Source organism: Xenorhabdus sp. Sc-CR9 (genome assembly GCF_963897815.1).
Taxonomy (GTDB): domain Bacteria; phylum Pseudomonadota; class Gammaproteobacteria; order Enterobacterales; family Enterobacteriaceae; genus Xenorhabdus.
The window spans coordinates 1-42105 of record NZ_CAWQTY010000172.1; the positions used below are offsets into that span (position 1 = coordinate 1).

Genomic DNA, 42105 nt, shown 5'->3' on the forward strand with positions numbered 1-42105 from the left:
TCGGCTGCCAGCTTATCTTTTTTTAAAGCAGAACGAGGCGGTATCATGACGGCGCTACCTTGTAGGGATGTATTGTGTCTACATTTTACTCAATTTGGTGGCTGTGAAAAGTTTTTAGAGGTTCCCTCAGTTCACAAATAACATATATACCCGCTTAACTTGAAGAGACGGGTTTCAAAGAAAGGGGAGATATTTCCCGAATCTTTTCCGGTTCAATTACAATTAAGTAAATTCAATGCAATAGTGAGACGTAACGGAGAAGTGGAGTGAAATTCAGATATTTTTTCTTATGGACTAACCTATTTTTGGTAGGAAAGATATTGGTTGGTTGCAGTGGGCACCCAACTAAAGTTTCACAAAGTCATAATAAGCATTATCAATACGCTGATTTAGGAATTAACTTAAGTCAGGATGCCAATGAAACCTGTTCTGATATCGGTGGAATTCTGACATTAACCAAGCAGCTCAATGGTAGTCATTTTCCTGTTTGCCAACTGGCAAACGGTCGGCGTTGTAATGAGCAGGCTTTATTGGACGGAGGGTGTACATCAATTTGATTTTTATGGTTTTCCCCTTGTTTCAGCAGCAACAAGGGGCAATCTTTTACTTTCAATTTAAAACTACGTCCTACGGGCGTGGTCATTAATAAATTGGCTTTGCCAATAATACTATTCATGGGAAATTTCTATCTGTTATCCCTATAACAGATAAGGAGTTAAATGCAGGGAAAAACCAGAGTTATATCTGATTTTCCCTGAAGTATGATTACGATCTATTCCGATAAACTCTTAGTATTTTGCCATAATTAAGAACGTACATATTTCATAATGCACTCAAGTTTTTCGCAGGTTTCCTGCCATTCTCTTTCTGGTTTGGAATCTCTGACCAATCCGGCACCAGCCTGAAGCCAACAGCGTCCTTTATGCTGATAGAAAGAACGTAATATCAGCGCGGCATCCAATTTACCGGCACTATCCAGCAGCATAACACTACCGCTATAGAGTCGGCGTGGTTCACCTTCATAACGGGAAATGGCTTGTAAAGAGGGTTTCTTCGGTATCCCTGAAGCGGTGACTGCCGGAAATAGGGCGATGAACGCATCCCAGCGATTTTTGTCTGTTTGCAGTAATCCTTTTACCCTTGATGCCAAATGCTGTACTGAACCACGTTCACGAATAGCCATAAATTCTGACACACGAAGCGTGTCAGCCTGACAAATCGGTTCTAATTCTTCCAGTGCCAGTTTGACAGAAACAGCATGTTCAGCGATTTCTTTCGGATCAGAAAGCAAATCAGACCGCAGCTTGTGATCCTGCGCCTTGTCATGTGTCAATGCTCTGGTGCCTGCCAGCGGCTGGCTGTTAACCCAACCAGAGCCATCTGCCTCAACCACGGTTTCCGGACTGAAACCGTAAGCAGAAAATTCTTCATCATGCAGAAAGAAAGAACGGGCAGGTGTGTTGGCCTGACGACCCAGCCAGTAACTGTGAGTGGTATTAACATTGGTATTAAGTTCAACTTTGCGTGACAGGATCACTTTTTGGTAGTGGCCTGCGGCAATATCGTTAACTGCATTAGTTACATTGTCCTGATAGCGTTTTGCTGCGTCAGCGGTGCTGATAATTTCCGGTTCTTTTGTCTCAGGGAAAGTTGGGATGCCTGCTTGATCAGCCTGCCTGACTTTCTCGCTCAGAATAGGCATTTGGTTCTCTTCAAGGGTTCTTATCAGAATCTGCCCTTGAGTGATGCGTAATTCATGCTGTGGAACAGTGAGTTTTATCAGTGCCTCATTTAGGTGTTCTAATGATGGCTCTAAAGGTATTCCATATGCCATATGGGAAAACTCAAATAATGATCTGCCATAAGCACGCCACTCTTTGATAGGCAGATCATCAAGCACCTGTTCCAGTTTCTGGCTTAGTGTATTGATATCATATGGATGGCAATTACCTTTTGAATCAATCAGTTGTCCTGATGAATCTGCACTTATGGTAGCGGCATTGCCTATCCCCAGTGACCATTCCCCTTTGATTTCATAGAGTGTATAAGGTTGGGTATCATTGTCAGCAAGGTCTGCAAGCAAATGGGTGACCAGATCTAACGGAGTGCTGGTAATAGCGATAATGCATTCATGATATTGTTGCATTGAGCGGTTATTTTCTGAATTTGCTGTATGTTCTGCTTGCGCCATTTGTACCAACTTGCGTTTGTCGATTTTTCCCACTGTAGTTAATGGCCAATACGGCACAAATAACCACTGATCAGGGGTTTTATGACGCTGAACGCCTTTCTGGTGCAAGAATTCTTGTATTTTCGTAGGTTCCGGTTGGTTGATTTTTTTTGGAATGCACGCGCAGATACGTTCACCCAAGAGTTCGTCAGGAACAGAAATAACAACTGCATCATCAATATTAGGATGTTGCAGCAGTAATGTTTCAACTTCTTGGGTTGAAATTTTTTCGCCACTGCGGTTGATCTGTTCTTTAATTCGCCCTTCAACAATCAGGTTACCATCTGATCTCATACGAACCAGATCGCCGGTACGATAGAATCCGTCAGGAGTAAAAGCGACGGTATTATGTTGTTCTGCACGATAATATCCCGTAATGGTGTAAGGGCCTCGTGTAATTAGTTCGCCTATCTCACCAGATGCGACAGGTTGCAGATTAGCATCAACAATTTTGATTTCATCATTTTCTGATAATGGACGTCCTTGGGTGTTAATGATGACTTCATAGGGATCGTTCAGTCGGGTATAGCAAAGCAAGCCTTCCGCAGTACCAAATACTTGCTGCAAAGGCCCAATGCGTGTCATGACCTGTTCTGCCAGTTCGGGTGTCAGTCGGCCTCCACCGATTTGTAAACAACGCAGGGATGAAAGATCGCTCTGTTCCCAGTCACGAGCCTGCTCCCAGAGCCGGGCAAGCGCCGGAACTAACGCTACATGAGTTACCTGATGTTGTTCAATCAATGGCATGGCTTCATCAAAACTGGCGGTGTCACTCAGAAGTACACATCCTCCCTGAGAAAGCGTACCCAGAATACCGGGGCTGCCTAAAGTGAAATTATGCGCAACAGGCAGTACCGCTAAATAAACACTTTCGGTATTGACTGAACACAGACGGGCTGAAAGCACAAAATCATAGGTATAGGCATCATGAGTACGCGGGATCAGTTTCGGTGTACCTGTTGTTCCCCCTGAAAGCAGGAGTACAGCAATGTCGCCATAACAGGGACCGGAGATATCAAGTGGCTCACCATCAATAGAAGATAAAGCAGTCAATTCTTCGGCTTTCCCGTCAACGATAATATGTTTTATCTCAGGGCAGGCTGCTGCTACTTCCCGTGCCATTTCCCGATAATCAAAACCATGGATGCAGTCAGGGATAATATAAGCTACCGGACGGGCGATCTGGCAAAGTGCATGAACATCATGTGCCCGTTGTGTCGGCATCAATAATATCGGTTGAGCACCCAGCCTGAACAGGGCAAAACAGGTGATAACAAAGGCGGTGCTATTAGGCAGTTGCACCATGACGTTATCACCACGACGGATTCCCCGCCGGAAAAGCCCGCTTGCCAGCCTTTCCGCAGATTGATGGAGTTCTTGATAAGTCAGGTGCTGTTCCTGATAGATCAGTGCCGTTTTATCACCCCAGATTTTCGACCATCCGGCAAGCTGTTGGTCTATTGTTTTGCCATTCCAAAGATAGTCTGGCGTCATAGTCAGTTTTTTTTCTGGGATTGAATAAAGTGCCATTATGCGAACTCCTGTGGATAAACATATTGCATAAATTGAGTAACGTGACGAATAAAACTTTGCGGTTTTTGCGTGATATAAAAATGATCGCCGACAATCTCCTGACAGCAATGCGAAAGGTTTTGCCTGTCAATGGCAAGCCAGTGATGCCACTGCTGAACTTCCTGAGCGGAAGCCTCTTTGTCTTCGTTGCCATAAAGCAACAGAGTGGGTGTTTGCAGTTTGACTGAATCAGATTGAATCACATGGTGATAATGCTCCGTAGCCCAGAAATCAGCACGCAGCATGGGTAAAAACAGCGCCAGCAATCCGGGATCTTCCCGTAATACCGGGTTGCAACCGCCGATATCAATTAACTGTTCAATAAATTCATGATCAGGCAATCCGCTCAATCGGCGGCGGGATTGAAGATGGGGTGCATGACACCCCGAAAGTACCAGCGCCTTAGGGGAACAATCATGCTGTTCAAGGCGTAGGCAAGTTTCAAAAGCAACCTGGGCACCCATACTGTGACCGGCCAGTATCAGGTTTTCTCTTTGTGCTGGTGTCAATGACACCAGCAGATCAGAAAGTGATTGCGCCAATGGTTCGACTCTGGTGATCGCAGGTTCATTCATGCGGCTATCACGTCCGGGATAAAGCACCAGCGAAACCGCGATGTCCGGATTTTCCAGCATGGACCATTGGCGAAATGCACTGCCGCTGCCCCCGGCAAAGGGGCAGATTAACAGGGTGTATATGTGTTCACTACGGGGTGTCAGACACGGGCGGATCATCGGATGTGCAGGGAGTGCCCGGTTCATCAACATCTTTCCTTCGTCAGCATCAATTGAGCCGGATCAATCCAGATAGGGGGCAGCAAATCCTGAGTCACAGGTTCTCCCATCATGCGCAAAATTTGTTGCCACACTTCTGCCAATCGTCGTTGATAGTCGTCATTCAAAGCAGGAGGACAGAGTGCGCCATTCAATACAGAACTTAAAGTATTGAGCAGATATGCCACGCCTCCGGCACCATCACATTCAAATGCTGTCATCCAGTCTTTAGTTGCCGGACAAAGGATTTGTGAGGTTGTCTGGTGTTGATAAGCACCATCCGGTTGACTGGCGGTCAGATAGAGACTCTGATCGTTATTCAGATGATTCGGGGCATGAAGAACCGGAGTCCAGATCACCGGCCCATAACTGGCTTCCTGAGTCAGATAACCGGTAGGCCAGAACAGCGTCATCTTGTGCATGGCAAGATTGTGCATGTCTGGATCTCTGGGATCGAGATAGGATTGAACGTTTAACGTTATGGTTGTTTCTGAAAAGCGCAGTTCAAAGCAGTGAAATGCGTTACTTCGTTTCCCCGCATAGGCTATCTCTATTTGTTTCGGGCAGTGGCAGGCTTGCAGCAAGAGATCAAGAGCGGAAAACAGCAACTGGCGACTGGTTGTCAGGCAGCCACTTACCGGATTCTGCTGTGACAGGTGGCTGATTTGATGCGCCGCATGTAACCAACTTCTGCCCGCATGACATTGGCTGTAAAAACTGTTTACCCAGAATACAACGCCCTGTTTATCAGCGGCTGACTGATGCTTCCTGATGGCTTCTGCATCAAGGGGATGTTCCTGAATAACAGAAATACCCCGTGCCAATAATGCCTGAGTTAATTGATCGCCTTTACCACCAATAATATCTGCGCGTATCACCACGCAGGCAATATCAATGTCGTCCGGCAATTCATCCAATGAGCGGAACAGTGGCACATTGAAATCTCGTGCCAGTTGCTGCGAACGAGGGCTTCCCTGCGCCAGAATACCGGCCAGTTCCAGATCTGGCTGAGGTTGCAGGAAGGCATTCAGATACAGTTCGCCGAATTTGGCACCGACAATCAGCACCCGCCGTGGCTTTATCATATGTTCTCCTTAACAGGCTCAATAGTCGGAACTGAACCCAGAATGTTTTTCAGGCACGTAACCAGAGAGCTGACATGTTTGTATTGGAATAGGCTGTAGTGATCACCCTCAAGTTGCGTCATCGTGACAGGCCCGAAAGCCTGCCAGCCGAGATCAACGGAGGTGATTGTTATTGGATCGAGGTAATCCATAAAATCAGGTAATGCCTGCGTAGCCCGGATAAGGCTGAAAGGCTGAGGGATCCGTGGTGGACAATAGTCGAGCAATGCACGCAGGTTATGGTGCCATACGTTATAAAGCTCAGTCAGTGAGCTATCAATTTGTGCAGATTGGGGCAGAGCTTCGTGCAGTGCCTGAAGGAATACCTCAGTATTGGCGGCGATTGCATTGTTATCTATTTCCAAATCAGGGAATTGCCCTTGTAAATCGAGCAGGAAATGACGGTGGCAGAATGTATCATCCAGCGTCAGATCGGTACGCACATTTGGCGCGAAACTGTCAATCAGGATGCAATGAGAAACGCTTTCACCTCCAGCACGTAACTGATGAGCCATTTCATAAGCCACCAATCCACCGAAAGACCAGCCTGCCAGTGCATAAGGGCCTTCAGGCTGGAAGGTACGGATTTGATTGATATAGTCAGCCGCCAATGCTGCAACGGAAGGCTTATCGGTATTCAGGCTGTCTGGTGTAAATGCCAACCCAATCAGGCGTTGATTACCGAAATTGGCGGCAAGGTGCCGATATCCCAACAGATGCCCGCCAATAGGATGGACGATAAATAATGCCGGTTTTTCAGGGTTTCCTTCGTTTAAAATGACTCCCTGACAAGCGTTTTCTGGTTGATATTCAATAAATTCAGCCAATGAATGCACAGTATCGTAAGTTTGCAGCAGGCTGAGCGGGTATTGGCGGTTGAAAGTGTGATTAATTTTCACCATTAACCGTACTGCCGCCAGAGAATCTCCACCAAGGGTAAAGAAACTCTCGTGTACGTTGATACCTTGCTGCTCTAGCACGGATTCCCACAGGCTTAATACCGTGTGTCCTGTCGGACTGAGAACCGCTGAGGGTGCCGAATTAACTTCTTGCGCTTTTTCAACCAGAGTAATCAGTGTGCGTCTGTCGATTTTACCGTTGTCGGATACAGGTATCGTATCGAGAATGATAAATCGCTGCGGACACATCCAGATCGGCAGGGTCTGCTGCAACCAGTGAGGCAGTATTGGTAACAGTTCAGCAGGCATGGGTGCGTTGTCAGTTACACGTAATCCAGCGACCAGTTGCAATGCCCCGGTTGAGGTTGTATGGGCAAACACTAACGCTTGTTGTATTGCCGGGTGCTCACATAAACGATGTTCAATTTCGCCTAATTCAATGCGATAGCCACGAATTTTTATCTGGTGATCATTGCGCCCCAGAAATTCGATATTTCCGTTCGGGAGCCAGCGTCCTAAATCACCTGTGCGGTAAAGCCGCTCACCAGTTTCAGGATGTGTGATAAATGCCTGTTCTGTTTTTTCAGTGTCAGCCCAGTAACCCAGTGCCAGCCCTTGTCCACCAATATACAGCTCGCCGGTGACCCAGACAGGACAAGGTGAAAGTGTTGCATTAAGCACATAGAAAGTCTGATTAGCCAGAGGCTTGCCATATGGAATACTGCGCCAATTCGGATCGACCTGCGCGATAGAATAGGCAATAGACCAGATTGAGGCTTCAGTGGCACCGCCTAAACTGAGGAGATTCAGTTCAGGATGAAGCGCATGCAATTTGGCTGGTAAGTTAGTGGGTATCCAGTCACCGCTCATCAATACCCACCGCAGACTGTGCAGGGAATGCGGATAGCTACGGGCATATTCCTCAAGCAGTTGCACAAATGCGGGAACCGAGTTCCAGACAGTCACCGATTCTTGTTGTAACCATGTCAGTAATTTGTCCGGCTGTCGGGTGTCACCGGGAGCCGGTATGACCAGTTTTGCTCCACGGCTCAGCGTGCCGAACAGGTCATAAACGGAGAGATCGAAGGTTAACTCTGAGATTGCCAGTACACTATCGTATTCATTGAGTGTAATGCGTTGGTTAATATCGAGAATGGTATTGACCGCACCCTGATGATTGATCATGACGCCTTTAGGTTTTCCGGTAGAACCGGAGGTGAAAATGACATAAGCCAGATCTTCAGGACGTACAGATAAACCCGGTTCGTTGGTGACAGGCAAGTTGTTAAGTAATGTTTCATCCAGAGGGATAATGTGTACATGGTCAGGCCAGTTTATCTGTCGGGCGAACTCAGGCTGAGTCAGTACAATATCCACTTCCCCGAATGCCAATAATTGATGGATTCGTTGTTGAGGATAGCTGGCATCAATAGGCAGATATGCGCGTCCTGCCAACAAAATCGCAAGAACCGCAATAACTTGCTCCCAACCTTTTTCCATCACTACGCCAATCAGAGGCGAAGAGTGGTTTTCCTGTGCTTGAAGATGAGCTGCCAGCGTCAGGCTTTGTGACCACAAAGTACGGTAGTCGATCTGGCGGTAGGCATCGACAACCGCAATGTGTTGGGGATAACGATTCACTGCCTGTTCAATCAGAGAACAAAGCGTATGGGGTGGAAAATCACTTTTTGTCGTATTACTGCTCTGGCACAGAGCACGATCATCTGTCGGGAGCCAGTCAGGAAGCGGGGTATTCCAGGCGTAGTCCGGCTCAAGCAGGGCAGTGATACAGGATTGATAATGGGCAAACATGTTTTCTGCTACTTGGGGCTGGAACAGTTGCGGCAAGATCGCCCACTGTAGGGTGACACCCCCTTCTGCGCCGGAAATGAGCATACAGTCGAGATAAACATGAGGCGTTTGGGCACCAAAGAGATTCAGCGATCCTAATCCTGATGGCCCTTTGCCCGCCGTACCGGTGGTATCGTTGAATACGATCGGCATACCGGCGTTCAGGTTGTGGCGGTGCTGATTTTTTTCCCTGAGTACCAATTGCCCGTCAAACAGCGCGTGTTGAAGATCGGCGAGCCATTGTTTTTGAATCCGGTTTACGGCATCGCTGAATCCCAGAGTATTGCGCAAATCCACTTCCAATAAAGAAGTGGTGGAGAGATTACCGACCAGCATATCGCAATGTTGCGGCATTAGCAGGCGGTTGCCATGCAGGACATTGATAGTGAAATGCGCGTTGTTACTCCATACTGACAAAATATGGGCAAACAATGTGAGCATCACTTGTGATGGGGATACACGGTGTTCTGCCGCGCGTTGTTGCAGACGTTGCCACTGTTGCTGGCTGATATATCCGGTCAGGCACTGCTGATTAAGCTGCTGTGACTGGTGATCTTTCAGCGGCAGCACCGGCGCGTCAGGTAGCGAAGATAAACGATCAAGCCAGTATTGCCGGCTTTGTTGCCAGATTTCTCCGGTTTTCTCATCCTCCAGTGCCTGAATATAGTCAGCAATGGTTGCTGTTTGTGGCTCTGGTTGCCAGTCAGATTTTTGATACCACTGGTGTAAATCGCGCAAGATTAAGGTCAGACTTTTCCCATCTGCCACCAGCAGATCAATGGTCAGATGCAATAAATGTGTCCGGTCATCGGTATGGTACAGAGTTAAATCAAACAGTGGCCAGCTGTCGCTGGGAACACCCTGAGTACGCAGAGTATCGCGGGCATTGTTCAGCTGTGTCTCGCGCTCATCCTGTGTCATGTCACGGCAATCAATGATTGTCGGCGTATAGCAGGGCACTTCTGGCAGAATATGATATTGTCCCTCTTTCACGTAACCGCGTAATTGCCCATGATGGTTTATCACGCGATTCCATGCGGTAGTGAAACGAGTCAGATCCAGACCGTCGATAGACAGCTCAGCATAGAAGTGGGCAATGCCGTTACCAAACTGGAACAGTTGGCTTTCTCCCAACCAGTAAGCATATTGCAGGGCGGTGAAGGGCAGGATCTGCTCTGATGCCGGTTCTGCCTGATGTGGTGTAATTGGTGTCGCTGAATGTGTTTCGACGACCCGCAAGGTACGGCAAAATTCGCTCAACTTAGGATGTTCAAACAGTTGTTGCAGATTGGCTTGTTCATACCCCTGACGACGTAGTTGCACCACCATGCGCGTGGCAATCAGGCTGTCGCCGCCACTCTGGAAAAAATCACTGTGACGCTGAATTGACTGGGGAAGAAGGGAATTCCAGAGTGCAATTACTTGTTGTTCAATATCATAAAATTGATCATCGGTTATTTCCGGCTGTCCGGTTGTCATGGCCAGAGGTTGCAGCATGTCCTCTTTTGCGGTCATTATCGGTAATGCCGCCAGAGGTAATTGCTCTTGCTGTAGGATATGCAATGAGTAAGGCAGGGCTGACAATTGTACCGCTATTTCACTGATATTCAGTCGTGCCTGCTGTTCAGAACGTGCCAGAATCAACTGTTGATGCAGTTCCGGCCCGTCTTGTCCCGGCCATTCCAGTGAAACCCGATAACCGGATTTCTCCAGACATCTGCGCCAGTCTGCAAGTTCGAGCAATGCGCTATTACCCTGATCATCACCGCGATCGTCAGCCCAGGCGTTGATGCCTTCAATAAACCCGACGCTGGCGAGTTGCATGGCACTTTCGCGCTTGGTTGATTCAATAATCAGCAACCACCCGCCGGATTTCAGTAAACGGGACAGTCGTTTCAGGGTATTCCTGAGATGAATCGCATCATGCAAGACGTTTACTGCCATGATCAGGTCATAACCCGATTCAGGGTGCTGACTAAAATCAATACGCTGGTTAATATCGAACAAGGCAAATTTTACGGTTTCGCCATAATGACCGAGTAACTGTCGCGCATCATCCAAAAATAGCGGTGAAACATCCGTAAAGTCGTAACTTTCAATGAACGGGGAATTATGTTTAAGGACTTTTTCTGATGTAGCCCCTGTTCCTGCACCCACTTCCAGCATAGTGAAATGTTCGGATGTCTGGCTCAATTGGCGGATAATTTCAGCGGCAGTCTGGTTCAGGCAACGTAGCGCAGGGTTTTCGCTGTAAAGGCTGGCGGTGGTTTGTTTATCGGCAAACAACAGTTCCAGTGCATTACCACGCCCGGCAAGCAGGGAATCATGCTGGTCAATACAGGTTGCAACATAACGGCTGATGGCCTGGCACCATACGGCATCATCCAGTTTCGCCGCAGGGGCAGGGATCTGGCTGAGTGGTTGCAGACAACGGTATCCGTCAGCGGTTTTTTCAATAAATCCTTGATTGTTTAATAATGTCAGCCATTGGGTCAGAAGGCGTTGATACCTCGGTGACAATTGCAAGCGTTGTTCAATTTCTTCACGAGAGTGGTATTCTTGCGCAGAGGCGAACAGGTGATGGCGCAGCAGAGTCTGACCCAGCCCCAATAACGCCTGTTGCTCAATATATTGCCAGGAGCGTTCAAACGCTTGCTGTTCCGCTGATGTCGGTAGTGGCAGGACTTTGGTGTTTATCACCTGTGGTTCTGGTAATGATAAAGACGGATTATCTTCTGCCACCAGCCATACATTATAATTTTGGGTATTTTCCTGACGTGGCTGAATCTCCGCCAGTCGTATTTCAGGCTGAGAGCGCAGATACTGTTCGGCCTGATGCAATTCAGAATGCTGTTGCCAGAAGTCATAACGTGTATGACCGACAGGCGGTGTATGAAGATCATAATGTTCAATGCGTTCAGGCTGACGGCAAATCTGTACAACTTGCATCAACAGCGCGTTATAAGCAGCAAACAGGGCTTCAATAACCCCCGGTTCCAGCACATCGTCCATGCAATACCAGTTAAACAGCAGATCACCATCCACTTCCATCACCTGATGATCCAGCCAGACCTGCGGCGTTTGGCTCAGGACAAAGACCGGATCGCCCAGTAGCTGAGTAATGGATTGTTTGATTGCCACCCCTTCTTGCGCCATCCCTAGCATACTGGTGAAAACGACCGGTGTCAGCGGCTGCCTGTTCTGGGTTTCACCGGAGTGCTGGCGACCCAGTTCCCGCAGTACTTCAACCCCATTGACATGACTATGGCTCAGTCGTTGCCAGAGCAAGGCCTGGGTTTTTTCCATGCTGGCACGCAGAGAGGTTGTTTTACGTAAATCAAAATCCATCAGCATGACGGAGGTAAAATCACCAATCAGTTCCTGAACCTCTGGATGGAAAGGTTGTCGGTTAAAGAAGGTCAGATTGAGGGTAAACAGCGGATGACGGCTGTACCATTCAAGTGTGTGGGCAAACAGTGTCAACAGACCCGCAGAAGGCGTGACACCCCATTTTTTCCAGCTTTGCTTGAGTATTCGCCAGTCAGATTGCGCCAGCCGGCCTTCATAAGTCGTGAATTGTGGCTGGCTGCGCTGAGGAAGCTGTGGATTCAGCGGTAATCTCGGCGCAGGAGGCAGTGAAAGCAATTGTTCCTGCCAGTATGCCCATGATGCCCGCCACTCTTTACTCTCACGTTGTGCCTGTTCTGCCATCACATAATCACGGAAAGTAAATGCTTGTGGAGCCAGTGGTTGTTGCTGGTGATAAGCCCGTTGTAAATCGTTCATCATGATCCGGAAACTCTGTACGTCAAACTGCAACAGATCCAGATTCATATGTAAGCGGCAACGTGCATCCGGCAGCAGTGAAACAGAGACGTCAAACAACGGCCACTGTTCCGCAGGCGGAACTTGATAAGAGAGGGTGTGACGACGCTGAGCCAGCGCCTGTTCACGGGCGGCATCATTCAGGGTTCGCAGATCATCTTGCGATAAAACATACCAAGGCGTTTCAGACAGAATTCTTTGTTGTCCATCTTCATCGACAATCATGCGCAACATACCATGACGCTGAATTAAAGCATTCCATGCCTTTTCAAAACGGGCAATATCAAAGCTATTCAGTGCCAGATCCCATTCAAACAGGACGTGGCAGGCCACGCCGCCAAAATCAATGGCCTGAGTACGACCAACCCAGTAAGCGTGCTGAATGGGTGTCAGAGGAAAGGGTTCATGATGTAGGGTGCTGTCAATAACGATTTCAGGCTGAAGGGATACAGGGGCTTGTTCAGGCAGTGCGTCACCGATAAGCGCATTAAGCCCCTCCAGAGTCATATTTTGGTAAGCCAGCTCTGCGGTTAATCTGAAACCAAACTGTTGGTGGATCACCGTATTAAGTTCAAGGAACAGTAAGGAATCCAGACCACATTGTAATAAATCCTGTTGCGGCTCTAAACGTTCAGGCTGCTCTAAGCGCAATAACGTCGCAACCCTCTGACGCAGCCAGTTAAGCCGTGGCTGGCTATCCTGATAGAGCAGATTATCAGCAGGCAGCGAAGAGGCAGATGCTGTAGTTATTGTATGAGTTGTTGTATGGGCAGCAATGCCAGACTGCAAACGTCGCAAAATATCAGGGTGACGTTCATTTAACCGCATTGCCAGATAGCAGGGAGAAGTTGTACTCAGTGACTGATTGAGATGCCAGATACCCTCATTGGCACTGAATGGTAACATGCCATCCTGTGCCAGTTTTTCCACTAATCTCCGGTCGCTGGCCATGCCAATGCCACCCCAAACTCCCCAGACCCACGTCTTTACCACCAACGGGCTGGATGCGGTCAGTGCCAGCGATTCCAGACAGGCGTTGGCGATTGCATAAGCACCTTGTCCCTGCGCACCTAACATTGAGGCAGCAGAAGCATGAAGCAGCAGATATTGAGCATTGTGTTGCACAAGTGCAGTCTGCAAGGTTGCTGCACTGAATGCTTTTACGGATAGCATTTGCCCCAGATGCTGACGCTCAAGTTTTGCCAGCGGCGTGTGATCGGCAATACCGGTGGCATGGATCGCGCCAGCGATACCTTCTTCTTGTGCCAGTGTTTGCACCGCACTTAACAAGGCCGATGTGTCAGTAACATCAACATGAACCCAGCGGATTTCACATTCGCTACTCAGTGACAGCTTCTGGACAAAAGTATCCCAATCTGCATGTTTACGGCGGGCAAACCCCGCGATTTTACGTGCACCCTGAGCCAGCAACCAACGAATGGAAATTTGTCCGATACCGCCCATACCGCCGGTGACGATGTGCCAACCCTGATGGGGAATCAATATAGGTTGTTGCGATAATGGTAATGGCTGACGTTGTAAAACAGGCACAGAGAGTTGATTTCCGCGCACTTTCAGCCAGCGATGCTGCTCATCCAGATAATCCAGTGCCAATGACAGGGCGTCAGTATCCTTGATATCCGCTATATCAATCGCCTGAATGCGACGATGGGGATACTCTTCAACCGCGACACGCAGCAATGCCCAGACAGCGTATTGAGCGGGATTGATCTGCTCTTTTGATAAGGTGCTTTCAGGTTGGGCGCTGCAAGTGATAACGGTCAATGACGTTGTTGTATTGCGTTTTAATTCGTCAATAACCTGATCACATAATTCAACAACATCATGGCCCTGAAGCAGCAATAATGTATTTTCGCTTTCAGGCTGTAAATTAATACCTGCCTGAGACCAATGTTGTGCAATCGTCTCACTTGCTGTTGACGAACGAAGGGTATATGCCGCTGAAGATCTCTGTTTATCCGCAGTACTGATTGTGCGCCAATGCAGGGCATAGTGAGTATCAGGGCATGGCTGTGGTGCAGGGAACCATGCTTTTGTCGCTATGGAATTAGTCGCCGGAGATGCCACTAATTGACGGGGTAGATCAACCCGATCACTCATCAATGCGAATAAGCGTTCGCCAGCATAGATCAATGCAGGGAAAGCAGTAAGTAAATTTGCCTCCAATGAGCGGCGCTTGGTATACGGCAACACACGGTGAGGGCGATATATTCTACTTACGGTTGGCCCGGAAACTTCTTGGTAGTAGCCTTGTTGAACACAATGGTTCAATAATTGTTCCAGTAAAGGATGCCAGCAAGGTTGCAGCCGGCCGGCCCGGATCGTGTCGGTGGCACTGAAACCTTGTTCCGCTTCGTGCCCATGACATTGATATACCAGAGCATCGGTATACAGCGCCCGGAGTATTGCCGCATCGGAATTGTGCTCAATGGCAGGATCGAGCAGGGAATTGACATCAAGCCCGGTATTGGTATTGACTGAGTGTTGCGCAGATTTGGCGGCAGCGAAGCTATAATGTTGTTTGTCAAATGGATAGAGCGGAGCATGACATTTGATTCCGGCAAGCGGGAAAAGACGCTGCCAGTCAAGATGTGCGCCGGCACAATAAAGTTGCATGAGTGCCGTTTGCTGGGCTGTTTCAGGGGTGCTTTGACGATGTGCACCAGCAATCCACGTCTCCTGTGGCAGGCTGACACGCCGGCCGATCCCTGTTAACTGAGCATCAGCACCGAATTCTAAAAATAACGCCACACCTTGCTGGCGGGCAAATTCAATGGCTTGATAATAACGTACTGTCTGGCGCATATGGTTACGCCAGTAATCTGGTGAGCCTAATTGCTCAGTAGTCGCAATATCAGCTGTCAGGGTAGAAATCAGCGGAATTTCTCCCGATACAGGCTGTAACTGGCTACTGTACTGAGAAAAACGCTGGGAAAATTCCCCCAGAATAGGTTCAAGCATGGCAGAATGTGCTGCACAGGCAATATTAAGGTGCTGGTAACGGATCTGCTGCTGTTCCAGACGTTGTGCCAGTATATTAATTTCCGTTTCTGTGCCCGCCCAGACCCAGTGTTGCGGACCATTGCAAACCGCCAGATCCAATGCCAGTGAACGGGTAAAAGGCAGAATATCTTCGTCGTTGGCAAAAACAGCCAACATTGCACCTCCCCGGGCGCATTTTTGCATCAATTTCCCCCGTACCGCGACCAATGGCATCACTTGTTCCGGTGTGAAAATCCCGGCAACAACGGCTGCGGCAAACTCTCCGACAGAATGTCCCAGTACGTAATCGGGTTTTAAGCCAAGTGAGCGCCAATGTGCAGCCAGTGCAATCTGGTGTGCGACAATGGCGGGTTGTGCATATTCGGTGGTGGTTAATGCCTCATCATGCTCTCCGAACATCACTGCTTTTAATGGCAGCACCAATTCGGATGCACAGGCGGCACAACAACGATCTAATATAGCAGAGAAAACGGGAGAACTGGCATACATGGCTTTTCCCATGCCAGACCATTGGCAGCCCTGACCGCTGAATTGCCATAATTGCTTGTTTTCATTCCTGGCCTGCCCGCTAAAAATGTCCGCTGTAGGGCCATGATCTGCAAAGGCCGCTAATCTCGCAGCATTTTTGGCAGTATTTTGTGGCGTTAATGTCAGCGCTAAGCGCCAGGGCAATGTAAGATCACGCCCTTGTAATGCTGTTCGGGCCAGTTCTGCATAGTTTTCTGGCGTATTAGCAAGTGCCGTCGCGTAACGTTGTGCCAATTGATGCAATGAAGATTCAGAAGCCGCAGAGAGCAATAAAGGCACAGTTTGTGCCTGAGTCTGCGTATCATTGACAGAGTGGTGGCGTAATTCCTCCGGTAATGATTGCACCACGATATGGCAGTTGGTGCCGCCAATGCCGAATGAAGAAACGCCAGCGGTGCGCAATGCCTGTGTCCAGTGCTGGCCTTGTGTTGCCAGTCTGAATGGGCTTTCTTCCAGTCGCAATGCCGGATTGGGTTGCTGTACATTGATGGTCGGAGGAATATACCCATGCCAGACAGACAGAACCGTTTTAATCAAGCTGGCAATCCCTGCGGCAGTATCGAGATGGCCTATATTGCTTTTCACTGAGCCAAGATAACAAGGCGGTACCGCTACGCGACGATCGGAGAATATGTTGCGCAGCGCATCAACTTCTATCGGATCACCAAGCGGTGTACCGGTTCCGTGGGCTTCAATCATGCCAATATCATCAATGCTGACATCTGCCAGTTGCAATGCTTCGGTAATCACGCTGCGCTGCCCGTTCACCGAAGGGGCAGTAAACCCGACTTTCTCATTGCCATCGTTATTAATGGCACTGCCCCGCAATACAGCCATGATGGGATCGCCATCGCGCAATGCATCGCTCAGACGTTTCAGTATGACAACACCGACACCATTACCGCCATAAGTGCCGTTTGCCTGACTGTCAAACGGGCGGCAATGTCCATCAGGTGAAAAAATCATCCCCGGTTGATACAAGTAACCGCTTTCTTGCGGGAAAGATACTGCCACACCGCCAGCCAGTGCCATATCACATTCACCGGAACGCAGATTTTCACAAGCCATATGCACGGCAACCAGTGAACTGGAGCAAGCTGTTTGTACTGTCAGTGCAGGGCCTTTCAGATTTAATTTGTAGGCGGTACGCGTCGCAAGATAATCTTTATCATTACTCATTAACGCCTGTAGGCCTTTCACTTTGCCAACGTCTGTCATCGTGAACTGCGACCACGAAGGCCAGGTGCTGACCCGGCTGCTGGCGAAAACACCGGTTTTCAGGCGCACATGACGTGGTGAATAGCCGGCATGTTCAAGAGCATGCCATGCTGTTTGCAGGAACAGACGCTGCTGAGGATCGAGCATTTCTGCTTCCTGACGAGAATAGCCAAACAGTGTGGCATCAAATTGTTCTGCATCCTCTAATATCGCCGCCTGATTGACAAAGTTGTCACTATCAATGATTTCAGGTGGAATTCCTGCATCCAATAAAGTTTGGCGGGAGAGTGTGGTTGTACACTCAACGCCATGTTGCAGGTTGTGCCAGAAAATACCGCTATCTGGTGCCTGTGGAAAACGGCAGGCAATGCCAATCACTGCGATAGGATCACAATTATCGTAGTGAGGCGTTAAATCAGTCATTATGCAGCTCCTTTATGACGTTTTTCCCGTTGTTGCAGACGCTTTTGTTGTTGGCGCTGACGAAGAGTCACTGACGTCTGATTTGCGTCTTGAGTGTCTTTCCGGCAACGCAAGCTAAGCGCTTCTGGTGTTGGATAAGCGAATAGATCAGTAACAGCAAGATGATGGAAACCGGCGTGTTGTAATTTGCTGTGCAATTGAATTAGCTGTAGCGAACTGGCTCCTGCTTCAAAAAAGTTCTGTTGGACATGAACAGGCTGGTTGGTGACAGACAAAAACAGGCACTGAATTTCGCTGCATATTTGCGAATCGAATCCTTCCGTACGTGGTAATGACGTATTAACAACAGGCGTGTTATCTGTAACTATCAGGCATTGCTGGCGCGGCATCAATTGCTCCAGTGCTGAATGCCAGCTCTCCGGCTGTGCGGCAAGGGTGCGCAGTAACGCCATATAGTGGTTGAACATGGTTTGTAACTGATGTGGTTCAAATAACGCTTCGACCGCATCCCAGTTCAGACAAAGTTCATCGTCAGATTCATAAACCTGATGATCCAGCCAGATTTGTGGCGTTTGTGAGATACCCCAAACGGGTTTCATCCATGATGAATGAGAAAGGAATTGCCCTTCATGCGTTCCCAGGGCGCTGGTGAAAACGATCGGCATACTGGTTGCATCCGACCCACGATCCCGGGACAGCTCACGCATCACTCTGATTGCTGAAATATGGCGGTGATCCAGATCCTGCCATAACTGTTGTTGTAACCGGCGTGCGCTCGATAGCCAGTTCTTCTCTGGATGCCACGCGAGCAGTGACAATGAAGTAAAATCCCCCAGAATATGCTTGATGTCCTCATGCCAGCATGGACGGTCGAAAAGGGTTAGATTAAGCGTCAATTCCGCTTTGGTACTGAATGCCGACAGAACAGCTGCATAAGCTGCCATTAACAGCGCGGAAGGGGTTATCTGATGAGGGGCAGCATGTTGTTTTAACTGTTTCCACTCATATGCGGATAAGCGATCGCTATAGCGTACAAAACGCGGGGATTGTATATTTTCCGGCGCAATACGTAAGGGGAGTTGCGGAGCAGGGGGCAACGTTTTTACCTGTTCCTGCCAATATTGCAGCGAACCCTGATGCACAGGCATTTTTTGCTGGCGTAACACACAATCCCGGAATGTGACGTTCAATGGTGGCAGTTCGTGTTGTTCGTCGAGATATAGCAGTTCTAATTCCGCCAGCAATATCTGCATGCTCAATCCGTCTAATAGCAGATTATCCAGACTGACAAATAGCCGTGAGACAGGGTTGTTGTCTTGCGCCAGCTGGAAATCGAACACCGGCCAGTGACCGGAATCCAATACCTGATGTGACAAACGTTCACGTAACGTATCTGCCTCAGTAATATCAGCAAACTGGTGGTGTTTAACAGCGAAAATCGGGACATCTTTCAATACCTGCTGTTGCCCGTTAACAACAACCGTTCTGAGCACTGGATGGCGCTGGATAAGGCGGTTTAATACCCGATTCAGGCGCTGAACATCTAATTGTTCTATCCGGTATTCAATAAAGAAATGCGCGCCCACGCCACTCAGGGTAAAACCGGAATGGCGTCCAACCAGATAAGCCTGCTGAACTTCAGTCAGTGGGAAAGGCTGGTAGCTATCCTCATCTTGCCCTTTTGATATTGAGCAGGATTCTGATGAAATGTCAGACAGAGGTGCCGCCAAAGGGGTGAGTGTCGCGGTGAACGCCGCCAATTGCGGGTGACGGAAAAGATGACTCAGTTCAGCTTTTAAGCCTTGTTGTGCCAGTTCACCAATCAGGCGCGTAGCCAGAAGGCTATCGCCGCCAAGTTGGAAAAAGTCGCTGTCTGGGCTTAATTGTTCTGTATTCAGGAGGCTTTGCCAGATGGCGGCAACAGTTTGTTCCTGCGTATTCAACAGGAACAGGTCATTCTGGTGCGGCTCAGTCTCGGTTTTTGGAGTAGGCTGCAAGCTTTGTGTCAGTGCCTTACGGTCGATTTTACCGTTGGGAGTCAGGGGCAGGCGGGGAATAACATGTAAGCGCTGTGGGATCATATATCCCGGCAAATATTGTGCCAGTACGGACTTAATTTTGCCCTGATCAGGGATCGTGACATTGTCACTTGATTGCATCAACAAGACATTCAAGTCGCCAAGATTAATCGGGGCTTCTGTCTGTATTGGAAGCTGTAACGGAAGAAGCGATAACCACTGTGATGCAGAACGTAGCTGAATACCGTGAGGTGAGAGCAATTCTGTGGTAATCAGCGAGATAGGTGAGGCGTGATGCAGCTCTATTGCTAATATCAACGCCCCGGGTTGTGCCAGAGGCATCAACGCCTTGATGCAGCTTGCCGGATCTTCTTCCCGATGTAATACATTGTTCAGCAAGATGATATCTGCCTGATACTGTAGCGACTCAGGAATTTGCTCAGACCAGCGTTTTACGGATGTGTGATGATGACCACTTAATCGGGTTTGCATCTGGTTAATCAGGGCCTGAGAACGTTCAAAGCCAATATAGGACAGATGTTGGTCAGTAATGTGTTCTGCCAGCCACTGCGCACAGAGACCACTGCGGGCGTCAAACTCCATCACGCTGACAGGGCGTTGTAACCGTTGGGAAAGAGCAATAATGGTTTGTTTTAATCCTGCCAGCCATTGCTGGGTTTCTGGCAGCATAAAGAGCTGTTGTTCCGGAGCAAATTGCAGATCATCAAGTAATGTCACTGCCGCCTGCTGTCCGGTAAGAATATTACGCAGCGTAGAATGCCAGCGTTCAGGTATGCCGCCAGCCTGATTACTGCCCGCCGGGGATGACAAGCCGGCCTGATATACGTGATGTGCAGATTCAGACAATAAATTGCATTGGCAAAGGTACGCCAGCATACGGGCAAACCAGTCATGATACTCCGGTTGGGGTTGGTACTGTTTCAGGCAATCGGCGAGTGATTGGGGTGAAGTAAACGTGATACTGTAACGAGACAGATGTTCTAGCAAAAATAGGGCGACCTGAGATTCAGCAATAGATCCGGATTGGTTTAGCGCATCGGTTGTTTGTATTGCGGAAAACAGGTCACGGTAGGTGGTCGGCAACTGTGGGGAACGATTTATGCGCTGGCATAAAGTATCACCTTCCAGTTCAAGGAATGCCACCAGCGACTTCTCTTTTTCGCCAAGCGTTAAGGCAACGCCTTTACGGATACCGGTGACTTGATTAAGGGCGGCATCAATCTCCCCCAGTTCAATGCGGTAGCCGCCAATTTTGACCTGACTATCGCGGCGCCCCATAAATTCAAGCCAGCCTTCGGGATGATAACAACCCAGATCGCCCGTACGATACCAGCGTTCTCCCTGATCGACGACGAACTGGGCCGCAGTGCGGTCTTCATCATTAAAATAGCCTAATGCAACACCGGCACCACCAATCCAAAGTTCACCAACAACCCAGTCAGGGCAATCCCGGCCATCGTCACCCACGACACGGTAATTCTGGTTAGACAAAGGATAACCGTAAGGGATAGAACGCCAGCGGACATCAACGTCTTTAACGATATATTCATTCGACCAGATAGCGGCTTCCGTTGCGCCTCCCATGGCACTCAATACACCCGCAGGATTAAAGGCACGGTAACGTTCAGGCAATGATAAACTGATCCAATCACCGGACAGCATCACAGTACGAAGCGCTTTCGGCGCACCGGCTTCCATTCCTTCACAATAGGTCAGCAACATATCGAACAGCGCCGGCACACTGTTCCACAACGTAATGTTATGCTGCCCGATCAGCATTTCCCAGGTTGATGGATCACGGCGTTGGGCTTCGTTAATTAATACCAGTGTCCCTCCGGCACTGAGAATGCCAAAAATATCATAAACAGAGAGGTCGAAATGCAGTGCAGAAAGTGCCAGCAACCGATCACTGCTTTGAACCTGATGACGGTGATTGATGTCCAGACAGGTATTCAGTGCGCTTTGATGGCTGATCACCACACCTTTGGGCATACCCGTTGAACCGGAGGTATAAATGATATAGGCCGGATCGGTGACCGCACGCTGAGCCATGCTGGTTACAGGTGATAATTGCTCATCCTGATGCCAGGAAATGCAGCATACATTTTGCGACCAGTCAGGCTGTTGCTGTTCGGGATCAATGATAACGACGCTGATACCGGCACTTTCACAGATAGCACGGCGTCGGTTCAATGGTTGATCCACCGGAACCGGAACATAAACCCCGCCGGCATAAAGAATGGCTAAAACAGCCACGATTTGTCCGCTGCCTTTTTCCATGCTAATCGCTACCCGATCACCCGGCATGACGGACATTTTCTGTAATACAGCGGCTAATCGACGGGCTGCCAGACTGAGTTCGCCATAACTGATTTTTTCATTATGGTGAGTCACCAACGCAACAGCATGGGGGGTGTGTTCTGCTTGTGCAAACACGCTTTCATGCAGCAAGGTGCTTGGTAGTGGTTCAGCCGTATTATTGATTTGATGTCGCAGATGATATTGCGATTGAGGCATCAAATCCGGTAATTTCTCGCCCCATTGCTCCGTGTTTTCCGTCAGGTTCTCAATAAGCCCCTGATAAGCCGTAAATAAGGTATCCATCAGGCCGTCAGGGAAGAGTTCATCATTACTGTCCCACTGAATGTTCAGCGTGTTTTCATGTTCAAAAGCGACAAAATCCAGCCAGACCTGAGGTGTCTGTGATATTCCCCAGCCTGGTTTTCCCAGAATATCGCGGGTATTTTCGCCATATAAAGGCCGGCCTAAATTGCTGGTAAACACGATGGGTGCGCCGTGTGGGTGAGTACCGCGTTTCTTCAGCTCCCGTAACACTTCCACACCAGACCAGTGACGATGTTCGTAGGCTTCGGCAAATGTTGCTTGTGCAGTATGGGCCAGTTGGCAGAACGGTAAATCATCACCGGGGATATCCAACAACAGAATATTGGTAAAGTCCGCCAAAATATTGTCAACCGCAGGATGCAGGGAAGCTCTGTCAAATAGCGTCAGGTTAAACAATAAGCGCGTTGCATGGCTCCAGCGACACAATAAGGCGGCGAATGCGGTTGCCAGTGCCATGGTTGGCGTTACCCCATTCTGCTGTGCGAGGTGTTTAAAACGTTCCCAATGCTCAGGCGCTAAACCGAAATGTCTGCGCTGAATGCGGACATTTTTTATCAGGGCGGGATCTCTGGCCAGAGGAAGTTGAGGAGCAAGTGGTAACGTATCTAACCGGTTACGCCAGAATATCTCTGCTTCTTGCCTGGCTTGCTTGAACTGAGTCTGATATTGCGTGAGATAACTGCAAAAATCGTACTCAGAAGAAATAGCGGGCAGGCTGCGTTTGGCAATCAATGCGGCCAGTTCTGTAAAGAACAGACTGAAACTGGCCGCATCCATGATTAGCAGGTCGATATTCGTATGCAACCGATGTTGTTTATCACCAAACAGGCTGAGTTGAATATCGAAAGTTTCCCCTTCTTCAACCCGCAATACCCGATGGCTTAATTGTTCCCGACTGTCAGCCAGCGCTTGTTGCTGTTCATTTGCTGTCAGGTGACGCAAATCGTGAACTGTTAATTTTTTCCAGTAAGCATTGATCATTCCTTGCTGGCTTCCATCCGGTAAAAAACGCACGCGCAACATCGGATGTCGTTCAATCAGGGCATGAATAGCCACCTCTAATTGTTCAGGCTCTAATCGGGCACCATCAAATTCCTGATACAAATGGCAACCCACTCCCCCCAACGTTTGCTCCGGAGTGCGTCCCACAAAATAAGCATGTTGTACAGCCGTCAATGGAAATGGACGGGCATCGGCAATACGCAGCAGTGGTGTTGTATCCTGAGATACGGCTTGAGAGACAGGTGCATGGCGTTGCAGAAGCTGGCTCCATGCATGCAGTGTTGGATTTTGGTAAAGCTCGCGCAGCGTGACGCGGTGTCCCTGGCGTCTCAACTGGTTTAGCAATGCCATTATTTGCATTGAATCCAGTCCATTGCGAATCAAATCGTCGTTATCACCCACCAAAATGTTTTTTTGATTAAACAGATCAGAGATGAGCTGGCGCAGCGAATCAGGGGAAAGAAAGTCCATGTGCATGAAGAAATCCTTAAAGGTGACAATCAATCTACTTAATAAATCAAAAAACGGAGTTGTACTTTATTCAGGTGAATATTTTGTATTCAGATGAATGTGTTAGTTATTCAGATGATTGTTTTGGTTATTCAGATGGCGGCCTTGGGTGCAAATGCCAATGCTCTTCTGAACCAAGATGGTTTTTCCAAAGGGATTGATAAAGGGAACAACGCATCAGTAATTCGTCATGAGTCCCGCTATCACAAAGGGTTCCATGATCCATGACCAATATTTGATCGGCGCGGGTTATCGTGCTCAGCCGATGAGCGATAACAAAGACAGTTTTGTTCTGGGTAAGAGAATCAAAGGCTTCCTGTATCAGCCGTTCATTTTCGGGGTCCAGTGAAGCTGTTGCTTCATCCAGAAATAACACGGGAGATTGTTTTAAAATCGCACGGGCAATGGCAAGACGCTGGCGTTCACCGCCGGATAATGTACCGCCATCCACACCTAACGGGGTGTCGTATCCTTGTGGCAGGGCCATAATTGTGTCATGAATATTGGCCAGGCGGGCAGCCTGTTCCAGTTCCGGCTGAGTTGCGTTGGCATCTCCCAAACGAAGATTATTGGCGACAGTATCCTGAAATAGGGCAGTTTCCTGAAACACCATGGTGACAGTGTCGTACAGTGCCTGAGTCTGGTAATGATGGACAGGGTTTCCACCCAGACGAATTTCACCTTTGTCCAGTTGGTAGAAAGAGAGTAATAAATAAGCCAGCGTAGATTTACCACTGCCGCTAGGTCCGACAATGGCGGTCATGCTGCCTTGTGGCGCATGGAATGAAACGTTCTGGATAGCGGGTTGGTTAGTACCCGGATAGCTGAATGTGATGTTGTTAACTTCAACATCGTATTTCGCAGGGGTGGCTAATGATCCGGATACTTGCGTTTCAACCGCTTCTATCTCTGCAATATGCGTTTCACCCAATTGTGTCAATGCAGTCACATTGATCAAAGGAATGATCCCGCGCAAAGGGGTAATAGTGGCAAACAGGAGCAGGATGGTGATAAGCATTTCAGAAAGCGTGAGTGCTTCTGGGGAATGAAAGCGCAGGGCGCCAGCCAGTATGCCCACAACAACGCTGGTATCAATAACGATGTAGAACAGACTCAATAGCGGTATGCTTCTGAATACTCCCCGGCGGAAGGCGACACGCAATTGTTCGATTTCTTGATCAAAACGTTGTTCTACCGTTGTGGTCGCTGATGCTGCGCGGATAAAGGCCATGCCCTGTGCATATTCTACAATTGCTTCAGATACGCCAGCCATCATAGCCGCCCGTCGGCGCAATATTTTATTGAGTCTTTGACGGATAGCGCCCAGAATGAGTAATCCAACCATCAAGACCAACAGCGCACTGCCAGCAACCACCCAATCAAACCAGAATAAGGCCAGATAAATAAGTGTGAGCATCATAACCTGACAAAGGATTTGGGGTGTGGTATAGGCTGACTGATTTTCCTGCCACTGCACATCCTCGGACAATGTCAGTGCGATTTTTCCGGCACTTAATCCCCGGATTGTGGCGACCGACATACCCACAAGCCGTTTTAGCAAGGAGCGGCGGATCTCTATGCCCAACCCATAAGCGGCAACGGTGAGTTTACGCAGTGCACGGGACATGAAAGCGAACCGCAATACCAACAGAACAACCAATAGCGCCAGAGTGACAAGCGGTAGCATACCGTTGCCACTTTCTTTCATATGAATATCTTCCAGATGAGTGATAGCCCAGGCTGCGATGGCAAGTTGAGCAATAATCGCAATGGTATCAAGCTGTTTATATAATACGCCCATGAACCAGACCCGTTGCAGCTTCGGGGACAGATGTTGCTGGAGACGATTAAATAACCCCATGTTAATTTACTCCTGTTCCGGTATTTTCTCCCCGCCAGGCCGCCCATTGTTTGGCATATGCACCTTGTTGTGCACTCAGCTCATCGTGGGTTCCTTGTTCAATGATTTCCCCTCTATCCAGAACCACTATTTGATCAAGATGGCGGATGGTTGGCAGGCGATGGGCAATGACAATCACTGTTTTATTGTGGCCCGTTTGGGTATGGCATAGTGCATTGAGGGCTTGTTGCATCTCTTTCTCACATTCCGGATCGGCATAGGCTGTTGCTTCATCCAAAACAAGAATTGGCGCGTTTTTCAGAATAGCAGCGGCAACGGCGATACGCTGTTTTTCGCCTACCGACAAGCTGATACCGTTGTTGAGTCGCGTGTTGTAGCCCTGCGGCAACTGTTGGATAAATTGATGTGCCTGTGCGGCGGCGGCGGCGGCTTCAACTTCAGCCTGTGACGCATCAGGACGGGCTAACCGTATGTTATTGGCTACCGTATCGTTGAACAGAAAGACCCGTTGGAAAACAAAAGAGATATTGTTACGCAGGGTGGGTTCATCCATATTGCGGATATCAACACCACCGACAGTAATTTTGCCCTGCTGCGGATCCCACAAACGCGCGATCAGGCTGGCGACAGTAGATTTACCCGAACCACTGGCTCCTACCAGAGCCAGTGAGCTTCCGGCGGGTACGGAGAACGAAATATTATTTAATGCATTATCCTGTTCATCTTGGTAAGAGAAGCTGACATTATGCAAAATCACACTGTGATCGGCAGGGATTTGGCTCTGAGTGCAGGGTGCCAGTTCAGGTTGATTCATTAACCAATGGTAACGTGTGATTAATGCCTCTTGTTGTTGCAAACGGGTCATTACAGCAAACATGGAGGAGGCAATATTGCCGAATGCCATGGCAGCCAGAATAAAGAAGGTGAATTCAAATACAGCGATTTCCTGTCGGTTAAATAACCAGACCGCTAACGGAAGTACAAACAGCAGATTGGCACTGGCCAGCACGAAAAATCGACTGGATTTGACCTGCACTTTTTCAACCCAAATATCAATAATACGCATCAGGGCAGTAAATGCTTCTTCGGCACGTTGTAGTGCAATATTGCCGCCTGAATAGGTTTTTACCACGGGGATTGCATTAATAACTTCCCCCATCGTCGAAGCAATACGGTTTTGAGCTGCATAAAAACGCTGAGTTGTGGCCTGAACTTTCATCTGAATATAGATGAATAACAGACAAGCGCCCAGAGTTGGGGCGAATGCAGCCAGTGCCAGCCGCCAGTCAATAGCCAGCATGACACTCAATGCGATAAGTGGGCCGAACAGAGTTGCTGACATTTCTGGGATGATGTGAGCAATACCATCTTCAAGCTGCTCGACATCATCTAACATCATCTTTTTGATTTCGGTACTGTCGGTCTGCACGAAGAAGCCCAGGGGAACGGACTTCAATTTATTACTAATATTGCGACGAACATCAGCCTGGACGTCGGCAGCGATCAGATGAGAAACAAACGTTGAACCACTGAAAGTCAGCATAGCGGCGAAAGTGGAGCCTAATAACATGACGCCGTAACTCAGTAGTGTGGCATATTGTCCGTCATGGATGGACTGAGTAATCAGACCGGCAACCGCAGCCGGCAGAATTTGCAGGCCCGCAGAAACAATGGCAAGCGCAATCGCAAAGTAACTCAGGGCGCGGTATGGGCGCATCATATTCCACAATGCCTTAAGGACACCGGCATCAGCGGCACGTTGCTCCGGCGAATTCTGGGCAGAAGAGTCGTTACTGGGCATAGGTGTTTTCCTTTTGGAAAGCGTGGTGTTTGCGTAATGTCCAGAACAGGCCAATGAGTGTGAAGAGAGAGGCGAGGGCGAAAAGGGAAGCATAGCCAAATTTGGTAACAATCAGCCCGCCGAGCATTGAACAGATGATGGCAACACACATATCGGCGGATTGCATCAACGCAAAATCTACACCGGATTGGGCACCTGCCGCCAAGGACATCATTTGGGTGTATAAGGCAACAAATTTAGCCGCAGTGATTAACATGATGGAGACGTATGCTGCTGAAAGCAGGGATACGGAAGATTCTGGTTGTTGGGCAAGCCAGAAAATCCCCAACAGCACCGTGCACTCAACCAGCATAAGACCCAATAATGTCTGAATGGCACCTAATTTACGTACAAGGATACCGCCTAACAGGACCCCGGATAATCCGGCTAATGCACCACCGCTGGCGGCAATAATGCCAAGCTGAGTTAAATCTACGCCATGATCGACCAAAAACGGGGAGAACATACCGAGTGACAGGCGTGTACTGGTCATACACAACAGTATTAAAACCAATGCCTGTTTAACCGGTGTACGGCGTAATGCATTCTTGAGAGATGGAGGAGAGACAGCCTTTGAAACGTCCGCTTCTTTCTTTCCCTGCGTTTTACGGATGAACAAGATAGGCAGAGACAGCAGGAGAACCATGATGGCTAATGCGACCGTACCAATGTGCCAGCCATACAGTGAGGTAAGATATAAGAACAGACCGCTGCCGACAATAGTGCCCAGATAGCCGCCCCCAACCTGCATGACATTACCCCAGGGACGCTGCTGCGGTGGCAATCGGTCAATGGCATGACCATCTGTGGTGGTATCGACTATGGTCAGGCAAAGTGTAATCAGAAACAGGGCCGCGAGGATCAGCGGCATATGTTCGGCAGGTGTAGCCAATGACATTAAGCAAAAAAGAAGAAAAATTAAAAAATTACCGCATAACATGAGGCGACGGGAGGAGGCATCCCCCGATCCTGATTTACGATAACGTTCTACAATCGGTGCCCAAAGGAATTTGCATGCCCAGGGCAACATCAACAGATAAAGTAACCCGATCTTATCCGGAGCAACGCCGTGGCTGCGCAGAAATGCGGGCATGCTCTGTAGCGTTAACATGCCAATGGTACTTTGGATGGTGTAAACACCAGCCAAAGTCAGAAGCAGTAACGAGATATGACGAGAGTTTGAAATATTATGCGTCACAGTGCAATGCTCACATCCAGCCCAACATTCAAGCCCTTACTCAACATATTGAGCGTCTGGACTGTCTCGAAACTAGAAACACGGTACTTTTTATTGCTCAGGTTTTCGCCATAAAGTTTAATGTTGACACCATGAGCCATCTCTAAACTCAATGAAGCGTCATAGAGAGTATATGCACCTTGTTCAAGGGTATTCGTTTCATTAAAGTAGCTTTTCGAATAGTGACGGGCACCCATATTTACATAGAGATTTCCCGGTAAGAATGTCTGATTGATAAGATAATCAACACTTGCATTGAGCATGATATCGGGTGCATAAGGCAGACGTTTGCCGTTATAACTGACGCCAGTTGTTGTATCAGTTGCATGAGTGAAATTTGATTTACCAATGCTGCCACCAAGAGAAAATCTGAGTCCCTGCATTGGTTTGATCTGGCTACTCAGTTCAATACCTTTACTTTCTGCTTTTCCGGCATTGCGAATGGATTGCATGCCAATAGGCCCAACATAGATCTGTTTATCTTTGGAATGAATGTAATAAACAGCACTGCTTAATGTCATTGCGTCATTAAAGAACGATGTATGCCAACCAAACTCATAATTGTCTGAAGTTTCGGTATCGTAAGGTTTTATATCCTCGGCAGAGGAAACAATGTTATTGAATCCACCGGGTTTATAACCTTTGGTGGCAGAGACATAGACGCGGGTTTCAGGTGTTAATTGCCAGCCCAAAGCCGCTTTAGGTGTAAATTCATTGTTGGACGCTTGATTATCAAAGGCGCTGATCGCCTTATCGCCAGAACGGCCTGCGTAGGCTATCTGTGATTTTTCATGTGACAAACGCCCGCCAAGGGTCAGATCCCATTGAGCAGCAACCGGTAATTTAACCTCACCAAATAGCGCCAGTGATTTTGTTTTAATTGTATTCAGGGAATCACTGTAGTAACCAGGATAAGCACCAACCAGATGTTTATTGCTTTCATCTGAGAACCAGCCGCCGAGAACACTGGATATTCCATTTGAGTAGTCAGAATTTAAACGCAGCTCTTGGGTTGTTGCGTGGTGATTCTCTTTCCATTTACCTCCGATGAAGTTACGGAAAATACTGCGATCCTGATAGGACGTTACGCTGGTTAATGCACTGTTGCTGAAATCATATTCAGCTTTGAGTGCATAACTGTTAACGCGTCGTATCAGATCAGGGACAGCTCCATTGTATTCTTTCCGGCGGAATTGTTCGTCGGTCAAATAAAGTTCTTCATGTGAATTAAGGTCTTCATGAGCAAAGCTGAGTTCAGCGCTGAAAGGGGAATCTTCCGGCGCAAATGTCAATTGTCCTTTACCCAGCCAGGTTTTGCTGGAATCAATGTTTTTGTCACCGCGGCTCGGGACATCAATTTGTCCGGGTTCTTTTACCCAGCGCAGACTCGTACTGCCATAAAGTATGCCTTCGATAAGAGACGTTGATCCGCTGAAAGACCCGCCTTGCTTCAGCTTAGAATAATTACCGGAAAGGTTAAGCCAAGGGCCTTCTTTTGGAGAGCGGGTGATAATGTTGATAACACCTGCCTGAGCGTTTCCGCCGTATAAGGTGCCTTGAGGGCCACGTAATAATTCTACGCGTTCTACATTGATTAATTCTTGTGTCAGGAATTGATGGTCCTGAGGAACACCATCAACATAAATCCGGATAGAAGGGGAATAATAATCGGGTGAGCTGATCCCTCTGATTGTGGTTGCCGAATAAGTTCGGTTGCCATGAGAGCGAATTTGTAATCCCGGAAAGGCACGTTCAAGATCCTGTACTTGGGTAATACCCGCCTGCTCAAGCTCTTCGCCGGTTTTAACTAAAATGCTGCCGTTAATTTTATTTAAGGCTTCTTCCCGTTTATTCGCCGTCACAATCAAAATGTCATCTGTGGTTTCAGGAACATGTTCCGCCCAAGCTATAGGTGAAATCAGGCAACATAAGACAGATGCTTTAGCATATCTTTTTTTCATATAAATACTCTTTGGTGCTCTTTCAAAGATTGTTTTACAGGGAGTAAAACAAAAACCGAAAAGAAGACTAGCGAGGCCCAAAAAGAATAACTAACGGGATAGGAACAAAAGTAGCGAGATGCGCACTATTGATAATGATTATCACTAATGATAAATTGCGTGATATTCACATTATTCATATATATATAAAATAAAAGAATAATATTCATAATATGCTGTTTTTGTCGTGGAAATGGTTTGTAAGTCGTATCTGAAGTTAATTTTACAGGGGATCTGATGAAAACGATTTATAGTGAGAAATTGGGAATTTTCACTACTGGCAATGATAGTTGCATGAATTCACATGCAACTGAAAATAAAAAGAATTTTCCTTTTCTAATTGAGGAGTTATCAGACGGAATTCATATAAACCGGGTGCGTTTCGAACTCAGCAAAGAATTTACTGAATATTGTGAAGGGCCGCCAACTGTATCGATTGCTTTTATTCTGAGCGGAAAGGGGAAAATGGCGATTGAGAATGGCGATGTTTTAGATATTAATCCGGGAACAATGATATTTTTTTATTCTCCTAAAATAACGCGTGGCATGAATTTATTCGGCAGTGGAGCATGGCATATTCTTGATATCCGTTTTTCTCTGAACGAAATTAAGTCTCAGGAGCTGCCATCGTTTAACAAGTTAACAGCAGGTTTTGAAAAAAATGCGAGCTATAATGATGTCCTGATGATGGCTCGTCCTATCTATCCGCCATTTATGCAGATAGTCAATCAAATAGAAGAATGTCAATTAAATGGCAGTGTCAGAAAGATTTATTTAAAGGCAAAGTCGTTAGAAATACTCGCCTGTGTGGCTGCCCAAATTTATGATTACCAATATAATGCAATCAATGGCTTGCAGCGTCGGGCTGTTTACAATGCGATAAAAATAATTAATAGCGACTATCATTACCCTTGGACAATAAAAACATTATCAAAAGCGGTGGGGTTGAATGAACGGAAATTAAAAGAGGGATTCCGTGCGGTTGTTTTTCGTACTTTTCATCAATATCTGGAAAATGTTCGTATGACTACGGCAGAAGATTTGTTGAAAAAAGGGATGAGTGTCATTGAGGTTGCTGTTGCAGTAGGCTATTCCAGCCCAAGTCACTTTTCTAAACGCTTCCGGCAACATTATTTGATCAATCCTAAAGCATGGCAAGTGAAATATGCTATGAATCATATACTCAGGACAGAATCGATTGCGGCAGAAAGTCAGTAGAAACTTTTAACGTGCTACCTATCCAGTGCCCCCTGCCATGCAGGCGGCACTATTCTGAATATCTATTTCTTCTTCCGGATAATCTGGCTTACCAGCACTAAGATGCCAATCAGAAAATAGGCAATGAAAACCCCAACCAACCATTGCGGCATATCCAGTGTTAAAAATTCCCACTGTTTTATTGAACAATCCCCGTATGCATTAAACACCGAAGGCAGCCAGCTGTTTAATGGCAACCAAGACGGGAAACTGACAAAAAAATCACAGGTATTAAACGGAGAAGGATATAATTGCATCATGGTGTGATCCCAGGCAAGCTGCAATCCTTGCCATGCGCTGTAAATCCACAGCAGGATTGCCAGCCAGCGCAGAGGGGTTTTAGGTGCGATGGTGCCCAGCAATGCCGCCCCTAAAATACCGAACAGCGCAACCCGCTCATAAATACACATCACGCAAGGTTGCAACAACATCACATGTTGAAAATAAAGCGCCGTTGCTTCTAGGATAAGAACTGTCAACGCCATTAATAGCCAAATACCTCGCCCTTGAGCGCTTTGTTTTAAAAATTGAAACATTTTTTCTTTCCATTTTTCAAGATAGGTGATTGGCTTATTGTGCCGTTTCGCTGGGCATAAAAAAATAAAATTAAAATAAACCGGGCTATTCTTCAGGGAATAAATGAATAAAAAAGCCGGATAGTGTTGTTTTATATACTATCCGGCAGGGCGTAATTTTAAGTTTGGTCAATCAGTAAAGCGGGGTGATCAAACCGAGTTGGGTGAGATATTCAGTGGCAGGGACAAGCCAGAACTCGACGCACAGCAGACCCACTAACGTCATCACAATGGTATAAGGTAATGCCATTATCACCATCCGACCATAAGAGAGACGAATCAACGGAGAGAGGGCAGAGGTCAGCAGGAACAGAAACGCGGCTTGTCCGTTTGGTGTTGCCACGGATGGTAAGTTGGTACCGGTATTGATGGCAACGGCTAAATATTCATACTGTTGCTGCGAAATCAGGCCACTTTTCAGGGCAGTCAGGGCTTCATTAATGTAAACCGTACCGACAAAGACGTTATCAGAAACCGCAGAAAGCAACCCATTGAATAGATAGAATAAAGAAAGCTGTGAAGAGGGCGACGATTGCAGAACAAACTGAATCAATGGTGTAAACAATTGTTGATCAATAATGACGGCAACTACGGAAAAAAATACTGTTAATAATGCGGTAAACGGCAGGGCTTCTTCGAACGCTTTACCCAGTGCGTGTTCTTCATTAATACCACAAAATGCAGTTGCCAAAACAATCACTGACAGGCCAATCAAACCGACTTCAGCTAAATGGAAAGCCAGTGCGACGATCAACCAAATACCGATCAATGCCTGAACAACAAGCTGGGCTTTCTCTTGGCGGGTACGTTTTTCACTGGCTTTTTTGTCGTAGTCTTCTAAAACAGAATGAACGCGCTCAGGCAATTCAGCACCGTATCCAAACAATTTAAAGTGTTCGACCAACAAACAAACCACCAGACCACAAAGAAACACTGGAATGGTCACGGGTGACATACGGATAAAGAAAGTGAAAAAATCCCAACCAACGTGTTTAGCGATTATTAGATTTTGTGGTTCACCTATCATGGTCATTACACCGCCCAGCGCGGTACCAACACCTGCATGCATCATCAGGCTACGCAGGAATGCGCGGAACTGTTCCAGCGTCTGTTTTTTATCTTCGCTATCAATGAATTTATCATCACCCAGTTCAAAATTGCCATTTTGGGAAAGGAATTGGTGATAGATAGCGTAAAACCCGACTGAAACACTGATAACGACGGCAATGACCGTCAGAGCATCAAGGAAAGCGGATAAGAAAGCACTTGCCAGACAGAATGCCAGTGCCAGCATTTTTTTGGAGCGAATGTTCAACAGTAGCTTCGTGAAAACAAACAGTAGCAGTTGTTTCATGAAGTAAATGCCTGCAACCATGAATATCAGCAATAAAATAACTTCCAGATTGTTGCTGATTTCATGGCTTATTTGTTTTGGCGAAGTCATGCCGATGATAACCGCTTCAATAGCAAGTAATCCGCCGGGTTGCAAAGGATAGCACTTTAATGCCATTGCTAATGTGAAGATAAATTCAACAACTAGCATCCAGCCAGCAACAAAGGGGCTGACAAAAAAGTAGACCAGTGGATTAATGATAAGAAAGACGATGATCGCCAGTTTGTACCAATCCGGCGAATTGCCGAGAAAGTTTTTCACCACTGCACGTCGAATACTGATTTCCATTATTATTAATATTCCTCTTTGTGGGTATGTGGAACAAATCTAAACAGCCATAACTAACTATATTGATATAGTAAGTTCAACACGATATCAATTTAAGGGTATTAGCACATGATTGATCCATGAATGATTACATTTTTTATGAACCCTTTCACTCTTTCGTAGTTTATTCATCAGGTAACTATGTCGAACAAGCACATTCTGGTATGATCAGCAGCTATTATTAGCCAGGAAAACTGCTTTGGAATAATTAAAATTATGGTAATTAAGGCTCAAAGTCCTGCGAGTTTCGCGGAAGAGTATATCATTGAAAGTATTTGGAATAATCGCTTTCCACCCGGTTCCATCCTGCCAGCAGAACGTGAATTATCTGAATTGATCGGTGTCACCCGTACGACTTTGCGTGAAGTGTTGCAGCGCCTTGCCCGTGATGGCTGGTTAACTATTCAGCATGGAAAACCAACAAAGGTAAATAACTTCTGGGAAACATCCGGTCTTAATATTCTGGAGACATTGGCGCGCCTTGACCATGATCGCGTTCCCCAGTTAATTGATAACCTATTGGCAGTACGTACCAATATTGCAGCTATCTTTATTCGTACTGCGTTCAGGAATAATCCTGAAAAATCATTGGAAGTTTTGGCGGAAAAGGAAAATGTGGAGGATACTGCGGAGTCTTTCAGCTCTGTAGATTATGATATTTTCCGTGGTTTGGCTTTTGCTTCAGGAAATCCGATTTATGGTTTGATTATCAATGGGTTGAAGGGATTATACACCCGCGTTGGCCGTTATTACTTCTCAAGCCCTGAAGCACGTCATCTGGCATTGACTTTTTACCAGCAGTTGAGTTCACTGTGCCGGGAAAAATCTTATGACAACATCATGGATTGTGTGCGTAATTATGGCAAAGAGAGCGGGCTTATCTGGCACGATATGCAGAGTGCTATGATCAATGACTTAACCGAAGCACGCCTCGGCTGATTGTACTCTTTATTTTTATTTGTGGTGTTGTTGATTGCGCTTTTTCCCTTGCTGCATAGTTAACTGTGTAGCAGGGTTTTATGTTTTATCTCTTCTTTGAAAATCCTTGAAGTCTGTTTCGTTCTCGGAAATAAGCATCTGTACCATTACAACATCAATAAAGTGCAGAGATTAGGTGACAAAACCATTATAATTAATTTTTTAACTTACTTAATCAGTTTGATGTGTGAATTAAAACATGATGAAGTCAGAAGAATTTTACTGTTTCATTGATGATTTTTATTAAAACTGATTCTTTTTAGATATCAATGATGAATTAAAAATAGGCTAAATTAACTTCACTTTCCTTAAATTATTCCATGCCATTATATAAGTTCCTGTGTTTATATTACTATTATTATCAAGAACTAATCGTCAGTTGGTTTTCCTCAGTTAAGTCAAGAAAAAACAGTATCCTTCGCTGAGGATGTGATAACTATTTTGAATGATGAAAATTTAAATTTAGCACTACTATTTAATAAGAAACAAATAAGTTCTGTTAAATAAATTTTCAAAAATAGTGTGACATTACTTTAAACCTTATTTAATGAGATAAAGAATGAGTTAAAAGTCATCATCTGATATAAAAATTCCTGAGGAGATTATTCATGCCATCCTACATAAGGAAAATGATCTGTTTTTTTATTTTTTTCTATGTGTTATTGATACCTTCTACAATAATTAACGCGCTAGCAGAAGATAATATAAAACCTGATACATTGTATAGTCATTTAAAAAAAACTGATGATACTTCAGAACTTGTCACGTCACATATCATTGGCAGCAGTGTCAAAACTGTAAGTCATATTTTATCTTCTTCACCTTCAGAACTTGCAAAACAAGCAACATCTTATGCTTTGGGAAAATTTAATGGTTCCTTATCTTCAGAGGCTCAAAAATGGTTATCGCAGTTTGGTACTGCCAGAATAAACTTTGGGTTAAATAGAGAATTTACACTGAAAAATAATTCCCTCGATATACTAGATAATGTCGTCATAAATTATTTTGTGCGATAATAAGATTTGCATTCCATAAACAGAGTGAACTAACCATGAGCACGCCTGCATACCGCCGCCACGATATTTCCGAACATGTCTGGAATTTACTTGAGCCCCACTTACCGGGTCGAAAAGGCGCTTGGGGACGGGTTGCTTACGATAATCGATTATTTATTAATGCCGTATTTTGGATTTTACGTACGGGGGCACCTTGGCGAGATTTACCGACCGATTACGGTGATTGGAAAAATACGCATCGCCGTTTTTGCCGGTGGCGGGACAAGGGCATATGGGAAGGGTGACTCGAGCAACTCATTACTGAGCCGGATTTTGAGTGGTTAATGATTGATGCAAGCCACATTAAAGTCCATCCCCATGCAGCAGGGGCCAAAGGAGGTAATCAAGATATGGGACGCACAAAAGGGGGCTCAATACAAAGATACATTTGGCCGTGGATGCGCATGGTATGCCGGTCAGAGCGATTATTACAAGTGGTACCACAGCAGATTGTTCACAAGCTGATGACTTAATTCAAGGATTCGATGCCGAACATTTATTAGCGGATCGAGGCTATGACAGTGATGCCATCGCTGAACAAGCGAAAAACCAAGGCATGGAGGTACAAATTCCGAGCCGCAAGAATCGCAAAGTTAAACGAAAATATGATCGCGAGCTCTATCGACTCAGGCATTTGGTTGAAAACGCTTTTCTCCATTTGAAGCGCTGGCGTGGTATAGCGACCCGTTACGCCAAAAACAGTGCATCGTTTCTTGCCGCAGTCCAAATCCGCTGCCTTGCTCTTTGGTTGAGTATTTCATGACGACGCCATCTAACCCCTCAAAATAATTTTTGATAACGCTTCTTTACCTTAATCTTTTATCTACAAACGTAGTTGTTCTACTTGTATTCAGATTGCGTAACAATCATTTTCCGATCTGGTTCAGAGCAGGTAACCATAATCACCCCGTCATTTGCCCAGAGCTTCACCATGAACAAGATATTTGAGTCAACTATTTCCTCCACAGGATATTCACTAGCAATTTGATTGGTGATATCACGAGCCGATTTCTTGCAGTCTGAAAAATTCATAGAACTGGAATTTGTTGTAGCAGTGCTTAATTGGTCTGGATATCTGCCAGAGTTAACCATCGAGTTTAACTGTTCTTTTGTGTACGTTGTCGCCGAGTAAGCACAAAAGCTAAACAGTATTAAGGATACAGCAACAATAATTTTTTTCATCACAGCCCCTCACAGTTAAATTCTCTTAATTGTAATCTACTTATGACGAAAAGTTGAGCAAAATGACATCTATCTTAGTTCTTGTGAGGACACGAGGTATTCGTTGACTCTCAAATCGAGGGCCAACGAAATAATTAAGCTAGCATAAGGCACCATCACGGGGCTTATTTTCCCTCCCTGCCTATACGCCATTGACTTATACAATAAGAGTGCTATTATCATTCTATACATACACCAATGGCGTACTGAAACATGATATTCATTGAAACCGCTATATTCACCGAAGACTGCAAAGCACTGCTCAGTGATGATGAATATCGCGAGTTTCAGCAATATCTTGCAGACAATCCCGCTGCGGGTGATGTTATCCAGCACACTGGAGGCTTACGTAAAGTTAGATGGGCATCCAGAGGCAAAGGCAAGCGTGGCGGTGTGCGCGTCATTTATTATCACAAGGTCGATGCTTCACATATAAGACTACTGCTGATTTATAAAAAAGGTATCAAAGATGACCTTAGCGAGTCAGAAAAGAAAGTCTTGAGAGCATTAAATGAGGGGTGGTAACAATGGACAGTAAATTATTTTCCAGACTCACTGAAAGCATGACGCAGATGAACGAGATAATGAATGGCGAAAGAGATGCTTCTCGTGAAACGCTCGTTGAAGCAGTGAAAGTAAAAAATATTCGTCAGGCAACCGGCTTAAGTCAGGCAGGCTTTGCTAAATTAATCTCTGTTAATGTTGGAACCCTGCGTAATTGGGAACAGGGAAGAAGAGAGCCAACAGGCCCAGCAAAAGCATTGTTAAAGGCAATAGAGAAAGACCCTGTTCATGTTCTAAAAGCGTTATCTATGTAGGCGCTATCATGATTGCTAAAGCCCCATCACGGGGCTTTTTTGTTCGGTAGTATTATTTTTGAGATTATGGCTAATCGGTGTGGATGATGATCTTTATTGCCCCATAACCAAGACTGATAATCACCAACTTCATCCTGATTAGATATTTGTCTAACTTCACCACTCATTACATCATAGCCGTAGACATATAATCCATATAGCAACGCCTCATACATTCTGCCTTGCCAGAAGGACATCCCTTCCGTCGTCTGATTTACATCAGAGATTATTACGTCATAACTCTTAATAAGATAATGAAAAAATATTTTTGAAGCCAAGCCGTTCAGCGCTGCATTGTGTTGAGGTTTCTTTGTGCGCCAAAGCAACACTTGAGATACAGGTCTGCAATTTAGTTCTACATCATTGGTGATTATTACTTTATTGTAGTAAATAACCTCATGAGTAATATCACATAGTAAAGCTAATTCAAAATGAGCTTTATTTAAGTCCAGTCTATTATCGATCCGAACAAATCGATATCCCGGAGGTAGGATTAATTCGTCAACATCTTTTGTAATTTCATGAGCTAATGGGTTAAGAGCATCATATAGAGCACCATTGCGCTTAGACTCATTCAGGTGACTGAAATCAGCAGCAATTTTATCTATATTTTCAAGATGTAACGGCATACACCCCCCTTACCAAAAGTTTCAATATTCAGCTCATTGATAAATGTACCTTGAGGTAATAATAGAGTTAAGCTAGCTTAAATTCAATAAGAACCTGGCTTCTTTATTGTTTCGTTGATGATTAAAATGTATCAAGATGCTTCACTTCTTCATGCTCACCAGTCTGCGCTTACCGCTTACCAGCTCATCAGTACGCTTATCATCCTCATCAATCACCGCATCATACTCTTCACGGGTGAAACCTTTCTCATCGGGGAACTTAGCTTTCAGCATCATTTGAAACTCGGTCATGGTTAACCGTTCGGCTTCCTCGCGCGTCATATTAAAGTGAGCACGGGCGGCATTGATGTACTCAATGGCTTTAAACTGGTTGGAATAAGCGTCTGTTCCTTCATGGCTCTGGAGCTTCCTAATCTGCACCTTGCCAATAACTCCATGCGTCACCAGTTCCTGAGCAATCACGATGATGTCATTAATGGGGGCTTTCCCCGGACGATAGACAATCCCTCTTCGCCCCGGACGCCATTCGCCAATCAGTTCATCTACATCGTCTTCACAGCATGCCTGTATCACCCGCATCGAAGTTGACAGAATGACACGACCAAATGCTGGCTTACGCATCAGCCTAATCAACCAGTCGGGGACAGTTCCATAAGCCAGTACTGCGCGATTAATTAACGATTGTGTCTCTGCACCATTGAGCAGCGTGTATGCGTCAACAATTTGTTGCGGCGTACCAATGCGTGTCATTGAAGAAAACGACGGGGAAAGGGAAAAATCGCGTTTATCCGTGGAGATAACCATTTCTCCGATTTCAATAATGGGTGTCATTATGCCTCCTGAACATTATCAAGGGCGCTCTCCAGTGCCCTTTGTAATATTAAGCCGTGACCGTCACTGCACATTTTGCTGTTTTGCTGCTATCAGCCGTCGTCACGGTAATATTTGCCGTGCCTTCTGCGATGCCTTTCGCTGTCACCACACTACCAATCTTACTTACCGTAGCAACGCTGGTTTTATCCGATATCACTGTGTAGTTTTTATTGGTGGCATTAGCCTACACCAAGAAAAACCCCACCAAACCAAAATCGCCATATTTATTTACTCACTCTGCATGTATTGCAGCAATCAACAATCCGATCCAAACTGTGCTTGTGAGCGCGGTAGATGCGACAGAAAAAGGAGATAACCAATGTCAATCTTCCGTAGAGGAAATACGTGGTATGGGAACTACACGACGCCAAGCGGCAAAAGAATTAAGGAATCTCTTGGGACAACGGACAAAAAGCAAGCTCAGGAGTTGCACGACCGAAGAAAGGCTGAGTTATGGCGCATAGAAAGGTTAGGTGATTTTCCTGATGTCACGTTTGATGAAGCCTGCCTTCGATGGATCGAAGAAAAGGCTGATAAAAAATCACTGGATGATGATAAAGGGCGGATGGGATTTTGGCTGGAACACTTTGGCGGGGTGAGATTAAAGGATATAACCGAAGCCAGAATTTATATGGCAGCCAGCAAGATGAAAAACCGTAAGGCCAAGGAACGCTGGGAAAGTAAAGTTAAGGCAGCCCAGAAAAAAGGAAAAGAGATTCCAGCATATAAGGAAGTTTCTGTCTCGATAGCAACCAAAGCGAAACACTTGTCGTTGATGAAGTCACTGCTAAGAGCAGCAGAACGAGATTGGAAATGGTTAGAGAAAGCGCCAGTTATAAAGGTTCCAACCGTTAGAGAAAAACGTGTTAGATGGTTGGAGCCTTACGAAGCGCAGAGATTAGTTGATGAATGCCCAGAGCCGTTAAAGTCAGTCGTTAAATTTGCACTGGCTACGGGACTGAGACGGTCAAACATTATTAATCTGGAATGGTCTCAAGTTGATATGCAGCGTCAAGTTGCATGGATACACCCAGACCAAAGCAAATCATCAAGGGCTATAGGCGTAGCCCTAAATGAGACAGCTTGCAAAGCTCTGCGTGATCAGATAGGCAATCATCATAAATGGGTCTTTGTCCATAACAAACCATCAACCAATCCTGATGGAAAAGCAATGCCTAAAGTCAGGAAAATGCGCGTTGATGATAACACAGCATGGAACGCGGCGCTAAAACGGGCAGGAATAGAAAACTTTCGCTTCCATGATCTGAGGCACACATGGGCGAGCTGGTTGGTTCAGTCAGGCGTTCCAATATCAATTTTACAAGAAATGGGCGGATGGGAATCAATCGAAATGGTAAGGCGGTATGCCCATTTAGCGCCTAATCATTTAACCGAACATGCACGCCAAATTGACACGCTTTTTGGTGATTGCGTCCCAAATATGTCCCAAACAGGAAAAATTGCAATCGTTAAATAAGGGTAAGCTATTGATTTTAAATCCCTACAGGATTCAACATTAACAATTAATTTCTTGTTTTTTAATGATTTTATTTAGTTCAATTATCTACCATACCCCCTGTAATACCCCCACATTATTTTGTCTCTGTTTGCCTGATTTCTTCCTGGTCAACACTATATTGATAGTGACTTTGTATTGCATAAATATCATCAATACAATAAATAATTGTAAAAAATGCAACAGTAGATTCAAGATAATTTATACATCTCTCAATATCTAACATAACCGCACCAATATAGAGAAAATGTGTAGGTGTCGGACTCGAAAATGTTTGGGCAACATTGTATATGATTGCGTTTCACCAACCCGCTTCAATCAAGTACAGCTAAGTTTTGACAGAAACTATTGTTACATACATGCCCCATGATTTACCTACTTTCAAGTAGCATACGTAATCCATTAAATTCCCCCTGGAAATAAAAAATATTTATCCTGGGATTAATTTTAACCAATCCTGGGTACTTCACTATGTCCACTTCAATGTTATGATTGCACTCGTTCAATCACAAAGGAAATTAATATGAATAATGAAATCTTACCTCAGCCACTAATAGGATACTTGGATGACTTATTAGCTGTAAGTTCTGGTGCTGAAAAAACTCATAATGTTTTCGTCGGTCATAACCTTGGGGAACGAGTTTTTTTATTGCAAGTACCTATACACGAATTTTATGAAATGTCAGAAGTTGCTAACGAACAGTATCGTGATGGACTAAATAGTTTGTCATAATGGTGAGACTCTTATATTTCTCATTTCTTTCCAATCCGTTAACGAAGCCCTTTTCAAAAAAATTTTCACATTACGAATAAGCTGCCACATAAATTGGCAACAATGATTGC

24 protein-coding genes and 1 pseudogene are annotated in these 42105 nt (G+C 46.2%); 9 read left to right on the forward strand and 16 right to left on the reverse strand.

Annotation, left to right across the window (positions count from 1 at the left end; all coding sequences use genetic code 11):
- The first annotated feature begins 266 nt into the window (after positions 1-266).
- A complete protein-coding gene (locus tag AACQ81_RS09785) occupies positions 267-557 on the forward strand; it encodes a putative hemolysin (protein WP_237387131.1) in 291 nt (96 codons plus the stop codon).
- Here AACQ81_RS09785 and AACQ81_RS09790 read toward each other — a convergent pair.
- From AACQ81_RS09790 to AACQ81_RS09835, 10 genes are all read right to left on the reverse strand, one after another.
- Positions 476-676, reverse strand: coding sequence for a hypothetical protein (locus AACQ81_RS09790; RefSeq protein ID WP_237387154.1), 201 nt, complete (start codon positions 674-676; stop codon positions 476-478). The genes AACQ81_RS09785 and AACQ81_RS09790 overlap by 82 nt on opposite strands.
- 129 nt (positions 677-805) lie before the next feature.
- Positions 806-3724: a salicylate synthase gene (locus AACQ81_RS09795; RefSeq protein WP_237387152.1), complete on the reverse strand. Its 2919-nt coding sequence runs from the start codon at positions 3722-3724 to the stop codon at positions 806-808.
- A gap of 35 nt (positions 3725-3759) precedes the next feature.
- Positions 3760-4563 (reverse strand): thioesterase II family protein, encoded by an 804-nt coding sequence (locus tag AACQ81_RS09800; RefSeq protein WP_443089548.1) that lies wholly within the window; start codon positions 4561-4563, stop codon positions 3760-3762.
- A complete protein-coding gene (locus AACQ81_RS09805; protein ID WP_237387132.1) occupies positions 4563-5660 on the reverse strand; it encodes a Gfo/Idh/MocA family oxidoreductase in 1098 nt (365 codons plus the stop codon). The genes AACQ81_RS09800 and AACQ81_RS09805 overlap by 1 nt, the downstream gene beginning before the upstream one ends.
- Positions 5657-17467: a non-ribosomal peptide synthetase/type I polyketide synthase gene (locus AACQ81_RS09810; protein WP_237387133.1), complete on the reverse strand. Its 11811-nt coding sequence runs from the start codon at positions 17465-17467 to the stop codon at positions 5657-5659. Before AACQ81_RS09810 ends, AACQ81_RS09805 begins: the two co-directional genes overlap by 4 nt.
- Complete coding sequence (locus tag AACQ81_RS09815) at positions 17467-23610, reverse strand: non-ribosomal peptide synthetase (protein WP_237387134.1); 6144 nt, start codon at positions 23608-23610, stop codon at positions 17467-17469. Before AACQ81_RS09815 ends, AACQ81_RS09810 begins: the two co-directional genes overlap by 1 nt.
- Positions 23611-23731: 121 nt before the next feature.
- The gene (locus AACQ81_RS09820) at positions 23732-25504 is read right to left on the reverse strand and encodes an ABC transporter ATP-binding protein (RefSeq protein ID WP_237387135.1); all 1773 of its coding nucleotides are present in this window, start codon (positions 25502-25504) and stop codon (positions 23732-23734) included.
- A gap of 1 nt (position 25505) precedes the next feature.
- Positions 25506-27305 carry an ABC transporter ATP-binding protein gene (locus tag AACQ81_RS09825; protein WP_237387136.1) on the reverse strand — a complete coding sequence of 600 codons (1800 nt, stop codon included), beginning with the start codon at positions 27303-27305 and terminating at the stop codon, positions 25506-25508.
- Positions 27295-28542 (reverse strand): MFS transporter, encoded by a 1248-nt coding sequence (locus AACQ81_RS09830; RefSeq protein ID WP_237387137.1) that lies wholly within the window; start codon positions 28540-28542, stop codon positions 27295-27297. The genes AACQ81_RS09825 and AACQ81_RS09830 overlap by 11 nt, the downstream gene beginning before the upstream one ends.
- The gene (locus AACQ81_RS09835) at positions 28539-30542 is read right to left on the reverse strand and encodes a TonB-dependent receptor (RefSeq protein ID WP_237387138.1); all 2004 of its coding nucleotides are present in this window, start codon (positions 30540-30542) and stop codon (positions 28539-28541) included. The genes AACQ81_RS09830 and AACQ81_RS09835 overlap by 4 nt, the downstream gene beginning before the upstream one ends.
- Before the next feature lie 276 nt (positions 30543-30818).
- Here AACQ81_RS09835 and AACQ81_RS09840 point away from each other — a divergent pair, with 276 nt between their 5' ends.
- Complete coding sequence (locus AACQ81_RS09840) at positions 30819-31799, forward strand: helix-turn-helix transcriptional regulator (RefSeq protein ID WP_237387139.1); 981 nt, start codon at positions 30819-30821, stop codon at positions 31797-31799.
- Between the two features lie 62 nt (positions 31800-31861).
- Here AACQ81_RS09840 and dsbB read toward each other — a convergent pair whose 3' ends face one another.
- Positions 31862-32374: a disulfide bond formation protein DsbB gene (gene dsbB / locus AACQ81_RS09845; RefSeq protein ID WP_237387140.1), complete on the reverse strand. Its 513-nt coding sequence runs from the start codon at positions 32372-32374 to the stop codon at positions 31862-31864.
- 172 nt (positions 32375-32546) lie between these two features.
- Positions 32547-34094 carry a sodium/proton antiporter NhaB gene (gene nhaB, locus AACQ81_RS09850; RefSeq protein WP_237387141.1) on the reverse strand — a complete coding sequence of 516 codons (1548 nt, stop codon included), beginning with the start codon at positions 34092-34094 and terminating at the stop codon, positions 32547-32549.
- Positions 34095-34349: 255 nt separating this feature from the next.
- On the opposite strand from nhaB, the gene fadR reads away from it, so the two are divergent.
- The 3 genes and pseudogenes from fadR to AACQ81_RS09865 all read left to right on the forward strand — a co-directional run bounded on the left by fadR (position 34350) and on the right by AACQ81_RS09865 (position 36929).
- Positions 34350-35072, forward strand: a complete 723-nt coding sequence (gene fadR, locus AACQ81_RS09855; RefSeq protein WP_237387142.1) for a fatty acid metabolism transcriptional regulator FadR — start codon at positions 34350-34352, stop codon at positions 35070-35072.
- Positions 35073-35719: 647 nt separating this feature from the next.
- Positions 35720-36127, forward strand: coding sequence for an inverse autotransporter beta domain-containing protein (locus AACQ81_RS09860; RefSeq protein ID WP_237387143.1), 408 nt, complete (start codon positions 35720-35722; stop codon positions 36125-36127).
- Positions 36128-36162: 35 nt separating this feature from the next.
- Positions 36163-36929: pseudogene (locus AACQ81_RS09865) on the forward strand (IS5 family transposase).
- A 77-nt stretch (positions 36930-37006) separates the two neighbouring features.
- Here AACQ81_RS09865 and AACQ81_RS09870 read toward each other — a convergent pair.
- The gene (locus AACQ81_RS09870; RefSeq protein WP_237387144.1) at positions 37007-37348 is read right to left on the reverse strand and encodes a hypothetical protein; all 342 of its coding nucleotides are present in this window, start codon (positions 37346-37348) and stop codon (positions 37007-37009) included.
- A gap of 252 nt (positions 37349-37600) precedes the next feature.
- Here AACQ81_RS09870 and AACQ81_RS09875 point away from each other — a divergent pair, with 252 nt between their 5' ends.
- Together AACQ81_RS09875 and AACQ81_RS09880 are read left to right on the forward strand one after the other, a co-directional pair.
- Entirely contained in the window at positions 37601-37912 is a 312-nt protein-coding gene (locus tag AACQ81_RS09875; protein ID WP_237387145.1) for a type II toxin-antitoxin system RelE/ParE family toxin, read from the forward strand.
- Between the two features lie 2 nt (positions 37913-37914).
- Positions 37915-38205 carry a helix-turn-helix domain-containing protein gene (locus tag AACQ81_RS09880; protein WP_237387146.1) on the forward strand — a complete coding sequence of 97 codons (291 nt, stop codon included), beginning with the start codon at positions 37915-37917 and terminating at the stop codon, positions 38203-38205.
- A 26-nt stretch (positions 38206-38231) separates the two neighbouring features.
- Here the strand turns inward: AACQ81_RS09880 and AACQ81_RS09885 are convergent, their stop codons facing one another.
- The 3 genes from AACQ81_RS09885 to AACQ81_RS09895 form a co-directional block, all read right to left on the reverse strand.
- A complete protein-coding gene (locus AACQ81_RS09885; RefSeq protein ID WP_237387147.1) occupies positions 38232-38873 on the reverse strand; it encodes a hypothetical protein in 642 nt (213 codons plus the stop codon).
- Positions 38874-39014: 141 nt separating this feature from the next.
- A complete protein-coding gene (locus AACQ81_RS09890; RefSeq protein WP_237387148.1) occupies positions 39015-39704 on the reverse strand; it encodes a DUF6246 family protein in 690 nt (229 codons plus the stop codon).
- Positions 39705-39753: 49 nt separating this feature from the next.
- Complete coding sequence (locus tag AACQ81_RS09895; RefSeq protein ID WP_237387149.1) at positions 39754-39903, reverse strand: hypothetical protein; 150 nt, start codon at positions 39901-39903, stop codon at positions 39754-39756.
- Between the two features lie 162 nt (positions 39904-40065).
- On the opposite strand from AACQ81_RS09895, the gene AACQ81_RS09900 reads away from it, so the two are divergent.
- Both AACQ81_RS09900 and AACQ81_RS09905 read left to right on the forward strand, forming a co-directional pair.
- Positions 40066-41223 carry a tyrosine-type recombinase/integrase gene (locus AACQ81_RS09900; RefSeq protein WP_237387150.1) on the forward strand — a complete coding sequence of 386 codons (1158 nt, stop codon included), beginning with the start codon at positions 40066-40068 and terminating at the stop codon, positions 41221-41223.
- Between the two features lie 562 nt (positions 41224-41785).
- A complete protein-coding gene (locus tag AACQ81_RS09905) occupies positions 41786-41995 on the forward strand; it encodes a hypothetical protein (RefSeq protein WP_237387151.1) in 210 nt (69 codons plus the stop codon).
- Positions 41996-42105 lie beyond the last annotated feature (110 nt).

Bases quoted from the DNA above. Each gene is read 5' to 3' on its own strand.
- AACQ81_RS09890 (WP_237387148.1), bottom strand. From the start codon at position 39,704: ATGACACCCATTATTGAAATCGGAGAAATGGTTATCTCCACGGATAAA.
- AACQ81_RS09815 (WP_237387134.1), bottom strand. From the start codon at position 23,610: ATGCACATGGACTTTCTTTCCCCTGATTCGCTGCGCCAGCTCATCTCT.
- AACQ81_RS09825 (WP_237387136.1), bottom strand. From the start codon at position 27,305: ATGCCCAGTAACGACTCTTCTGCCCAGAATTCGCCGGAGCAACGTGCC.
- AACQ81_RS09870 (WP_237387144.1), bottom strand. From the start codon at position 37,348: ATGAAAAAAATTATTGTTGCTGTATCCTTAATACTGTTTAGCTTTTGT.
- AACQ81_RS09880 (WP_237387146.1), top strand. From the start codon at position 37,915: ATGGACAGTAAATTATTTTCCAGACTCACTGAAAGCATGACGCAGATG.
- AACQ81_RS09885 (WP_237387147.1), bottom strand. From the start codon at position 38,873: ATGCCGTTACATCTTGAAAATATAGATAAAATTGCTGCTGATTTCAGT.
- AACQ81_RS09875 (WP_237387145.1), top strand. From the start codon at position 37,601: ATGATATTCATTGAAACCGCTATATTCACCGAAGACTGCAAAGCACTG.
- AACQ81_RS09795 (WP_237387152.1), bottom strand. From the start codon at position 3,724: ATGACGCCAGACTATCTTTGGAATGGCAAAACAATAGACCAACAGCTT.
- AACQ81_RS09820 (WP_237387135.1), bottom strand. From the start codon at position 25,504: ATGGGGTTATTTAATCGTCTCCAGCAACATCTGTCCCCGAAGCTGCAA.
- AACQ81_RS09800 (WP_443089548.1), bottom strand. From the start codon at position 4,563: ATGAACCGGGCACTCCCTGCACATCCGATGATCCGCCCGTGTCTGACA.
- AACQ81_RS09900 (WP_237387150.1), top strand. From the start codon at position 40,066: ATGTCAATCTTCCGTAGAGGAAATACGTGGTATGGGAACTACACGACG.
- AACQ81_RS09835 (WP_237387138.1), bottom strand. From the start codon at position 30,542: ATGAAAAAAAGATATGCTAAAGCATCTGTCTTATGTTGCCTGATTTCA.
- AACQ81_RS09805 (WP_237387132.1), bottom strand. From the start codon at position 5,660: ATGATAAAGCCACGGCGGGTGCTGATTGTCGGTGCCAAATTCGGCGAA.
- AACQ81_RS09905 (WP_237387151.1), top strand. From the start codon at position 41,786: ATGAATAATGAAATCTTACCTCAGCCACTAATAGGATACTTGGATGAC.
- dsbB (WP_237387140.1), bottom strand. From the start codon at position 32,374: ATGTTTCAATTTTTAAAACAAAGCGCTCAAGGGCGAGGTATTTGGCTA.
- AACQ81_RS09790 (WP_237387154.1), bottom strand. From the start codon at position 676: ATGAATAGTATTATTGGCAAAGCCAATTTATTAATGACCACGCCCGTA.
- AACQ81_RS09810 (WP_237387133.1), bottom strand. From the start codon at position 17,467: ATGACTGATTTAACGCCTCACTACGATAATTGTGATCCTATCGCAGTG.
- fadR (WP_237387142.1), top strand. From the start codon at position 34,350: ATGGTAATTAAGGCTCAAAGTCCTGCGAGTTTCGCGGAAGAGTATATC.
- AACQ81_RS09840 (WP_237387139.1), top strand. From the start codon at position 30,819: ATGAAAACGATTTATAGTGAGAAATTGGGAATTTTCACTACTGGCAAT.
- AACQ81_RS09860 (WP_237387143.1), top strand. From the start codon at position 35,720: ATGCCATCCTACATAAGGAAAATGATCTGTTTTTTTATTTTTTTCTAT.
- nhaB (WP_237387141.1), bottom strand. From the start codon at position 34,094: ATGGAAATCAGTATTCGACGTGCAGTGGTGAAAAACTTTCTCGGCAAT.